The following is a 55,389-nucleotide window of genomic DNA, read 5'->3' as shown; positions in this document are numbered from 1 at the left end:
ACTTTTCCTTGCGCTCGTTTGCAATGTTTTTGCACATGTTAGAGAATTGTGATTTTATTTGGGATTATGACATATCAGACATATATTTTCGATTTAGACGGTACACTTTTGGATTCACTTACCGATCTTGAACTGAGCTGTAACTATGCACTTCGCGCGAATGGCATGCCCGAACGTACGCTCGAAGAAGTGAGGATGTTTGTCGGTAACGGTGTGAAAAAGCTTATGGAACGTGCAGTTCCCAATGGTCTTGCTAATCCTTTATTTGATAAAACCTATCAGGATTTCCGCCAACATTATATGATTCACAACCTTGATCATACGCATCCCTATGCAGGTATTGAGGAAATGCTTCAGAAGTTGATTGCTTCAGGGAAGCATGTTGCCGTGGTCAGCAACAAATTCTATGCGGCAACGCAGGAGCTTGTGGCTCATTTCTTTGGTGAAAAGATTAGTGTAGCCATCGGCGAACGCGAGAATATCCGCAAGAAACCGGCTCCCGACACGGTGAATGAAGCCTTGAGACAGTTAGGTGCAGACCGCGAAACAGCTGTCTATATCGGTGACAGTGATGTCGATATTATGACTGCCAAGAACAGTGGAATGCCCTGTATCAGTGTGTTGTGGGGCTTCCGAAGCAGACAGTTTCTCATTGCGCATGGTGCTGCTACCTTTGTAGAGAAGCCGTCTGAAATATTGGATATTTGATGAAACAAGGGGCTTTATGCGATGGCTTTTTCCTATTTTATGCTTCCTTTTTCATAAAACTTGAGCATGTTGATGTTGAGGATTGCCAGATATTTGCTTTGCAGTTCGTTCTGCTCTGCTTTCAGTAATTGATCCTTTCCGTTCATTAATTCGACGATATTCTTCAGTCCAAGTCTGAACTGTTCACTCAGCAGATTATAGCTTTCCTTAGCACTTTCAGTGCTTATCCTTGCACTTTTGAACATACTTTGATTGTTGTTGGCCTGCAACCAATAGTTCTCAATGGCGGAGTAGAGTGCCGTCTGCTTGTCTTTCAAGTCGAGCAGATAGTTCTGTCGCTGTATCTGGGCTTTGGTGACGGCTGTCTTAGCCTGTCGGTTGTCAAAGAGTGGCACACTGATATTAATGCCTCCGCCTAATGTGAAGTTGTTTTTCATCTGCCTGTCCCAACCGCTCTTGTTCATTGAGGTGGTATTGGTGCTCACGCCTGCAGACACGCCCACGGTGGGCAAACGCAGTGCCTTGGCCATCTTGATGTTGAGTTCGCTGCTCTCAACACCTAATTCTGCATTCTTGATTTCAGGGCGCATAGCCACTGCCTGGTCGTAAACGCTGTTGAGTGTAGGTATCTGTTCCAAGGCCATTTCATCGGTAGTCTCGGGCACAGTGACATCAAAGTCTTCACCATTTGTCAGTTGAAGCAGCTGTTTCAGTTGGCGTTTGTATTCTTTCAGATTGCTTTCTGCCTGCACAACGGCATACTCGTCTTGTGCCCGTTGTGCGGTAAGTTGCGCCAAATCAGCCTTGCTCATCTTGCCGACATTGAACATTTCCTTGCCCCTTTCCTCGTTTTTAGTGCTTGTGGCAAGGCTTTCCCGGTTCACCTTGATAGCCTCATCAGAGTATAAAATCTGTACGAAGAGCTGTGAAATCTGCTCGGTCAGTGAGTTGGCATAGGTTGCAACGGTGAGGTCGGCCTGCTGTTCGGCATATTTGTTCAGCTTCACTTGATTGTGGTTGCGGTTGCCGTTCCACACCGTCCAGTTTGTGCTGAGCGAATAACTGCCATTGTAATATGCTTTGTCGACACTGCTCTGCACGCGGTTTCCTGCAACAATAGAGCTGTTGGATTGAGGCCAGGGATTGTAGGAAACATTCTGCGAAGTGGAGAAAGAAAGCGAGGGCAGGAGGGCAGCCTGGCTCTCCTTGATATCTTCTGTGGCTGACACTTTCGTCAAACGGTTTTTCTGAAGCGTGATGTTATTCTGCATTGCATAGTCAATACAGGCTTTCAATGTCCAGCTTTTTGCTGAGAGTTGTACAGGGAGTGCCACGCATGCAGCTGCGATGACAAGATGTCTCAAATTCATATCCATATTCAGTCTCAATTTTATTTCTGATTACAAAAATTCATATACGTATAGACTTATTTGCGGATAAAAAGTTTACGGACAGGTTATATTATTAACATTATTTAGTTTCCCATTGCCCGTTGCGTCCTTAGAGAAAGCCTCTGTGTTCACCATTCAAGGCATTTCATCATGCCATTTGCGTCAAGTGACACTGCAATCTGTGTCAGAATACGTGGTAATCTGCGTCATCTTACACGGTAAACTGACGCAAATCAGAATGCTTTCTTTGCCGGCAGGTTTCGCTTTCTGAAAGAAGATGAAATCTGACGGAGCTTATCGGATGAATTGACAGGATAGGAGGAGTAGTCCTTGAACCTATTTACAGGGTCTGCAACCGTGCGATATACTTTCCGAGAATGTCGAACTCTATGTTGACAACACTGCCTACCTGAATGTCATGGAAATTGGTGTTGGCACGCGTATAGGGGATAATGGCCACCGTAAACGTGTTTTCTGTAGGCTCACAGACCGTGAGAGAAACTCCGTTTACCGTAACCGAACCCTTGTCAACCGTGAAGTATCCCTTCTTGGCCATGGCCTTGTCAAATGGATATTCAAAGGTGAAATAGGTGCTTCCGTCGGCATCACGCATGCCAATACATTTGGCAGTCCGGTCTACATGGCCTTGCACGATGTGTCCGTCGAGGCGTCCGTTCATGAGCATTGAACGTTCGATGTTGACCTTATCGCCTATTTGAAGCAGGCCGAGATTGGAGCGGTCGAGGGTCTCTTTCATTGCCGTCACCGTGTAGGTGTTGTTCTCCATGCTTACCACTGTGAGGCAGACACCGTTGTGAGCGATGCTCTGGTCAATCTTCAGTTCGTCTGTGAACGAGCATTTCAGCGTGAAGTCAATGTTTTCTTTATCTTTCGTCATCGCTACAAGTGTAGCCATTTCTTCAACGATACCACTGAACATAGGTTTGAATTTTATGCTTTTAATGAAAAGAAGAAAAAGGGGTTGCTCGATGATGTGATGAAACTCCGAGCATTTCAATAGTTGAGAGCTCTCCGTCTTTGTAATCCACCGGCCTGAAGGCTTAGCTTCGTTGAAGTTTATGTGGCCCGCCATTAACAAGAGAAGCTTCCTCGGTTTTCGAATTTATTTGATGAGTATCCCGATCAAACCGACACAACCCCCAATATGTTTTCTTATTGATAATGCGATAAAGCGTTATTCCACTATTGCAAAGTTAATCTGTTTTTGCTGACCGACCAAATGTTTTGGCTAAAATCTTTTCACCATGATATATCCCAACCTGTGGCTTATGCCTTTTTCGTTGAGGCTTCGCAATTGGTAGAAACCATTGGCCACCTGCTCAATGTTCACCGTGTTTTCACGGTGTGGCAAGCGTCGGATGAGGTTGCCATGCAGGTCGCTGAGCATGATGAGACCATCGTTTTCACGGGTCCACTCGGGCAGAATGGCGCGCTTGCCGTCATTGGGAATGAGTTTGTTGTGGCTCTCTTTGGTTCGGTTCTGGCATTGCACTTCTTCGCTTTCGTTACCATATCTGTCCATGGTAGTAATGGCATAATAATGCGAAGGATCATCGGGAATGGTGAGAGAACCAATTTCCTGGCGGCCAAGTATCAGGTTTTCGGCCTTTGAAATGTCAACAGGCCACGTGCGGCTGCTGTATATATTATAGGTGAGTCCGTTGCATTTCAGCCATTCAATGCGGTCGTTCTTCACAGCAAGAAGGGTCGGCTTCTGTGGTTTTGTGGCGTTGGCCCATGTCATTGCAGGCACGAGTGCGGGTTGCCTGTCAATGTCGTTGAGGACAGCATCATAGATACCTTTGAGGTTATCGGTGAAGAACTTGCTTCGGAAATAGGCGTGTCCCATGCCTAAAGAGCGCGTGACATGCATTTCGCGGGTGATGTCCATGAGGCTCCAATTCTTTTCACGTGGCGACATGAAATAGATGCCGAGACCGGGCACAATGATTTTTCCTTGCGACTGTTCCTGCCAGTCTATGGCAAACGGGTAGAAGTTGTTGTCCTTGAAATACATCATGGGGAAGAGTTCATCCATCAGTCCGTCGCGCAGCCAGTTCTGGGCATCCTGCAACACTTTGGTGCGTGCATTCCAGCCATGACTCCAGTATCTTGCCAGATCATCAGCTTTTCCAATGGGTGAACAACTCATCTTCACCCACGGCTTTACAGACTTCACGGCATCATGAATCTTTGTCACAATGCCCGTGATATAGGCTCGTCCTTGGTCACCGCTGACCTTGATTTTCCATGTTTCAGGATAGCGGATATAGTCTAAGTGGATACCGTCGATGTCGTAGCGTTCGGTGATTTCCCGGCAAATCTGTGAGAGATAGTCACCTGTTTGTGACTTTTCGGGGTTCATATATCCGTCTTCTCCAATCTTCACGATAAGGTTGGGAAAGCGTTGGCGCAGGCGTTTGCAGCCCAAAGTATTCCACTTTCCTACGGGAATAGTGACTACCCAGGCATGGAGTTCCATACCTCGTTTGTGGCATTCCTCAATGGCAAACTGAAGTGCATCGTAGCCCGGTGAGGTGTCGGGAAAGCCACTCAAGCAACCGTCCCAAGGCTCATAGTCAGACGGGTAGATGACCGTTCCACGGATGCGTGTCTGCAAAAGCACGGTGTTGATGCCTGCCTTCTGGAGTTTGTTGAGGATATTTCGAAGTTCCTGTTTTTGCTTTTCCATTGACAGCTTGTGCTGGGAATAGTTGTGTGGCCAGTCAAGTCCGCCGATAGTTGTCAGCCAGACGGCCCTCACTTCGCGTTTGGGTTGGGCCTGGAGAGCGTGTAAGAGCGTACAAAGAAAAAGCAGGGAAAAAAGAAGTTTCTTATTCATTCTCATGTCAGGTGGATAGGATTGCAGAGCATGTGCTATCGTTCTTGGATGTAGGATAGGGCAGCCCCGATAGCTGTACAGAACTCGCTGTATTTCGGAATGCGGAAATGGACGCCGTAAAGTTTCTCCATTGCGGGGAAAACATCCTTGCATTGAGGCAGCAGGGTGAGGTTGCCAATGAGCACAAAGTCCTTGATGCCGCTTTCCAAGCTGCTGAGAATTGTACTTGAACCTACGGCTTGAAGCACCATATGGATGAGTCCGATAGCGATATCTTCGCGTGTGGCATTGGTCTTGGCATTGCTGAAAAGACTTGCCGTGGCATTCATGGGAAGTCCCGGAAGCGGTTTGGCACTGATGTCACCGATGAGCAGATTGATTTTCGAAATGTCGCCATTCATGGCCAAACTCGCCACCTGTCTGATGTCATCCGTCTTGAGCATGATACGGCTAAGGCCTTGAAGTGTCCCTCCTCCAATGCCTATACCACCGATATGGCGTATGTCGTTGCCGTCGCATTTGACAAGACTTGTGCCTGTTCCCATGCTGACAACAATCATGCGTTTGAGTTTGCTTTCATAGCGTGCACCTAATCCATCGGCAATAAACTCCTGTGCCTTGCCCGTGGGACGTCCGTAGATGTCTTCATCGATATAGGCCGAACCAACGCCTGTAAGCATAATCTGCTCGACCTCTTCGAGTTTGATTTTATTGTCGTGAAGATACTTCCCAAAGGCTCCATAAAGTGAGGTGATGGGGTCGGTGGCCTTGATGCGGAAGGGATTTGTCACCACTCCTTGCTCGTTGACACCTACGATTTTCGTTGTACTGATGCCTACATCTATACCAATAACAATGCTCATGTGGTCAGGAATTAATGATGTTCAGGGACAATGGCCAAGTATTCTGCATCTTCAGTGGTGAGATTTTCAAAATAATGATTGTGGTTCATCGGACAATAATGCACCTGTCCTGCGTGCGCCACCTCTGTCTTACCGTCGTAATGATACGTGAGTTCGCCCTTGAGGATATACATCACTTCGCAGTTCCCCTCATGGGTGTGGAGGCCACTGCTGGCTCCAGGCTTGAGAATACTCTTCATTATTTTTACCTTTTTGTCGGCAAAGTTGCGCGTGTCGAGTTCGCCTTGTCCGCCCTTGAAGCCGTTAATCCTCACTTCAGCTATATCTTTGAAATCAATAATCATGTTCTATGTGCTGTTTGATTTGGGCAAAGTTAATAAAAAAAAGGTAATCCCCGAAGAGATTACCTTGTTTTTATATGTAAATCAGTCTGTAGAAGATGATTTAGAATGTCACGCGAAGACCGAGCTGCATATGCCAGCGGCTGAAGATGTCGCTCTTGCTTGGGCCATAGCCAAGGAATGAATAAGTTGGAACATAATCATTGCCCGACTTGGTCAGTTTCTCCACTTTGAGAATTGTTTCACTGTAAGCTGATTCGTAACTTGTACCCCAATTGTGGTTCAGCAGATTGGCGAAGTTCTCTATGTCGAAAGTCAGCTCGACCTTGCTTCCACGTTCTTTCAGATAGAAGAAGCTTTCTGCAAAGTGTAGGTTGAAGCGGTTCTCCCATGGAGCAGTTGCTGCATTGCGCTTAGAATACTTTCCTCTGTTCTTCTTGGCAAAGTCATGGCTGTTGATCCAATTGCCGAATGCTTCTCTGTCAGCAGGAGTTTTGAAGTTCATCTTAGCAAGTTCATCTTCTGTAGGAACATAGAGTAGGGTGTTACCTTTTTGAGAATCTCCGTTGAAGTCGGCTTCCTCTTTCATTGTCAAGCTGTAGTGCTGCCCGGAATTGCCATTGTAAGTAAGAGAAATATTAGTTGCAAAGCGGCCGTTTCCATACTTCGGAGTAGTGTAAGAAGCTACTGCCAGCACGCGATGAGGAATATCAAACATTGATTTTGCAATCTCATTTCTGTTGGTTGGGTCAACACAATAGTTGTATTTCCAGTTAGAATATGCAACAGAAGACGTGCCATCGTTTACAGAATAAGAGTGACCGAAGGTGTAGCTTGCCATCAAGTCGAGACCCCATGCAAAGTTCTTTTCAAGTGTAGCGCTTGCACTGTAGCTGTAACCCTTATTGGTATTTCTCAGATTGATAATAGCATAATAGTCTCCGGCATTAGCCTTAAAGTGAGGAGTTGCAGAAGAAGGTACTGTTGGATCAACGGCATAGGTTGTTCCATCAGATTTCAATGCAAGGTTATCAAACCATACATTGTTCAGCGTTTTTGAGTAAAGACCTTCAAGAGTCATCTTGATATCGCCGGGAAGCATAGTCTCCATAGCCAAGTTTGCACGGAACACCTGCGGATACTTGAAGCTCTTGCTGATGGTGTTGATAGTTGGTTTGGATGCACCTCCGGGTGCAGACATTGCTGCAGCGTATGCATCTGTGCCATAATGCTGCAACGAAGGAACGCTTCCTGCAGTCTGAATGGTTGTTCCCTTCATCTCTACACCGGTGTTGTTCCATGCGTTAGACAACCAAACGAAAGGCACACGGCCTGTAAACAGACCTACACCTCCACGGAACAATATGCTGTGACTGTCGTTGGTATACCAACGGAAACCTACACGTGGCGACCACATGATCTTGGTAGATGGCACATCGCCCACGGCTACATTATTGTTGGTAGCGTAAGCACTGCTGTTGAAGTCGGGATTACTTGTAGGATGGTTCATACTCATTGGAATGTCCAGACGCAGACCATAGGTAAGGTTCAGGTTGTTGTTGATGTCCCATTTGTCCTGAACATAGAATGCCCACTGTGCAGCTTCTACGACTCCAGACCACTTGGTGGTGCCCGTCAGCGCTACATCAGAATAGTTATAGGCGAATTTCCATGCTTTATCGTTTAAGAAGTCGGCCAAAGAATTATAGTAATATGCACCGGTGTTGGCCTGAATAAACAGGTTCTGCAAGTGATAGAACTCATTGTGTGTACCGAAAGTGATATTATGGTTGCCCAAAGTCCAACTCAGGTTGTCTTCAATAGTGTAGATGTCTTGATTGAGGTAGTTTGCACCTGAAGAGTATTCTGTTCCGATGTAGGCTCTCATACCACCCTTATGACCAAGACCGTCAATGGTTACGTTAGGTGCAGAATAGTCTATACCGCGGTTGTCACGTACGAAAGATGCACCGATACGTGCCTCATTGTAAAGAGCATCGCCAATGCGTGAGTTCAATTCGGCAACGAAAGAGTTCGTGCGGTTATTCATGGTGTAACCACTCTTGTTGAACATATAGGTCTTGGAATTCACGCCGAAGACTTCCTTGTAAGAGTCGTTTAACTGATAACGGAAGGTGAATTTGTTGTAATCATCAATGTTCCAGTCCAAACGGGTCAAAGCAGAAACAGAACGGGAATTCAGGTCTCTTCTGCCGTATGTCTCTCTCACGCCGGTGTATTTGTAGTAAGCGTCAGCAATCTGCTTTGCTTCTGCTTCAGTGATATAATCAGAGGCATAGCCCGGATAGATAGAACTTGGATAGGAATTCTTCTTGTATTCAACGTTTGTGAAGAAGAACAACTTGTCTTTTACGAATGCACCTGACACAGAACCACCAATGGTCTTGGTAGACTGTTTGCCTAATTTTTCGCTCTTATCCAACTTTTGGTTCCAACGACCATAAAGGTTTTCATCGGTATAATAGGTATAGGCTGACGCGTGGAATTTATTTGTACCGGACTTTGTAATGGCGTTAATACCACCACCGGTAAAGCCACCTTGTCTTACATCGAAAGGTGAAGCAACAATCTGTATCTGCTCAATGGCATCCATGGAGATAGGATTGGTGCCCGTCTGACCACCGTTTGTGCCCGAGCTTGCCAAACCAAACACATCGTTGCTGACCATACCGTCAATCTGGAAAGAGTTGAAACGGTTGTTTGATCCCGCAATAGAAATACCGCCGATTTTGGAAGTATTCACCAACGGAGACAGCTTTGCAACATCATAGATGTTACGGTCAATGGAGGGTGCATTGTCAATCTGTCTTTGATTGAAGTTTGAAGCAGCACCCATGCCGCCCTTTCCTGCCACACCCGAAACAATGACTTCGCCAAGTGTATGCTCGTCTTCTTTCAGATCTGCATTGATAACAGAGCTTTCACCGAGGGTGAGGCTGATGTTTTTCTTTACCTCATCTTTAAATCCGATGTAGGAGATCGTAATGGTGTAAGGGCCTCCTACACGCATACCTTGAATGGTGTAACGACCATTGGTGTTGGTAACAGCATTGTAGGTTGTTCCTGAAGGAACGTGAACAGCTGTCACTGTAGCTCCGATAATTGTTTCTCCGGCAGCGACAACCTTACCGTTAATGCCTGATGTTGTTACTTGCGCCATGAGGGATGTTGCAAAGAACAACATCAGCGCCAATAATAAATGCAATTTTTTTTGCATGACTGTTAACTGAAATTTAATGAATAATTTGAGGGGATAAACCCAGTTAATACTTTGATGATGCAAATTTAGTTAAATTTTACCAATGTTGTTTGAATTCAGTGTTAAAATTTTAATAAATGTTGAAATAAATTCCTTTTTATTCTTCTCTCGTTCAAAATGCGAATGGAAAATACTGTTTTTGCACCTTATATTCTTTTGTTTTAGACGATTTCTGCCTTTTATTTGTTTTTGTTCTCCAGGAGTCTTATGATTTCTGTATATCCTAATTCTCGTGCCAATGAAAGTGGTGTGAAACCTTCCGTGTCTTTCACATTCTTTTTAGCACCATGTTTCAACAGCAGTTGCACGATGGCTTTGTTTCGTTTTTCCACGGCAATGATGAGCGGATAGGTGATGTAATTTCCACCAAGATCACCAACTCCGTCAGCTTTAGCCCCGTGGTTCAGCAGCAGGTTGGCTATGGGATAATTATTCTTCATGCAGCTTAAGGCCAGTGGACACAGTCCCTCTTCGTTGTAGGGCTGGTTTACTTTTGCACCCAAAGAGATGAAATATTTTGCCAAGGCATAATCCCCTTTGTCGATAGCCATGTTGAGTGCATCGTAGATATAAACCTCATCAGAATAGGCATCGTTGATACTGGCCTTCCGTGCAATGAGCTTTTGTATGGCCGCTTTGTTATTGTAAAGACATGCATAGCCAAGCAAGGTGTACGATATATACTCACCTCTCTCTATCAGAGAGTCGAGATTGCTGATGTGTTTGAGCTGTGCGTCAAGTTCCGAAAGCTTGTTTGTTTTTATCGCTGCTATCGCCAAACTATAATGATCCTGCCTCTTCACTGCTGTTTGGCTGTGTCCTAATGCTAATATTAAGAACAGAAAGGCAAGTAAGAGTGATGTCTTTTTATTCATGATAAGCTTTTTTGAGTTTCTCACTGGTATCAACTTCTTCATAAACTTTATTGCAGAGTTCTTGAAATCCTTGCAGATTGAAATAGTTTTCATCAGCTATATAGTCTCTGAATGCGGTGTTATTATAGAGAGCTTGTCCAAGAAGTTCTGTCTCTTCTACGCCAAACTTTTTGCAAAATCTATATTGATAATAATACAAGTATGCTGCAACTTTATAGCGTTCTTCCTTATTAAATTCTTTTGCCCAATCAGGTGTATCTTCTCCGTCCTCATTCATCATGTATTTGATATAGGTATTCATGAGTGAACTTATTTTGATGTTTTCTGTTTTTGCAGGTAGCTTCAGAATACTTCTCAGCAGTCCTTCTCTGATTTCTACATGTGGCCATTTTGTCTTTTTCTTGATAGCGAAGGTCTCATTAAGGATGTGTGATTTCGCCACAGTGGCATATTCCATTATCATCCAGTTAAGCAGCAACCTATTAATCTCCTCATTTTTGTCATAGCCATATTTTTGTAATAGGTTGGTAAGAAATCCCCATTCATGGTTTTTCAGCCATGCAAATGCTTTCTTGTTATCATGAAAAATAAATTCATTTTCATAATATGATTCTTTGCGACTTAGGTCATAATAGAGCTTTCCCGTCTTAAACAATCTCACATCATAGTCTTCTTCGAAGATATCGGGTAGTCCTTTAATATCTACAACTTCATTAATAGTAGGGTGGGGAAAAATGTAGTTATAATTTGGAACATAAATGATTTTATTCCAGAAATAGCTTGGTTTCTCATAGAAAGCAGAATTCATTGCAATGTTTTGCCTTTTTCGTTCGGTAGGGTTTCCATTCTTAAAGATATAAGTAAGAAAACCTTGTTCTGCTAAGGTTGTGTTGTTTTGAGAAATGTCTACACCGTAGTATTTCAGGATTGCTTTTCGGGCAGTCTCGTTGTCAACCGTTCTGAAGCCCGTTCTCTTCAGCGCTTCATAGATGAGTTCAATGGCGATGTCTGTATATTCAACTTGACTTTTGCATGGCATGACCTCAATACCATCCATACCCACGTCTGAAAGTTCTTCATAATAGGCTCTGATTTGCTTCTCATATACTTTCAACAAATCTTTTTCTGTATGAACTTTTGTGTCGTTGGCATTCGCCTCATCTGTCTTTTTATGTTGCTTGTTGCAGCTACTTGCAAAACTTAAGGATAGCAATGCAAGTAAAACGTATTTGATAATGCTTCGTTTTTTCATTCGTCTTGGTGTGTTCTTATTTTTACCTCGGTGTCATAATCATCATATACTTTGTAGCATAGTGCTTCAAAACCAGGAAGATTAAAATAATGCTGGTCAACAATATACTTGTAGAATGCATTATTGTAATAGAGTGCATGTCCAAGAAGAGAGGTGTCAGTAAAGCCATTTTTCTTGCTGATTTTATAGAGATAATAGCACAAATAGGCTGCAACTTTATAGCGTTCTTTCTTGGTGAATTCAGTCATCCACATGGGGAGTTTCTGCTCTTCTTCATTCAGCAGATAGTCGATATAGTCATTGAAGAGAATTTCCCACTCCTTGTTTTCTTCTGTTGCAGGCTGTTTCAGAATGCTTTTCAGTAGTCCTTCTCTGATTTCCACTTTCGGATGCTTCGTCTTTTTCTTGCAGGCAACAGTGTTGTCGAGCATCCAAGGCTCACCTACAGGCGTATATCCTTTCAGCATGTCGGCCATCACCAACTTGTTGATTTCTTCGTTCTTGTCATATCCGTAGTCACGCAGCAGATTGATGAGAAACTCTTCATCATTCTTCTTCAGCCATGAAAAAGCTGCTTTGCTGTCATGAAAGATAAAATTGTTTTCGTTGAAGAATATGCTGTCATTGAAGTTGAAATAGAGTTTCCCATGCCTTATCGTCTTTCTGTCACTTTTATCTATGGTTTCATCAGGCAGTCCCTTGATGTTTACCGCCATGTCTATAGTGGGGGAAGTTGCAATGTAGTTATAATTTGGCACATAGATGAGTCTGTTCCAGAAATAGCCTTGTTCTTCGAAGCTATGCTCGTTCATTGCTTTCTCTTGTTTGGCACGTTCTGCTGCATTACCGTTCTTGAAGATATACGTTCTGAAGTTTCTCGTCACTTGAATGTCATTGCTTTGCGTTACATCCACACCGAAATATTTCATGATGGCTTTTCGGGCAGTCTCATTATCCACGGGTTTATAGCCCTTCCTTCGTATGGCTTCGTCAATCAGTTCTACTGCAATGTCGGTATATTCCACTTGTGCTTTGTGCGACATGGATAGGATGCCGCCGTCTGATATTTCTGTCAAGTTAAGATAATAGGCTCTGATTTGCTTGTCATACAACCGCAAGAGATCTTTCTTTGCTGTAGCTGTCGTGTCTTTTGATGCTTCTTGTTGCTTTTTAGCGCCCGATGTGTTGCAGCCGCTCGCTAATAGAATGACAAGCAGTGCCAACAGTAAAGCGGCCATTTCCCGCGTTGTGTTTTTTCTCATTATTTTCTGCGATAACGCGTCAGGGCATTTCCCTTGATGTTTCATGTGGCTTAGTGCAGTTAAGAAAATCATTGTCGTTTTGCAAAGATAGAATATATTTGACCAAGTTACAAGCGTTTTGTTTCTTTTTTTTCTTCACAGTGAATATGCCCAAAACAACATTAGGCTGCTTTCATTTTCTTTTTATGATTGACAGCAGCCTGCGTTTATCCTGCCTGCATTTTGTTGCTCGTTTCGTTGTGATTGCATTTTCATTTGGTAGTTTCTCTCATAGATGCGGTTCTGATAAGCCATGAAATGAGCACGCGTATTGCTTCCCGGCCGCATCAGATTGGCTAAGTAATCCTTGGCATCGGCAATGTCTTTCACTCGTTTGGCATGTGATTGGCAGTAGTATTGGAACCAGAAGAGCAGGTTACGGCGCACGGCAAAGTTCGTCCGCACGGCAAGATTGGCAATGCGTTCGAGACTTGTCATGTACTCGTTGTCCTGATAAAGTTGGCTCAACAGCTCGCGTGTCACGCCCATTTCAGCCTGCGTGGGCGGGGCAGCTGCCGTTTGTTCGGTCCGATGCCGCACTTCCGTTTTCTGTGTCTTCCGTTGTTTCGTGCCACAAGATGTTGCCGAATGCATGGCCGTTATACTTTCCTCTCTCCTCAACCTCTTTCCGTCGGCGTCGTTCTCCCCTCCTTGGGAGGGGTCGGGGGAGGTTCCTATTTCCCCCAAATTCTTCCCGTCGGCGTCGTCCTCCCCTCCTTGGGAGGGGTCGGGGGAGGTTCCCCTTGGGTCGGGGGAGGTTCCCTTTCTCTTTTTCTCTTTCGTCGTTATTTGTTCTTGTTCTTTGTTCTTGTTCTTAGGAAAGCTAACTTTCTGATTATCAAGTGTCTCATTTGTTAATTTATCTAAACTGTGATTTGTTTGCTTTTCATTTGCAGAAGAATTGCCGAAAAACTGCAGTAAATACGGACTAAAAAATATCTTTCCGTTGGCTTCAATTTCAAAGAGTGAAGGAAACTCCATGATAAGCTGCAGCACACTGTTTTTTCTTTTGTGACAGATGCGGGCGATTTCGTTCACAGCATAGAGTGGGGCACGACAGTCTGTGCGGCGTTCGATGAGATATTTCATGATGAACACCACAACTCCCCAACCCTCGATGCCATATTTTTCTCTTACGAGCATCATGTCGTAAGAGTTGAGCATCGAAATGTCAAGACGTATAAAGACCTCAGAACTCTGCATGGCACGGTTGTTACGGGCTGCCATGTTGCCCCTTTGCATACGTTGATTTTCCATGAGAAAAAGATTATTAATTTGTTATCCGCCTACAAAGATACAAAATTTCGACCCCCATTTGCAAGTATTTTGAAAGGAAAATTCAAAATCATTCTCGTTTGAGAAGCAGTGCCGGTGGAAATAAACTGTGGTTCAGGAAGTTATGTTAATTACACTTTACCTACCTTAAATTACGGCTTTCTATGTCAGAACCTTCAGTATTTCTTGTTTTAACTACTTATTTAACATATGGTAGTTTGATCTACCAGAAGTTGAGTTTCAACCAGCAATCTTTACAAAAAGGGTTATGATGTACGTGCTGAACAGTAGATATTTATATGGAAAAGAGAACTTTGCATGTTGTAGGTATCGCTTTTCATTGTTTGCAAATGACGATTGATAAATGTCGTTTAATAGAGAGTTTCAAGTTTCCTTTGTTTATCATATATCTATAGTTTCCCCTTCATGTGCTATGGACCAAAAGACTATTCCTTTCTCATCGGTAAATTCTTTCATGCGCCAAGCACTCTCAAATCCGCTGGCGACAAAGTGCATGGGGACGAAGATGCCAACATTGAAACGGTCAATGAACTGTCTGGCACCACGTGTATATCCATTGCCAATGCGTGCATCAACGGGAAACATTACAATATCAAAAGCGTCTGTAATCTTTCGAATATCTTTTAACTCACCGAGGAAACGTTTCTCATCTTGGCATGGATTAATCAGTCCGAATTCCTCAGAGACAATGGTTCCACCCTCATAATTGTCGTAAAGGAAGCGGGCATACCAGTTGTTAAGGTCGCCCGCATGGAAGATTTTCCTGTCAGAAACCTCTACAATCCATGAAACTCCACTGTCGTTACTGCCGGTAGCATACACTTTAATATGCTCGTCGTTCCATGTTCCTCCCTTTGCCAACCATACGTCAGCACTTGTCTTTTCGGTCCTTCTGTGCCTCAGAATATCCTTGGAGAGAATATAGGTAAAGGTGATTGAAGGATATTCATGCCGCCATTCCAAGATTTCTTTGGTGAAGTGATCTTCGTGGAAATGGCTTGCAAACACGTAGACAGGCTTTTGGGTAGAAAGGATCTTGGGAATTACACCTGTAGGATCTAACCAGTAATCGAAGATGAGAATGCAGCTTTGGGTCTCAATGACAAAACCGCTGTGAAAGATATAGGTGAGTCTCATTTCAGTAATTCTTTGGGAACAAGTCTGCAGAGATGGTCTTCTCTGATGATTTTAGGAGCCGCCTTTCCTGCAAGTACTAATATTTTCTTACCGTTGCGGTAGATGTGCAGTTGGCGCGAACGCACCACGGCCGTCAATCCTGTATCATTCTGCATGGCAATCCAAATGGCATGGTAAGTGCCATTTTCTTCGAATAGTTTCTCCCGGAGATGTGAGCAGAGATCAGCTGTATTTAGATTTATTGACATGCCTGTTTGTCTTTCTGAAAGGAGTATATTCACGAAATGGGCGTAGCTTCGTATTTTCCCTTTCATGCTTAGTTTCTTGTTTTAAAGCATTTCATCATTTGCAGAAATCAGCGTCTATAGGGCAAAAGACCTTGATAACTTAGCATGATTTTATCTGTTGATAAAGGAAAAAGCGCTAAGGGAAAAAGTATTACCTTAGCGCCTCTTTTCTCTCAATCTGCAATAAATATCTTATGAATTCATTGATAGCAGGAACTCTTCATTATCGCGTGTGTGCACCATTCGGTCGTGAATAGAGTTCATTGCCTCTATTGGATTCATGTCGCTGATATATTTGCGGAGGATCCACATGCGGTCGAGTGTTGTCTTATCCTGGAGCAAATCATCACGGCGTGTGCTTGAAGCCACAAGGTTAACAGCAGGGAATATACGCTTGTTGCTGAGCGAACGGTCGAGTTGAAGCTCCATATTACCAGTGCCTTTGAACTCTTCGAAGATCACTTCATCCATTTTGCTGCCTGTATCAATAAGTGCAGTTGCAATGATAGTCAATGAACCACCGCCCTCAATATTGCGGGCCGCACCGAAGAAGCGCTTGGGTTTTTGCAGTGCGTTGGCATCAACACCACCCGTCAAGACTTTACCACTGGCAGGGCTTACGGTGTTGTAAGCGCGGGCCAAGCGTGTGATAGAATCAAGGAAGATGACAACATCATGTCCACATTCAACCATGCGTTTTGCCTTCTCAAGTACGATGCCGGCAATCTTTACATGGCGTTCGGCCGGTTCATCAAAAGTTGACGCTATGACTTCTGCATTGACAGTACGAGCCATATCGGTAACTTCTTCCGGACGTTCATCAATGAGTAGCATCATCAGATAGGCCTCTGGATGATTAGCGGCAATGGCATTTGCTATGTCTTTCATCAAGATTGTCTTACCTGTTTTAGGCTGTGCTACGATGAGGGCACGCTGTCCTTTACCGATAGGAGAGAAGAGGTCGACGATGCGAGTCGATAGGTTTGTGGTGGCATGATCACCACAAAGCGTGAACTTCTCTTCAGGAAAGAGTGGTGTCAGATGTTCAAATGGAATGCGATCGCGCACTTCTGTTGGCTGACGGCCATTGATTTTGTCTATTGTTGTCAGTGGAAAATACTTCTCTCCATCGTGAGGAGGACGCACATGACATTGAATGACATCACCCGTTTTGAGTCCATATTTCTTGATGATATTCGTGGCAACATAGATATCGTCGGGCGAAGAAAGATAGTTATAATCACTCGAACGAAGGAAACCATAGCCATCTGGCATCGCTTCGAGAACTCCGTTGGCTGTGATGAGGTCTGAAAAATCGAAACGTTCTACATTCTGCTGTGCAGGAACAGAGTGCTGATAGCCTCCTTGTTGAGGCATTACTCCTGTTGTCGGATTATCAAACATGTCGAAATTTGGAACGACTCCTTGATCTTCGATAGGTAGATCAACGACCGTGATGAAGTCTGTGCCGTCAGCGGGATCGCCTTCCCATACACCATTGACAGGAACCTTAGCTTCTTCAGTGTCCTTGTTATGGTCATTCATCTTGGCCTGAAGCTGTTCGAGGAGATTGTTCTTTTCTGTATCTTCCACAGCTGGAGAATTTGCAGAAAAGGCAGCTTCGGGAACGATTTCTTCCTGTTGATTGGTTGTTTCGGCCTCTTCTGTGGGCTGTTTGGGTGTTTCTGCCGTAGCTTCCGTACTTTCTGTAGCGGCTTCTTTTGCACGTGCAGCCTCTGCAGCTGCAATTAATTCAAGTTCTTTCTTCGACTTTCTGCCACGATGTTTCGGCATAGCAGCCAGAAGTTCTTCAGGGTTGGGAACTTCTTCCGAGGTAGGCTCTTCGTCCTTAAAAAGCGATTTCTGTTCAGCAGTTGCTGACTTGCTTTTCTTTGTATCGAGGTTCTCGCCCTCTTTACCTTTTACAGTATAGACACGATCGGTATCTTTTTTTACAATTCTTGTGCGTTTTCTTTTGGCGCTTAATGGATTTCTGTTACCTTCTTCTATGGCCTGTTTATCCAGAATAGCGTAAATGATATCTTCTTGACTATCTTTTTGGTTAAAGGTGACACCTAACTCGGAGGCAATCTTAGCCAGCTCGGTGACGTCCTTAGATAATAATTCGTCCTTGCTATACATACTAAGTATATGAAAAATATTGATTGAATAGAAGTGTGTTTCTCGAACGGAAACACAACTGTATTGATTTCACTGCAAAGGTAAGAAAAATATTTGTAAGTGCAAAAAAAGAGCCCGCTTTTTTCAAAGCAGGCTCTTGTTATTATTGGTTAAGGCTTGAATTATTCGCCTTTTTCCATCTTAGCTTTCAGATCAGCAAGTACGTTGAGGTCGCCAAGAGAGGTGCCTGCAGCTACATTGTTAATCTGGGCAGCAGCGTCAGACTTGTGAGCTGTGTGCTTACGAGCCGGCTTAGCTGCGACAACATCGTCCTTACCCTCTTCAAATGTACGGCTGTGAGAGAGGATGATGCGCTTGGTTTCTTTCACGAACTCAATCACCTTGAATGGGAGTTCCTCACCAAGCTGAGCCTGTGAACCATCTTCTTTTACAAGGTGCTTAGGTGTAGCGAAGCCTTCACCACCTTCGTTCAAGGTGATAACAGCACCCTTATCCATCATCTGGGTAATCTTACCTTCATGAACAGAACCTGGAGTGTAGAGTGTTTCATAGGTGTCCCAAGGATTATCTTCAAGCTGCTTGTGGCCGAGACTCAGACGACGGTTCTCTTTGTCAATGTCAAGAACTACAACGTCGATTTCAGCACCAACAGTCGTGAATTCAGATGGATGCTTTACTTTCTTGGTCCAAGAGAGATCGCTGATGTGGATTAAACCATCAACACCTTCTTCAAGTTCAACGAAGATACCGAAGTTAGTGAAGTTGCGAACCTTTGCCGTATGCTTGCTACCAACAGGATACTTGCTTTCGATAGCCTCCCATGGATCTTCCTTGAGTTGCTTGATTCCGAGGCTCATCTTGCGTTCGTCGCGGTCGAGAGTCAGAATGACTGCTTCCACTTCGTCGCCTACATGCATGAATTCCTGTGCTGAACGCAAGTGCTGACTCCATGACATTTCGCTTACATGGATAAGACCTTCAACACCTGGCTGGATTTCAACAAATGCACCATAGTCGGCAATAACGACAACTTTACCCTTTACATGGTCACCTACCTTCAGGTCTGGGTTGAGTGCATCCCATGGGTGAGGAGTGAGCTGCTTCAAGCCGAGAGCAATGCGCTTCTTATCTTCATCGAAGTCAAGAATAACGACATTAATCTTCTGGTCGAGTGCAACAACCTCGTGTGGATCGCTTACGCGGCCCCAAGAGAGGTCTGTAATATGAATGAGTCCGTCAACACCACCGAGGTCAACGAATACACCATAAGAAGTGATGTTCTTGACTGTACCCTCGAGTACCTGTCCTTTCTCAAGATGAGAGATAATTTCTTTCTTCTGTGCTTCCAACTCAGCTTCAATCAAAGCCTTGTGAGAAACGACAACATTGCGGAATTCCTGATTGATTTTTACAACCTTGAACTCCATGGTTTTGCCTACGAATACATCGTAGTCGCGTATAGGATGAACGTCAATCTGGCTGCCTGGGAGGAATGCCTCAATACCGAATACATCAACAATCATACCACCTTTAGTGCGACATTTGATGTAACCCTGAATGATTTCCTCATTCTCGAGCGCTTCGTTAACCTTGTCCCAGCTCTTGTTCAGACGGGCCTTGCGGTGAGAAAGAACCAACTGGCCTTTCTTGTCTTCCTGGTTTTCTACGTAAACCTCAACCTTGTCACCGACCTTCAAATCTGGATTGTAACGGAATTCAGAAGCAGGAATGATACCATCGCTCTTGTAACCGATGTTAACAACCACTTCTTTCTTGTCGAGAGAGATAACAGTACCCTCTACAACCTGATGCTCCTGAATCTTGTTCAGGGTTTCGTCATAAGCCTTTTCAAGGTCTTGCTTGCTGACGTTTGCGCTTGAACCATTCTCAAACTCGTCCCAATTGAAGTCTACCAATGGCTGTACGTTCTTTAATTCTGACATAAAAATAATAAAAAAATTAATTTAATAAAGTTAGACTTTATGTTATGTTGGCGTCCCCATACAATATGGGCACACTCGAAAACGGGTGCAAAGGTACGGTATTTCATATGAAATAACAATTTAAGTAACAGGTAATTACGATGCGTTTAGTATTATTTAACAAATTACGAAGTTTCTGTTATCGTTTGAGGATAGTCTGTGATGTTGGAAACTTGATAAATTTTACAATTCTATATATCATATGTAGTCTTAACTTCAATGATACTTCTTGGTAATACTGTTGTTAAAAAACATCTGAAAAAAACAGGTCTTGAAAAGTTTGAAATAGAGGAATAATTGGCGTGATGAGCATGAAATAAGAAGTAAAAAAGGCAAGAAGCAGAATGGAAAAGGCTGGATTTTGATATGTTTATGGGCAAAATGCGATGCATTTTAAGGTAAAATGGTGCGTGTTTTGATATAGAATGGATTGCATTTTGAGGCATAACGCATCGTAAAATGACTTAAAACAGAGGTTTTATTGGCACTGTATTTCTTTTGTTTCTTATAACTTACTGATTATTAGAGCTTTGCTATCTTTTGATTTTTAGGCCGTTTTCGGGGTGAGAGAAAGTTTGGTGGAGAATGTTGAAGCGTTTTGTAAAGAAATATAGGTATTCAGATTATTCTACATCTTCTTTCTACTATAGGCGGTGTGAATGTGCATAATAGACGCTGCATCCTAAAGATTTTTCAATGTCATCATATTGCACAAACTCTGTCCTATTATCTGTAGTTATGGTCCGTACGGCATCCTTTATGGGCTCAAAGCCTCTATTACGATCTTGGAACCCTCTTGGGCCGTCTTGTGTTTTGTCGGTTTTCTGATAATTCCAAGATTGGAATATCAGAGTAAATAATGACATTTACTGTTGTGTACTATTGTTTGATAATATGTATAGAAGAAGACCTTATCGGAATGTTTTGGAAAAGGGCTTCAAAAACAGCAACGTATGAACATCTCTATACTAGCAAGTTCTGCTACCACCCTATAAGCATTTTCATTATTTTTATATAAGTCTTAGGTAAAAAAAGACCACTCAAAAAGAGCCAATTAGACTTTCTTGAGTGGTCTTTTCCTATTATCATGCAATTATTCTACTACTACAGGTCGAATCGACAGACCATATCGGCAGTTATCTCCATTTTCAGAATAAACACCATCCCAATCAATACCTAATATACGTGCAAAATCTTTATCATCTCCAAAGAGAATAGATGCCGAGTAATATCCACCATAACCTGCATACTTCACTCCCTTTGTGTCATCATATCGAGAGCCTGCGAAAGGCAGAAATAGGCCTTTAGAGAGATCATCTTGCGTCAGTTGTATAGGGCGAGTAATGGTTCTTGCAAAGTCACCTTCACCTGGTTCGGTCACTAAATAGCCATATATTCGGTCATTGTTTTTCACAATTACATAGCCAAGCTGCCACTTCCCACGCTGTGCTAAGTTGTAAATTTCGTCATAAGATGGTAAGCGATACTTTCCTTTTGTAGCCCAATAGGCAATGTCACCAAAGGCTGCTTGGCTGAAATCAGTGGTTTCGTGTAGGAACTTATCATCTGTATACATCTTCCCTGCAATGTTTGTTTTCGTTGTGTTTCCATACACATCTTTCGAATAAGTGAGTGCATTCTTACCACAAACACCAAAGTTGAAGTGGTCTATCTGGTCATCAGCTTGTATCATCTCTGTTCTATAAGCCTCAGATGAGTTTCTATGCATTCCATAACGAGGATTAAAATAATCCCACTGATGGTCGGCTAACTTCCATGTTCCTTTGTCATATTGTAGGTTTCCCGTTGCCCATTTCACTCCGAATAGCGTTGCATACTTTGGAGTTTGTTGCGAACTTTCATCTGCTTCAAAAGAAATCTCTTGGATATCATCAGCAGATAGTTTCACGATTTCACCTCCCTTTTTTACAATTTTCATCTGATAAGTTTGTGCAGACAAGGTTACAAAGGTGAAAGCGAAAACAATTGCGAGTAGATACTTCTTCATTTTTATTATTGTTTTAAGTTGTAATTCTGTGTAATATATTGATACTTTCATCATTTATTAACGGCTATCTTGAGATTACCATTTGGTGTGCATACCACGTATACGCCTGCAGGATAGGACGAAAGACTGATGTCGAGCAAACCATTTAATGAAGCTTGTGTTTTAAAAACCAATCGCCCACCGATTGTTACCATACTAACAGGTGCCCCAGCAAGGAGTCCTCGCAAGCGAATATGCCCCTCATAGTAATCTGCCTGCGGTTTATCTACACGGCGTTGAGACGGTGTAGAAATACCATCGGTAAGAGTTTTCTCACTAAAACTGTAATGAACGATGTCCGATAAAGCTACGGTAATGCTTCGTTTTTCTGTCGAAGCGGTCATGCTTCCGTTAGCAAAAGTGATTTTGGGTGTGTCAGAAAGTGCAAACTCTGTCTTCGTTCCGTTACGGAGTTCTATGCAAAAGAACTTCACAGGCCCTGCTGCTTTCGCTCCCAAGGGCATGAGTAAGCATCCGAACAGAAATAGTTTGATTAGATTACTTTTCATTGTTGATTGAATTTTATGATTTTTTTCATTGTTTATATGCTTGATAGCTGCATTGTAAATCACCTGATAACTTATCGTTACAAGAGTAAGTTGGATTGCAAACAAAATGATGTTGTCGTTGTCAATGATGATTAGATATTCGCGATTTACTTGTGCATCGTATAGGTGACACGCACTTGTTGATAGCCATTTGCCGCCTCAAAGTCCCATGGAAACACAAATGTCATCGTTCCTTTCGTAAAATCTACATGGCCTTTTGGTGTCACCCAATCAGAAGGAGTGTTATTATATGTGTCGCGACTTATATCACTTATGCCAAGCCAACGTTGGGGATCAATTGAGCCTCCGGCTAAAAGAAACTCGTCGGTAATTTGATAACCCACAATCTTTCCATTCTCTTTCACATATACCAAAGTTCCTTTGTCACGTAGTTCTTTAACCCTTTCCCATGCTGAAAAGTAATAAACAAAGGGCAAAGCGGATATCATCTCGTCGTAGAGGTTAGGGCGTTGAACCACAAACTCCACCCCACCTGAGGACGGAATGAGCTTAATGTTGTCGAGACTCATGCTGAATTGTTCCTTTGTTGCATCGTAATTAATAGCCTGCACTATCGCACTGCCGTAAGGTTGCTGCAAAAAGAATTCATGATCTTCCACAGTTTTAGCTTTCAATACATCGTAACAGAATGACGTTAGCCCCATAGGATTGTCTACAATCTTTAGTATCGGCGCATCGGCAGTTGCCTTCTCACTGAGTGTGATGATGCTGAATCCCTTGAAAGAGGCCTTGGATTTCCCCTTGAAAAATTCCTCTTTATCTTTGTTGTTAAATAAAACTGTGGTCTCAACAGGCACCTTTCCTAATAGAGAAGTGAGGTCAAAACCAAACTTTTCTTTATATCCCGCAATGAGTTTCTGCTGTTCTGGCGTCAAAATGGGGATGTCGGCATCGGGTGTAACCACGATTTTCACCCCTTCATCTGCTGCTTTCATTCGTGGATCTGACGTCTTTCCGATGGTTATACTCAGCGTCTTTGGTACAGAAAGCGCATGCTTTGCATTGGATATCACTTTCACTGTAGCCTCCTTTTGCTTTGCCTTAAAATGTAAAACACTATGGTCCAAGTGCACGATGTCGCCTTCGTTGCCCTCCAAAGTCAGCTCTATGGTCTCGTCCTTAGTGGGAGCAAAGGCCATCAATACATTGAGTGTAACGCCCTCGGTATCGTCTTCTGCCATAAAGGCATTGCCAACTACAGAAAGAGCAATGCCGTTTGACATCTGCACATCATCCTCGTTATTGTTTCTGCAGGCCGATGCCAAGATGAAAATAACAATCAGCGAGAAGATAGTTCTCATGAATTTCATTTCTATTATTTGTTAAATTATACTTTATTTTTCATACATTCTCATGGTGTTTTCAAAGCTTCAGCTATGTTTTTCCATAACCCTCGCAACATACACTACAAGAGATTGATGATTAAAAAATCAAAGATCTTTATCCAAAACGAAAGATAAGATTCTCTTTGCGACTATTTTCCTTCTCTTTTTTATCCATGAGTTTATATCATTTCAATGCATTCTTCCTTCTCAAAGATGATATTGACTACACTCAAAGTCCAAAAGATAGTGGTTGTTTAATCAGAAAAAAATAATAAGATTCGTTTGCAAATGCAAAATTATAAAGAACCAATAGGTTTTGCAATACTCAATAATAGTGATATTTAATGATGCTTAAAACAATCTAAAAAAGGTGTTTTGCCACAAAACATTCAATTCTCCCACCAAAGCAAAGTTTCGTTTCTGCTCATAAGTTCTTTGCAAAGAACCCACTAAACACAATTAAATCATATTGCAATCTCTATGAATTAACCGCACAATTCGCATCAAATGACCATGTGAATGGCATTGAATCGAAAGCTAACACAATTAATAATGAAAACGATGCAGCATAAACACACACAATGACAGACATTTGGGCATAGTGCCATCTGATTCAAATGCAACCATGATACTCATGAAGATTTAGCTTGAATGCATAAATCCGTTAGGCCAAACATACCACGCTGTAAGATAAATAATATTGACGACCTTGCAAATATCCTTTCAATGAATTGCTCATTCCTATGAAATAATAATTGAAGTGACAAGTGATTCTATGACGTTTGATGTTATTTAATACGAATAAAGGCTTCCCGATATCTCTTAAAAGCAGTCAGTGTAGTTTATCGCTTGATAAACTTTACAAAATGATATGCCCATGATTCATAGGGCTTGAGTGGTGTATCTCAGTATAGTATTTGTTAAAAAACATCTGAAAAAAACAGGTCTTGAAAAGTTTGAAATAGAGAAATAATTGGCATAATGAGCATGAAGTAAGAAATGAAAAATGCAAGCGGCGGAATGGAAAAGGCTGAACTTTGATGTGTTTATGGGCAAAACGCGATGCATTTTAAGGCAAAATGGTACGTGTTTTGATATAGAATGGATTGCATTTAGAGGCATAATGCATCGTAAAATGACTTAAAACAGAGGTTTTGTTGGCACTGTATTTCTTTTGTTTCTTATAACTTGTTGATTATTAGAGGCTTGCTGTCTTTTAATTTTGGGAGCGTTTTCGGGTTGAGAGAAAGTTTAGTGGAGAATTTTTAAGCGTTTTGTAAAGAAATATAGGAATATATTTTGGGAAATTATATTGCATGTCTCATGCTGTTCAATCGTATAAATCTATGCCTACATTCTTTAATCTTTTAGGATTTACCGTCATGCGGTTAGGCGTGCTGCTTTGCATTTTTGGTTCCTTAACCAAAGAAGATAGGGGAGAAGGGGTGTGATAGTGACGAAGTTTCGCTGTTATTTTACATTATTTACTATAATCTTCTTCTTTTCCCTTCTGAATAAATCTCTGAAACTATTGAAGTCTTTTTTCAGAATTAGTCCTATTCCTTGAGTGTTCAAGCTGTTGTGCGTGAAGTAGCGGTCATTGGTTTGATTGTACATCCGTATAGCGAAATTGCCATTCGGAAAGAGGAGATAGCGCAGGTCGAAATCACCGATGAAGCTCGTTGTTGCATTCGTGTTGTCGCGATATCCAAACTGTCCGTTGAACAGAAGGCGGTTGTTGAGCAGGCGTCCACTTAGTATACCCTCGTATTCTGCATTGTTCCAACCTTCGTCACCGGTAGAGATGTTGGCTCCGAAGTTCCAGTTTGAGTTGTTAACTACATTGCTTAATACGTTATTAATCTGCTGGCTCACGGTGCCACTGAGCAGGCTCTGCATGGCTAAACTCGTCTGACTCTGTCCTGTCTCTGCCGTTGAATTGTTATTTCCCTGCGTATAGAAACGTCCGATGGCCAACAGATAAAGCACCTGTTGGTTCATTTCCTCTTCACTGTTGATGAGGCTGAACACCATTTGTTTGGCATCGTTGTTGACCGTTGGCAAGTCTAATCCGAAATCAATCTTGGGCGAGGCCGGCGTCCCGGTGATGTTCATCAGGCAGTTCACACGGATGTTATTGTTGGAGAAACTGCGTCCAATGTGTAAGTCACCCAGGCTGACTCCCTGTACCGTATATTGTGCCTTGAGGTTCAGTGCTGCAGCATAGGGGTCGCCACCAAAACTGATGCTGCCACCAGGAACAAACTGGAAGTCTTTCTTTATCGCATTCTGAATAGTCAGTTTATAGACACCATGATCAATGAGATAGTTGCCATAGAGGTCGAAGTTGCCTTTATTATAATAGGTGGCACGCAGTCCTCCGCTGCCATTCAGGGCAATATAGTCACCGGTTGTGGGATCCATGAGCAGCTTGAGCGTCATCTCCGGCGTGACATTGACTAAGAAGTTGATGTGCATGTCGGTGGGGATTTCTACATGGTGCACTTCTGTTTTCTTTTCTTTGGGGTGGAGGGCACGTAGTATCAAGCTGTCGCGGTTATTCCAATGAATGAACTCCTGCTTTGAGATTGCTGTCGGGCTGGATACGTTGTAGACTATCTGACTGCCATGGTTGGGCGTGGCATTGACATCAATAGTGACTTCACCACTCTTGCCACGAATGTCACATTTTCCCGTGACATAGGCCGTGCCGTAAAAGGTGTTGTTGTTGAAAGAGTGGGTATCATAGGCGAGGAGGTTATGTGCTGCGACATGAATATCGTAGTTTAGCTTAGTGAGATGCTGGTGATAGAGCGTACCGTTGACAATTCCCAAATGGGCATCCCGATCATAAACCGTGTCGTTGACGAGGCGGATTTCATTGGGAACGGCATGGATATGAGCGTCTTTCAACCTGTAGGTTGTGTTGAGGGGGCTTAGATGAAGATTGCCGTTAGCTGTGACATCACCGGTAAGATTGATGCTGCTGAGTGGGCCTGCCACCTGTATGTTACCGTTGGCATAGGCATCCACGTTATCAATGAAACTGCTGCAGAAGCTTTTGAGAAACTCTATACGTGTGCCTTTGGCTGCAATGTTCAGTTCAATATTGTCTTTTCGTGGTGACACATAGCCTAAGATTACGGTTTCTATAGGTGTGACCGTGTTGGTAACATGATTGGAAACCGTGTCTTTAGCCGTTGCGTCAATATCTATCTGGCCTTCCTTGTCGTTCCACTTTGCATCAGCATATAAGGTTCCCATGCGCCCATCCTCAAAGCGGAAATCGTTAACCTTCAGTTTGGCGGAAGCCGATGGTTTGCCGAAAGCCGAAGCAACATAAGCCTTTCCTGTAGCTTTTCCACTGAATTCCACGGCATGGAAATTCACGAGATTGAGGATATAGGCAATGTCAACATTCCTGAGTTCTGCAATGATAGAGTCTTTCGGATTAGGCGTTGCACGACCGTCAATGATGATATGTTCGTTGCCGTGGGTAACGGCAAAGTGGTCTATCGTCAGGTCTTTTGCGTGATAGATAATGTCGCTGGGCTGTATGGTCCATGTGGTTCCATTAACAAAGACCTTGGATGAATGCACATTGATATGGGCTGCATCCTTACCTTGTATCTTGAAGAAATCGGTCTCTGTGTGTAGGGAACCGTGAATGTCCTGACCTTTGAGGTTCTTCCAAGTGAGCACGGAATTCAGTTTGTTGTCAGCAGCTTTGGCCTGAATGTTCCAATATATTCCTTTTCCATCTTCAGAGAGTTTTCGGGCATGGATGTTGGCTTTCAACGTGTCTGAGGGTGCATCTATCTTGATATAGCCCTGTTCAAAATGATTACCTGCATAGCTGAATGAAGGCAGTTGAGCAGTCAGGTTCATCTGTCGTTGGCGGTCGTTGACTTTGGCAGACAGCTGAATTGGTCTCTCAAAATTAATGTCTGCGCCGAAAAGTTTCTGTAGCCAATCGCTCTTCTTGATATTGGCATTCAACACGAAGTCGTTGCTGTCGGTGTGTTTCATGCGTGGCAGGCCGGGAAGAGTAGGCAGTTTGCTGGCCAGAATATTTGTGATACTGTTAGGTAAAGTTGCATAGTTGTAATGGCCGACAAGCTGCATTTGTGCAAAATCACTCTGTAAGGTGACAATGTGTTGGTCGTTTTCTTGGCCAGCCTGCAACTTCAGTTCGTTCAGTCGGTAGCTGTTGTTGGGCGCCTGCATCTCAAAGTTATTCATGGTGATAGTGCCGTTGGCCGTGTTCAGATTGCGTCCGCTGATGTTGGCATTGAACTCCATGGAGAAAGTTGTTGCAGGAAAATTGTCGGTCAGTTTCAGTGCATGTGGATTGAAATTCGCAATGTGGCCGGTGAGGTTCAACTTGAGATTTCGTCTGATATTACTGAAATCACCATTGATTTGCACTTTCCCATTGGGATCGTTGATATTGAGTTTACCCTTAAAGCTCTGTTGATGGTCGCGCTTTTGAATGATACCGTTGATGTCGATATTATGATAGGTGTAGTGATTATAGTCTACATGGTCAATCGTTCCTTGTGCATCAACCTTGAAGTTTTTCCCTTCTGCATTGCCTTTGGCATAGAGTTTGGCAGCTATGATGCCCAATTGTTGATTGTCAATAATCTTTCCTAAGTTTACACCAGCAGTTTCAATGCGTCCATTGAAGTTCTTTCCGTGCAGGCCAACTCTTAGGTTTGCATTGCCGGCATCAGTGTAGAGCATGCCTTTCATGGCGATGTCTTTACCATACCCCCCCAGGTTTCCTTTGAACTGGATGTTGCCCAAGCGTGTAACTTCAATGGGAATATTCAGGCGTTGCCCTAAATTGTCACTGATGAATTTGATGCCATCTCCTCGCATTCTTAAACTGTTGATATCTGCAGCCCAGCGTGTTTTTGCCTGCCAGTTGCTTACAGAACCATTGGCCGAAAGATAGATACTGTGACTATTTACTAATAGAGATGCGATGCGAGCTGTCGTGCCGGTGCCGTTGACAGACAAGGAAAGGTCGATTTTTTTCTTGAAGTTTTTGAGTTCAGGAAGCATGAAAGCCAAATCTGAAGGGCGGATGACAGAATGGTTGAGCGTTGCGGAGTACTGAATAGAAGGTAGCTGTAACTTGCCGTCCTCAAAAGAATAGCTTGCTTCTCCATCCTTGATGTTTACCTGTGTGCCAGGAAGTTGAATGGTGAAAAAATCCAACTTTGCCTGTTGTTTGTTGGCAATGAACTTGGTTGAGAGCGAAACAAGCTGTAGACCGCTTGCTTCTTTGAGTGATAGTTTTTTGATGACAAGGTTGATACTGTCGTTCGTAAGTGCGTTGAGAATAATATGTGCACTGATATCTGACACGTTCAGATGTCTTGTGTCTAATTTCCCTGCACAGCTCTTTGTGTCCTGTTGGTTGTATTTTAATCGACTGTTACGAATGATGAGTGCCCCCACATGCAAATCGAGTTTGCTTTGGGAACTCTTATCTTTTGATGCGAGAGAATCGAGCACAAACTGGTAGTTAGGCTTTGTTTCAGCTGTGTGGCGATAGGTATTTACCATGGCACCAAACAGCTGGGCAGATGATACAGAAATATGACCTTCAAGTAAAGGGAGTATTTCTATCTTGACAGAAGCACGCGAAGAGCTAAGCAGTTTCTGTCCATACTGGTCATAAACCACAATGTCATCAATAATCAAGCGATTGAGAAAACCGAGATCAACCTTCCCAATCTCAACTTTAGTGCCTAATTTCTCTGCTAAGACATGGCTTGCTTCTTGACCAATAACCCCTTTAACTGCTGGGATGTGCAGCAATATAATAAGTGCAAAATATAGCCCTGCCAAGGTCCATATTAAGGCATTGACAATATGTTTGAGTCTTTTCAGTTTGTCCTCTCTAACGCATTTACCTTGCAAAAATACATCAATTTTAATTCATGAGGGAATAAATTGCATTTTTTTCTTTCTTTTATGCTTATTTTTCTTTAATTTTGCATCCGTTGTTTTACACCTGTTCTTTCTTAAGGTAAAAGAAGTATTCATATATAAAATAGTTATGGCAAATGTAATTAAGTTACGTAAGGGCTTAGACATTAACCTGAAAGGTAGGGCCAATGGCGAAATTATAAAACCGATTAAAAGTGCTGAATATGCGCTTGTGCCGGATAGTTTCGGAGGCGTTACACCAAAGGTTGTTGTGCATGAAGGTGACTGTGTCAAGGCAGGGGACGCTCTGTTTGTGGACAAGAAATATCCTGAAGTGAAGTTCGCATCTCCCGTCAGCGGTACTGTGGAAGCAGTCGTGAGAGGTGAACGCCGCAAGGTTCTCTGTGTCAAAGTGAAGGCTGATGACACCCAGCAATATGTTGATTTTGGGACAAAGGATGTTGTTAAACTTGAGGGTGATGCTGTCAGAGCGGCGCTTTTAGAAGCTGGTTTGTTTGGTTATATTCAGCAGTTGCCTTATGCAGTGGCTACAACTCCCGACACAAAGCCGAAAGCAATCTTTGTTTCTGCATTTAGAGATATGCCTTTGGCTTCAGACTTTGAAATAGAACTAAGAGGTAATGAGAAAGATTTTCAGACGGGATTGACGGCTCTTTCAAAGATACAGAAGACTTACTTGGGGGTAAGTAAGCAGCAGACAGCATCCGCGCTTGTTGGTGCTAAGGATGTTGAAATCAATATTTTCGATGGCAAGTGCCCTGCTGGAAATGTTGGTGTACAGGTCAATCATGTGGCTCCTGTCAATAAGGGAGAGGTTGTTTGGACAGTAGATCCTGCAGCTGTAATCTTTTTTGGCCGCTTGTTTAATACGGGAAAAGTAGACCTTCGACGTGTTATTGCCGTTGCCGGTAGCGAAGTTAAGACTCCATCTTATGTTGAAACATTGGTGGGAACTCCACTTTCTGCAATGCTTGAAGGCCAATTGAATGCTACAGAACATGTGCGTATCATCAATGGAAACCCACTGACAGGTCACAAGTCTACGCTTGAAGATTACATTGGTGCTCATACCTCTGAGGTGACAGTAATCCCGGAAGGTGATGAAAGGCATGAACTTTTCGGTTGGATACTGCCACGTCTCAATCAATTCTCTGCTTCACGTAGTTATCTTTCTTGGCTCTTGGGTAAGAAAGAATACAACCTTGATGCACGCATAAAGGGTGGTGAACGTCACATGATTATGAGCGGAGAGTACGATAAAGTGCTTCCAATGGATATCTATGGAGAGTATCTTATCAAGGCCATCATTGCAGAAGACATCGACAAGATGGAGCAGTTGGGTATTTATGAAGTAAGCCCGGAAGACTTTGCTGTGGCTGAATTCGTTGACTCTTCCAAGTTGGAATTGCAAAAGATAGTACGCAATGGTCTTGATATGCTTCGTAAAGAGAATGCTTAATATTTAAGGATAAAAAGAATTATGAGTCTAAGAAAATATCTTGATAACATCAAACCTACATTTGAAAAGGGTGGTAAACTCCATGCTTTTCGAAGTGTGTTTGACGGATTGGAGACATTTCTGTATGTGCCTAATACCACATCAGTGAGTGGAACCAATATCCATGATGCGATTGATTCGAAGCGTATCATGAGCTTTGTTGTGATAGCTTTGCTTCCAGCTTTGCTCTTTGGAATGTATAATATAGGCTATCAGAACTTTGCTGCAGCAGGAAAATTGGCAGAAGCTTCTTTCTGGAACATGTTCATGTTTGGCTTTTTGGCCGTTCTCCCCAAGCTAATTGTCAGCTATGTTGTTGGTTTAGGCATTGAATTTGCATGGGCACAATGGAAAGGAGAAGAGATCCAAGAAGGCTATTTGGTTTCAGGTATCATCATTCCAATGATAGTTCCTGTCAGCTGTCCTTTGTGGATGTTGGCTTTGGCGTGTGCTTTTTCAGTGATTTTCGTTAAGGAAATCTTCGGTGGAACAGGTATGAATATCTTCAATGTGGCAGTTGCTGCCCGTATGTTCCTGTTCTTCTCTTATTCAAGTGCTATGACAGGTGACCGCGTATGGGTAGCTACTAACTCCATTTTTGGCCTGGGTAATACTCTTCCTGATGCCTTTACTGCAGCTACTCCGCTTGGCCAATTGGCAACAGGTAGTATGCCTGATGCATCATTGGCTGATATGATCATTGGCTTTATACCAGGTTCAATAGGCGAAACCAGCGTTATTGCTATTGCCATCGGAGCTGTTATTTTGTTATGGACAGGCATTGCCAGCTGGAAAACCATGGGCTCTGTATTTGCCGGTGGTATTGTGATGGCAGTGTTGTTCCATGCTTTGGGCATGACTCCTATACAATGGTATGAGCATATTGTGTTGGGAGGTTTCTGCTTTGGTGCCGTGTTCATGGCTACTGATCCTGTCACTTCTGCTCGTACAGAGACGGGAAAATACTACTATGGTTTCTTCATCGGTGCACTTGCTGTGATAGTCCGCGTAATGAATCCTGGTTTTCCCGAGGGCATGATGTTAGCGATTTTCTTCGGCAATATGATTGCTCCACTCATCGACTATTGCGTTGTTCAGCGCAACATCTCTCGTCGTGCAAAACGTGTAACGAATGAAAAATAAATAAGAGATTGATTATGAAGACAAATTCAAATTCATATACGATTATCTATTCTGCCGTTATCGTAGTCATTGTTGCTTTCCTTTTGGCTTTCGTGTTTCAGGCTTTGAAACCAATGCAGGATGCTAATGTGGCACTTGATAAGAAGAAGCAGATACTGAATTCACTCAACATTCGTGACCTTAGCAATGAAGAAGCCGATGCCAAATATAAGGAAGTGGTCATTGCCGATGAAGTGATTGATGAAAAAGGGAAGATTGTTGAGGCTGGAACGCAAGGCGGTGAAAAAGCCGGTTTCAAGCTTGAAAGCAAGGATTATAAGGCAGGTAAGTTGGCTTTGTATATCTGCAAAGTCAACGGTTCTCGCAAATATGTAATCCCTGTTTATGGTATGGGACTCTGGGGGCCTATCAGTGGGTATATCGCTTTAAATGAAGATAAGGCTACGGTCTACGGTGCCTATTTCAATCATGAAAGTGAGACTGCAGGCTTAGGTGCAGAAATCAAGGACAACGTTGCTTGGCAGGAAAAGTTCCAAGGCAAGAAAGTTTTTACGTCAGGTGACGATAAAACTATTGCACTTGGAGTTGAAAAGAATGTCACCGACCCTACAACACAGGTTGATGCCGTAACAGGTGCCACACTGACCAGTAATGGTGTGCGTGACATGTTGCATGAAGCTTTGGGCAAGTATCTGACATTCTTGAATGATAAATAATCCTTATAATAACAGCAGAAGATGAGTTTATTCAGTAAACAAAATAAAGAAGCATTTATCAATCCGCTGAACCTTGATAACCCAATCTTAGTTCAAGTGCTTGGTATCTGCAGTGCGTTGGCTGTCACTTCACAGCTGAAGCCAGCTATTGTCATGGGACTTGCCGTTACAATCATTACGGCTTTCTCTAATGTTATCATTGCTTCTATCCGCAAAACCATTCCAATGCGCATCCGTATCATTGTTCAATTGGTGGTCGTTGCTGCTTTGGTAACTATTGTCAGTCAGATATTGAAGGCTGTAGCTTATGATGTCAGCGTGCAGTTGTCGGTCTATGTCGGGCTGATTATCACCAACTGTATTCTCATGGGGCGTCTTGAGGCTTTTGCAATGATGAATAAACCTTGGCCAAGTTTCCTTGATGGAGTAGGCAATGGTTTAGGGTATGCGTTGATTTTAGTTATTGTCGGTGCTTTCCGCGAACTGTTGGGACGTGGCAGTCTGCTTGGTTTCCAATTGATACCGCAGTCAGTCTACGATACAGGTTATATGAATAATGGTATGATGACGATGCCGGCCATGGCCTTAATTCTTGTAGGTTGTGTCATTTGGGTACATCGTGCCTATTTTTATAAAGAGAAATAAATAAAGTAGAAATAAGATGGAACATATCATTTCATTGTTTTTCCGTTCGATATTTGTCGACAACATGATCTTTGCTTTCTTCCTCGGCATGTGTTCATTCCTTGCCGTAAGCAAGAATGTAAAGACTTCCTTCGGGCTTGGTATGGCTGTAACCTTTGTGCTGTTCGTAACGGTTCCGGTTGATTATCTGCTCCAAACGAAGGTGCTTGGGCCCAACTGTTTGATTGAAGGAGTCGACCTTTCCTATTTGAGTTTCATTCTCTTCATTGCTGTTATTGCCGGCATTACGCAGTTGGTAGAGATGACAGTTGAAAAGTATTCGCCGTCACTTTATTCAGCTTTAGGTATTTTCTTGCCTTTGATTGCCGTCAACTGTGCTATCATGGGAGCGTCTCTTTTCATGCAGCAGCGCATCAATCTTGATCCAAGCAACACGCAGTATATCGGCAATGTGGCTGATGCTGTCGTCTATGCTGTCGGTTCCGGACTCGGCTGGACATTAGCTATTGTGCTCATGGGTGCCATTCGTGAAAAGATGCAGTATAGTGATGTTCCAAAGCCACTGCAAGGGCTTGGCATCACGTTTATCACCGTTGGACTCATGGCAATGGCCATGATGGTGTTCAGCGGACTTAAAATATAATAAGGTATATGGAACAGTTCATTTTATCAAGCATAGGGGTATTCCTCATCATCATACTCCTTCTCGTCGTTATGCTGCTTGTAGCCAAGAAATATCTCAGCCCAAGCGGTAACGTAAAAATAGAAATCAATGGCGATAAAACGATAGAGGTGCCACAGGGCAGCAGCGTGATGGCGACCCTCAACGAGAATGGTATTTTCCTGCCTTCTGCCTGCGGTGGTAAGGCCAGCTGTGGGCAATGCAAGTTGCAGGTGCTTGAAGGTGGTGGTGAAATCCTTGACTCTGAAAAACCTCATTTCACGCGGAAACAAATTAAAGATCATTGGCGATTAGGCTGTCAGTGCAAGGTAAAAGGCGACTTGAAAGTCAAAGTTCCCGAGAGTGTCATGGGCGTAAAAGAGTGGGAGTGTACTGTCATTTCCAATCAGAATGTAAGTTCTTTCATCAAGGAATTCAAGGTGTCATTGCCTCCCGGAGAGCATATGGACTTCATTCCTGGCTCGTATGCACAGATTAAAATCCCTGCATATGACTGCATCGACTATGATAAAGACTTCGATAAGGCACTCATTGGCGAGGAATATATAGGTGCATGGAAGAAGTTTAATATCTTCTCTCTCAAAGCACATAACCCCGAACCTACCGTTCGCGCTTATTCCATGGCCAACTATCCTGCCGAGGGCGACATCATTACGCTTACCGTTCGTATTGCCACAACGCCTTTCCTTCCACGTCCGCAAATAGGTTTCCAAAACGTGCCTACAGGTATCGGATCCTCTTATATCTTCTCTCTCAAGCCTGGAGATAAGGTGATGATGAGTGGGCCTTATGGCGACTTCCACCCGAATTTCACTTCCGGTAAGGAGATGATTTGGATTGGTGGTGGAGCGGGTATGGCACCGTTGCGTGCACAAATCATGCACATGACAAAGACGTTGCATACAACCGACCGCGAAATGCACTTCTTCTATGGTGCACGAGCCTTGGGTGAGGCTTTCTTCCTTGAGGACTTCTGGGAGCTTGAAAAGGAATATCCAAATTTCCATTTCCACCTTTCGCTCGACCGTGCAGACCCGAAAGCCGATGCAGCGGGTGTGAAGTATTATACAGGTTTTGCAGTTAACTGTATCCGTGATACCTACTTGAAAGATCATGAGGCACCTGAAGATTGCGAATATTATCTCTGTGGTCCTCCAATGCTTATCAAGACAGTGACCGATTATCTGGATAGTCTTGGCGTTGATCAAGATGCAATCATGTATGATAATTTCGGTTAATCAGTCGGAAAGTTATATTAGGAAAAGGCATGCCGGAAGTCATTCGGCATGCCTTTTTCGGTTTTATGCGTTCAATCAAACTATTTGTATTCACCAATATCTCCTTTTCGTTCTGTCTTTTGGGAAAGCTCTTTCTCTCCGTTGTTTTATCAATAAAGATGTTCAGAAAATACTTCTTAAATTTCTTTACAATTGCCCTCGCTATACTCGCGTATTTGAAAAGAGACTTTTCCTCGCCCTAAATAAGGCTTGTTTTTCGATGAATTGCAATGTTTTGACAGTCAGACAGTTATGAGATTTGGGATAAATGGCAATACAACATCACGCTAAAAAGCATTGCAATTTGCATCAAATTACCTCGCAATTTGCCTCATTTCGTTGTGTATTCTGACTCAAGTTATTGTCTGATCTGCCTCAAATTACAGCTTATTATGAATGGAGTTGCATGCAAAAGAAATAAAAACGAGACAGTTGAAGTTCAGAAATGACTTTGCTCATGCGTTGAGAATGGTTTTTTATTTCTATTTGGTATGGCCAAAAGATGTTAAATTTCTGCTGATAATCTTTACAAAACGGAGGGATTTCTTTATTGCTTCCAAAGGGTAATCGTTGATAAAAAATGACGGGAAATCGGTATTACTGTAAAAAAAATCATTATCTTTGCAAAGCGTGTATGGATATTCTTGATAGGTCTTGCAGACAAAAAACATAAAAACAAATCGTATGAAAAAGGTGATGTTTTCTCTTGCCCTGCTGTTGATGATGCCTTTCGCTATCATGGCAGACAGCTATAATTCGTTGTGGAAACAATACGAACAGGTGCAGAAAAAGAACCAACCGCGTTCGGCTATCGGCATCCTCAATCAGATCAGTGCTAAGGCACGGGCAGACAAAGCCTATGGTCAGCTCATCAAGGCCGAGCTTGAACAAGTGGTCAACTGGCAAGACCTGTCAGGCGACTCCCTGCAACCACAGTTACAACGGTTGAGCCTTTCAGCCATGAAAGCCGAGAAAGACGACCGTGCTGCAGCAGCAATCTACTACAGTGTGCTGGGGAGAATCTATCAAAAGGAGTTCAGATATGTAGCCGACTCCATGGAGGTGAGCAAGAAGTTCATGCGCCGTTCCATGCAGAACCCTGCACTCTTGGCTGCTGTAAAGGCCGAGAACTATGCACCATTGATGATAGAAGGTATCGACAGTCATATTTTCTACAACGACCTTTTGCATGTCCTTGGCTTTGCTGCCGGTGACTATAAGACGCTTCTTCAATGGTATGAGGCTCACAACAACCGCAGTGCAGCCTGCTATTGTGCCTTTAAGTTAGTTGAGGAGCAGCACTGCAACGACAAATACGAACTGAAGAAATCAAAATATCTGCAATGTCTTGACTCGCTCATCACATGCTATCAGGATTTGCCTATTGCTGGTGAATTGGCTATTGCCCGTTATAATTTCATGGATCAGGCCAATGATGTGACGGCTGCTGAAAAGATGAACTATCTCAACTATGCACTCTCCAAATGGGGCACCTGGCCTCGTATGAACATACTTCGCAATGCACAGAGCCGCCTCACGCTTCCGAGTTTCATTGTTGATTGTGGCCCGACAGTACAGTTACCCAACAGGCAAATCAGAGTAAAGATACGTCAGCTGACAAATATTCAGAACCTCACGATGACTGTTACACGGTTGAATACGCAGGAATATCTGATGCTCAACCCAAACGAAAAGCAGGAATATGCCAAGCTTGAAAAGCTGTTGCTGCTGCCTACGGCTACTTCGGTGACCCATCGTTACGTGGGACTGCCGGCCTATAAGGTGAGCTGTGACTCTATGACGATTGCTCCATTGCAGAAAGGCGTCTATCTTGTTGAATTCACAACAGATAACAAAGACATTAAACCCGAGCGCACATTGCTCCACATTTCAGATATGTATGTGCTGCAAACCGGCCTTCCCGGAGGGATTACGAAACTCGTTGCCATGAGTGCCACCACAGGAAAGCCCATTGCAGATGCCAAAATCAATGTCTTTACGCGTAACTATAACGAGAACGAAATCAAATTACGGGCTACGCTTGATGTGGATAAACACGGAGAAACTGTCTATCAGCCGCATAGCAATGCATCCGTGGTTCGCTATCAGGCTTTCACTCCTGACGATAAATTCTGCCTGTGGCATGCTGATAATTCCTACTATTCAGCGGGTGAAGACTATGTTAAGGACGATGAAGATGATTTCATAGAGAATGATATCCAGCTTTTCACAGACCGCCGTCTCTACCGTCCCGGACAGCAAGTCCACGTGAGCTTGATTGACTTTAAGAAGAATAACCAGACGAAAAAGGCTTCAGTCAATGCATCCGACAGCATCACATTGAAACTCTATGATACTGAAGATAACGAGATAGCAACGAAGAAAGTGCTCACCGATGCCTATGGAACGGCCAATGCAACGTTTGACCTTCCTAAATCGGGAAAGACTGGTTCGTTTTCGATTGAAGCCAACGAAGATTACCAAACAGATTTTCATGTTGAGGAATACAAGCGTCCTACGTTTACCGTTGACTTCACTCCTTATGCAAAGGCCTATCAGAATGGTGACACAATCCATGTGGAGGGCACGGCCAAAAGCTATGCCGGGGTTCCTGTGCAGGGTGCCCAGGTGGTCTATACTGTGACCCGTCGGCCGAATTGGTATTGGTGGAGAGGTGACAATGAATATCAGAAGACACTCAAGACAGACACCATTAAGACAGACGAGGAAGGGCATTTTCATGTGCCGGTAGTGCTCACTATGCCCGAAGCCAAGAACAACATGTCGCGTTATTATATCGTTGAAGTGAGTGCAACGGTCACCGATGGTGCCGGCGAAAGCCATGAGGGGAGCCTCAATCTCCCGCTCAGTAACCGTTCGACTTATTTCTATTGTCGGTTGCCCGAACGCATAGAGCGCGACAGTATGCTGCATTTCACCTTTGATTATAAGAACCTTTCCGGTCAGAATATTGCCGCAAAGATAGACTATAAGGTAGACAATACGGTATATCAGGCCAATGCTAACGAGTCTGTTACGTTTGATCTTGGGAAGCTGAAGAGTGGTCGCCACACTTTGGAAGCTATCTGTGGCGAGGATACGCTGCACTGTTCGTTTACGGTATTCTCGTTGAAAGACAAGAAGCCTGCTGACGAAGCAGAGGATTGGTTCTATGCGAGCAGTGACCATTTCAGAGAAGATGGCAAGCCTGTCTATGTGCAGATAGGTTCGAGCAGGCATGATGTCATGGTGTACTATAGCATGCTTTCGGGCAGCAAGGTGCTTGAAAGTGGCACTTTTACGCTGAATGATGAACTGCGTACACGTGCCTTGAAATATAAGGAAGAATATCATGACGGCATCACATTGGCTTATGCTTGGGTGAAAGATGGTGTGCTCCATAGCCACGATATAACTGTTCGTCGTCCCGAACCGAAATTGGAACTTCACACGAAATGGATTACTTTCCGCGACAAACTCACGCCCGGACAACAGGAAACATGGACGCTTCAGATTACAGATAAAATGGGCAAGCCCGCTCGTGCACAACTCATGGCAACGATGTATGACATGAGCCTTGACGATATTTATGCACACAATTGGGACTTAGATGTACGTTTCAATTGGTATTTACCTTATATGCAATGGCGTGGAAACAGTTTTGCGGCGATGAGTCTCTATGGTGAAATGCCACTGAAACAACTCTATGTGCGTCCTTTCGACTTTACACATTATGTGCTCAACGGTTATATTCGTCCCGCGGTTTATGTGCGTGGATCACGTGCCGTGCAAAAGTCTTCCATGACAGGCAGCATGGTTCTTGCCAAGGAAGAAGTGGCTAATGCGCTTTGTGGAAGTCTAAGTGCAGTTCTTAACGAGGTTGTCACTACAGGATATAGTGTTCCGAAGAAACACAGGGAAACGCAACAATCTGTACAGAAGCAGACATCTCTGCGCAAGAATTTCAATGAAACGGCATTTTTCTTCCCTGCACTGCAGACCGATAATAAGGGGAATGTGAGTCTGAAGTTCACGCTTCCGGAGAGTGTAACAACATGGCGTCTGCTGGGATTGGCACACGATAAAGAAATGAATAATGCTGAGCTTGAAGCCACAGCTGTGGCAAAGAAGAGTGTAATGATTATGCCCAACATGCCTCGTTTCGTCAGAATGGGCGATCAGGCAATGCTTTCTAATCGTGTTGTTAACACCACCGGCAAAGCGCAAAGTGGACAAGTAGAGATGCTGATACTTGATCCAAAGACAGAAAAGCAACTTTTCTCTGAGGCAAAGAAACTGACGTTGGCCCCCAATGCCACGGCATCAGTCGCCTTTACTTTTGAGCCTTTGCAGCTTCGTACCATGGGCTGCGATCTTGATGCTGTGGTTTGTCGCATGGTGGTTAATGGTCAGTCTTTCAGTGATGGCGAGCAACATCTGTTGCCCATTCTTTCTGATAAGGAGCACGTGGTAACCACTTTGGCATTCAGTCAGAATGAACCGGGCACGAAGACCATTGATGTTGATAAGCTATTCCCTGTCAAGGAAGAGAAGAATAAACTGAAAATAAGTTATACGAACAATCCTGCATGGATGATGATAGAGGCTCTTCCAACAGTTGCCCATGCATCGACAAAGGATGCCATCAGCCTTGCAGCCAAGTATTATGCCAACAGTTTGTCGGCTCACTTGATGCAGTTGGCAGGGCAACAAGACTCTGTAGCCGTGATGAACAGCTATAAGGAAGAGGCTCTTTTCGCACTGCGTCAGTTGCAGCTTGCCGATGGTTCGTTTTCTTGGTGGCCAGGAATGCGAGGTTCGTTGTATATCACCGTGGGCGTAGCTGAAACGCTGCAACGTCTCAATATGATGATAGGAGAGCAGCTGGCGACAAAGAAATTGTTAGACAACAGTATGAAGTTCATGGCAGGAGAAATAAGGAAACATGTTGTTGAACTCAAGAAAATGGAGACCAAAGGCTATAGAAACCTGCTGCCGTCTGAGACCGACATGCAATATCTTTATATATGTGCTCTGCGAAAAGAGAACCTCAATAATGCCGACAACAGATATCTCTTAGGGCTTGTTGAGAAGCATCATACGCTGTTCAGCATCTATGGAAAGGCTATGATGAGTGTCATTCTGAGTCGTAGTGGAAATATGAAATTAGCCAAGGAACACCTTGAGAGCCTTAAACAATACACCGTCTACTCTGACGAAATGGGGCGTTATTTCGACACACAGCGTGCACATTATTCATGGTTTGACTATCGCATACCGACAGAGGTGGCTGTCATAGAGGCACTGAAAACCGTTACTCCCGATGACAAACAAACTATCAGCGAGATGCAACGCTGGTTGTTGCAGAGCAAACGCACACAAAGTTGGGACACTCCGATTAACTGTGTGAATGCTATTTATGCCTTCATGCAAGGTGAAACAAAGGAAAGTCTCACGAACTATGGTGCCAATACGGTGCTGAAACTCAATGGCGAAAAACTTAACACAACAGAGGCTACAGCCGGACGTGCCCTTGTGGAGGCAGAAAAGAGTGGTAAGAAGTTTGGTGTGTTGACTGCGGAGAAGACTTCGACTAACATCAGTTGGGGAGCCGTTTATGCTGAATATGAACAGAATATCAAGGACATTGACAGTCAGTCTACACAACTTAGCGTAGTCCGTCAGCTTGTTGATGCCAATGGAAAGGTTGTCAATGCTCGTAAATTCAAAGTGGGTGACAAGGTTAAAGTGCGTATCACGCTTAAAGCCGACCGCGATTATGACTTTGTTGAAGTCACAGATAAACGCCCTGCTTGCCTTGAACCCGTCAATCAAGTCAGTGGTTATAGCTGGGAATATTACTACGCTCCCGGCGACCGCACGACGAGTTACTACTTCGATTGCCTTTCAAAAGGAACTCATACGATTGAAACAGAATATTATATCGACCGCGAAGGCTCATATATGAGTGGCACTTGCACTGCACGCTGCACATATAGTCCTGAGTTTGGCGGACGTGACAAAGCGATTAAATTGAATAATGAAAAATAAGATTTTAATAGGCTGCATGCTGTTCAGTGCAACGCTTTCTGCACATGCCCAGCGTATCAATGCCAACCAGAAAGTTATTAATGTGGGGCAAGTGCTCTTCAAACAGCCTGTCAAGGCAGAGTTCAAACTGAAGAATAAAGGCTTTAAGACCTTGCGAATTCAAGATGTAAAGACAAGTTGTGGGTGTACGACGGCTTCTTTTCCGGAGACTGTTGGGGTAGGTAAGGACTTCACGGTGAGTGCTGTTTATGATGCTCAGACACTCGGACATTTCCATAAGCAGGTAGCCATATACAGTAATGTGGGCAAAGAACCGCTTGTGCTGACGATGCAAGGTGTAGTGGTCAGCGAGATTAAGGATTTCATGGGGACGTATGATTTTACGCTCGGTGACCTGAAAGTAGATGTAAACGATATTGAGTTTGACGATGTGAACCGTGGTGACCGACCGTTGAAGAAGATACATATCTTCAACAATTCCAATCAAGTGGCACAGCCTGTATTCATGCATTTGCCGAGTTATCTGACCGCAGAGATGTCGCCTTCGCGTATTGCTCCGCATCATTCGGGGACGGCTGTGCTTCATCTTGACTCACGAAATCTACGTGATTTCGGACTGACTCAAACCAATATCTACCTTGGTTTTGCACCTGGGGATAAGGTTTCTGAACAGAAACAACTTCAGGTTTCAACCATTTTGCTTCCTGCTTTCCGGCGTATGACAGAACAAGAGCTGGCACTTGCCCCCAAGCTGAGACTCTCGGCAGACAGTCTCGATTTGGGAAGTTTCGATGGGCGAAAGCGAATTAAAGGAGAGATAGAACTTACTAACACGGGGCGCTCACCTTTGGAAGTGCGCAATTTGCAGATGTTCTCCAATGGTTTGGAAATTTCGTTGAACAAGACGAAGATAGAACCAGGCGGGCAGGCTAAACTCAAGGTGACGGCCATTGCCGACCAAATTAAGGAGCCCAAGCGTACTCTTCGAATACTCATGATTACCAATGATCCCGATAGGGGCAAGGTGGTTATTAAAATTAATGTAAGGTAAATGCTACAGATAGAAATTGACAATGGCAGTGGTTTCTGTTTTGGCGTGACCACAGCCATCAAGAAAGCCGAGGAAGAATTGGCCAAAGGGGGTACGCTCTACTGTCTTGGAGACATTGTACACAACAGCATGGAGGTGGAAAGACTCCACGAAAACGGACTCGTCACCATTAATCATGACCAATTGCGCGAGCTTCATGACGTGAAAGTGTTGCTGCGTGCACATGGTGAACCGCCTGAAACTTACGAACTGGCGCGTAGGAATAACATTGAAATTATCGATGCTACATGCCCTGTGGTGTTACAGCTTCAGAAACGTATCAAGAAGCAATACGAAGAAGGGACTGATATTCCAGAATATAAAGAAGATGCAGACAGGCAGATTGTGATCTTCGGAAAGAATGGTCATGCCGAGGTTCTTGGCCTTGTCGGGCAGACACATAGTAGAGCCATTGTGATAGAAAAGTTTGATGATGTGAAGAAACTCGATTTCAATCGCAGCATCTATCTCTACTCACAGACGACGAAGAGCCTTGACGAATTTCATCATATCATTGACTATATACAGTCGCATATCTCGCCCGAAGCCGAGTTCAAGAGCTTTGATACCATCTGCCGGCAGGTGGCTAATCGTATGCCTAATATTGCGAATTTCGCCAGTAAGCACGATGTTGTGGTGTTTGTGGCAGGAAGGAAAAGTTCAAATGGCAAAGTGCTTTTTAAGGAATGCCAGAGTGTCAATGCCAACAGTCATCAGGTAGAAAGTGCTGATGAAATTGATATGCAATGGTTCAATGGCGCAAAGACCGTCGGTATCTGCGGTGCAACGAGCACACCTAAATGGCTCATGGAAGAATGCAGGGATTATATCAGAAGGTGGAATGGCGAAGAGTCGAATTCATAAGTCATGCCTCTATTTTGTGTATTTGCATTGGTTAGATGAGTTCTTCTTTTTAGAATTCTATGAGGTATTGCTTGAAAATACTTATAGAAAGTATCTTTAGAGAGGTTTGTTAAGTCTCTTTAATAATAGAGTTGGCCCATCAATATTGTAGAGGTAGGTGGAGCCAACTCTTATGAAGTAATAGGTAGAACGTTTTTTCTGCCTATCAATAGGGAAGGGATTATTTGACAATCTTCTTGCCATTGATGATGTATAAGCCTTTTTTCGGCTGGTGTACACGTCGGCCAGAAAGATCATAGACTATACTATTGGTAAGCTTCTTGGCACGGAGGCTCTTGATATTTGTTGTCGTATTCTTGCCTTTGAATTCCTGTTTGTATTTCTTTGCCTTATCAGAGAAAATTTCAAAGGTTAGTTCTATCCGACCATCTTCGTACACAAAACTGTAATTATTATCTATAGCCCCCCAAAGCATTATCTGCTTATTGTCTTTTGTTTCATATTTCTCTCCAGAGAGTAGGGAACCAGGAAAAATATTCCAACGCTTTTTCCCAGCTTCATAATTGGCTCCTAATCCATGGAATGGAATTTCTTTGAATTCATCATCTCCTAATTTAAAGTCTTTCAGTACTAACTTCGTGTCATTTCCAGTCTTGATAATTTCTACATCAAAGACTTTCTCTGCTTCTTACTTTTTAGTTTCTCCTTCGTTGATAATTAGTGTAGTGGTAGCTTTTCCTTTATAAACACCAAGTAGCTTTTCCGGAACATCTTGTGCCATCATCAGGCCTGTCTGGATGAGCAGAATGGCAGAAAGGATTGATTTTTTGAAAATTTGTGTCATGTTTTTGAATTATATTATTTACAGCTTGCAAAGGTAATAAAAAGTATATATTCCCACAATACCATGTTGTACAAAACATTCTGTAATCAATGAAGAAATATACAAATACTACTAAGAGACTGTCAATGGATATGTGATATCATTGACAAAAGAAAGACAATAGTATAGAGTTTATATTAAACTCATGTCTTAATGGCCAGTTTTACCACACGCTGGTTGTAATGGCGGAAGAAATAAGGAATTTTATAAAGCATTCTGAAAATGAAAGGAAAACGCCCATGATCGTATTTGCTCATGTAGAATTCTTTTTCGAGCTTTATCTTTGGATTCCATGCTTCCATATCCCTTGTGTTTAGCAGTGACCATTTGAATTCTATGTCTTTATCTACTTTCCGTAGAGAGTCATGCTGTCCGGAATGGCCAACCAAAGCGAAAGCTAACATGTCGAACACTATGGTAGCATTGTCGAAGCGGGTGCAAAGTTCATGAAAAAAGGCCTTTATCTTTTCTGGTTCAAAGTACATCAATACACCTTCAATGATGATGAGGATTGGTTTTCCATGGGATTTCACGATTTCTGTCCAACCATACTCAAACATGGAAGATGTTATATAGGTGTTTCGTTCACTTTCAGACAACAACTGGCGACGTAGTCTGATAGCATCCTCAATATCCAAGTCGTACCAGTGTGTTACTGACGGACGATGAAGTCGTTCATACCGGGCATCTATACCGGCTCCCAGTTGGATAACCACTGCGTCTGGATGATTATAGAGGAAATCTCGGATTTCTGCATCAATTAGGCTCGCCCTGACACAGCATCCTGCCTGTGAGAATTTTGCCTTGCTGAACTTGGAAAAATCATATTCTATTTTCTCCATAATTTCTACAGCCTTTTCATCATGCAGCAGAGCATCCGCACGTTTGGTTTCTTCAGCCTTTGCCCATAGCGTTATCAGCATGGTCTCAGATACATTTGTAAGTTTACTTTTAACCATATATTCTATTTTATTGTTGTCAATGTGGAAAGTGGGAATTATTCATCTATATCTTTAAGCGAAAAGAAATACACAGTATCATTGAGTGCACAAAAGAATGAATATCTTTCTATTGAGCAAAGGTATGGAAGACAGTCAGGATATACAATCCCTAAAAATAGTGATTTTTTTTACATAGGAAGTTTTGTGTGTTAAGGCAATAAGAGAAGTCTTCTTTTCATAGCTCCTGCTTGCCTTGCAACTTTCTTTTTTTTATAATCTCTTACTTGTTCAAGTATAAAAAGAAGTTATACAAAATGGTTGTTTGTCTGCCCCTTGGTATTTTAGAGAGGTTTTATCAATAGAACGACTTGAAAAGTTATATTTCCCTTGAGTTTTATTTTGTTTTATTCTTTTGGAAAAGACTGCTTTTCAAGTCTTTTTGGGCTTTATGGTATTCTTATTTTAGCTCTTTGTCAGTTGTTTGGCCATGTTTTCAGCTGCACGTCGGCCATCACCCATGGCTAAGATTACCGTGGCTCCACCACGAACAATGTCACCACCCGCATAGATTTTGGGCAGGTTAGACTGCATCTGTTCGTTGACAGCAATCGTATTCTTACGACCGAGCGCCAGCCCTTCAATGCTTTGCGGTACTAAAGGATTAGGCGAAACGCCCACTGCTACTATCACTTGGTCACATACTATCGTGATAGTTTGCCCTGTCGTTTCTGGCCTTCTGCGTCCACTTTGATCGGGTTCTCCGAGTTGCATGACATCAAGAATGGCTGCTTTTACGGCTCCATTGTCATCTGTCAGATATTCTTTCGGATTGTGAAGTGTAAGGAATTGAATGCCTTCCTCCTTGGCATGTTTCACCTCTTCAATGCGGGCTGGCATCTCAGCTTCACTGCGCCGGTAGACCAAAGTGACATCAGCGCCTAATCGTTTAGCTGTACGGCAGGAGTCCATGGCTGTATTTCCGCCACCCACAACGAGGACTTTCTTGCCTAAGTTGATAGGAGTGTCGGTATGAGGATTGGCTGCATCCATGAGGTTTACACGAGTCAGATATTCATTGCTCGACATGATATTCAGCGCGTTCTCGCCAGGAATGTCCATGAAATTAGGCAATCCCGCACCCGAACCAACAAAGATTCCTTGGAAACCTTTGGCTTTCAGTTCGGCTATACTGATAGTTTTACCTATGATAACATCTGTTTGGAAGTGTACACCCATCTTGCGAAGATTGTCAATCTCTGCCTCTACGATGCGGTTGGGCAGACGGAATTCGGGTATACCATATTTCAACACACCGCCAATTTCATGCAAAGCTTCGAACACATAAACATCAAAACCATTCTTTGCCATGTCACCGGCAAAGCTAAGTCCAGATGGCCCCGAGCCAACTACAGCCACTTTGATGCCGTTTGAGGCTGCCATTTCCGGTAAAACAGTTTGTCCACTCTCGCGTTCGTAGTCTGCGGCAAAGCGTTCCAAATATCCAATGGCAACAGGTTCGCTTTTCATTTTGTGGTGTATGCATCGACTTTCACACTGCTTTTCCTGTGGACATACTCGACCACAAACAGCAGGAAGGGCAGAAGTTTGCTTGAGAATGCGGGCTGCCTCAATAAATTCGCCCTTTTCAATCTGCTTGATAAAGCCCGGTATATTTATGTTTACGGGACAGCCTTCCACACAGCTTGGGTGCTTACAGTCGAGACATCGTTGGGCTTCGCGCATAGCCATTTCTGCAGTCAAACCTTGATTGACCTCTTCCAACCGTGTTGTTGCACGATAAGCTGGGTCGAGTTCGGGCATACGGACACGTGGAATTTTCACCCGGTCCTTGGCTTTGAGAGGTTCCTGCTGGGGCAGAGGAGTGTGCTTGGGGAGAGGGATAGGGGATGCTGATGGGACAGAAGGCCCTGTCTCAGGTAGGCAGAGATGTTCTTGATAATGCTCCATTTCTTCCTTTTCCACGGCTTTAAAAGTGCCCATGCGCTTGAACATCTCGTCCCAGTCAACCAATGCACCGTCAAATTCAGGCCCATCTATACAGACAAATTTTGTCTTACCTCCAATTGTCAGACGGCAAGCGCCACACATACCTGTACCGTCAACCATGATGGTATTCAGTGAAACATCGGTTGGGATATTGTATTTCTGAGTGAGAAGACAGCAGAACTTCATCATGATGGGTGGACCGATGGCAAATGCTTTATCAATATGTTCCTGTTGTATCAGTTTCTCGATACCCACAGTAACAACACCTTTTTCACCATAACTTCCATCATCGGTCATGATTATCGTTTGGTCACTTGAAGCTCTTACTTCGTCTTCAAGTATAATCAATTCTTTATTACGACCTGCCAAAACAGATAGAACACGGTTGCCTGCTTCCTTCAATGCACGGATAATAGGAAGCATGGGGGCCACGCCAACACCACCTCCTGCACAGATGACTGTACCGAAATTCTCAATATGTGTGGGATTTCCTAATGGTCCTACCACATCAGCCACCTCATCACCTTTATTGAGGTTGCAAAGTTTGGTAGATGAAAGTCCAACTTTCTGTACAACAAGTTTGATAGTTCCTCGCACTTTGTCAGCGTCAGCAATGGTTAAAGGCATACGCTCACTGTTCTTGTCTACTCTGACAATAACAAAGTTTCCTGCGCGTCGGCTCTGGGCTATCAGTGGTGCTTCAATGTCGAAACAGAACACCTTCTCGGAAAACTGTCTTTTTGAAATGATTTTGTTCATGGAAGATTAGATAATGTTTTTGTGTGTAATAGTTCGCCTGAAAGGTAGAAAATCAGTATTGAAAAGCTGTTACGCTCAACAATACTGATTTCCTTATGTATTAATTGTTCTTGTCATCAAGATATTCGAAACCACAATAAGGTACGAGCACTCTGGGCACACGAATACCTTGTGGGGTCTGGTTGTTCTCCAGAATTGTAGCAACAATACGTGGTAAAGCAAGAGCCGAACCATTCAGTGTGTGACAGAGTTCTATCTTCTTGTCCTCTGCATGACGATAGCGACAATGCAGGCGGTTAGCCTGATAGCTTTCGAAGTTTGAAACCGATGAAACCTCCAACCAGCGGTGCTGGGCTGCTGAATAGGTTTCAAAATCTACGCAGATGCTTGATGTGAAACTCATATCACCGCCACAAAGTAGAAGCAAGTGGTAAGGTAATTCAAGTTTTTTCAGCAAACCTTCCACATGATCGAGCATCTCTTGCCATGACTGATAAGAATGTTCGGGAGTATCAATACGCACAATCTCAACCTTGTCAAACTGATGCAGACGGTTCAGTCCACGCACATCTTTACCATAACTTCCTGCTTCACGGCGGAAACAAGCAGAGTAGGCACAATGCTTGATGGGCAGGTCTTTCTCGTCAAGAATCTCGTCGCGGAAGATATTGGTCACGGGGACTTCTGCTGTAGGTATCAAGAAAAGGTTGTCAAGATTGGCATGATACATCTGCCCTTCCTTGTCAGGAAGCTGACCTGTGCCCAAGCCCGAAGCTTCATTGACAACATAAGGAGGTTGGATTTCTACATAACCCGACTTGCGTGCTTCATCAAGGAAGAAAGCTTCGAGTGCACGCTGGAAACGTGCCATTTTGCCGATATATACTGGGAAACCTGCCCCCGTAATCTTCACCCCGAGGTCGAAGTTTACGAGATTATATTTCTTCAACAAGTCCCAATGGCAGAGGGCATCATCGCCCAATTGAGGCATGTTAGTGATATCTTCTTTGATAACAACATTGCTACTTGCATCTTTGCCTTCCGGAACTCTGTCGTTTGGAATGTTTGGAATGTCAAGGAGTGTCTGCGTCATATCCCCCTGTGCCTTGTCCATGATTTCTTGGAGTGCCTTGTCGGTAGCTTTCAATTCAGCAACAGTGTTCTTGATTTTTTCGGCTTCTTCTTTCTTGCCTTCTTTCATCAAACCACCAATCTGCTTAGCCAGTTGATTTTGTTGTTGTTTATTGGAGTCAAGCTTCTGCTGAGCCTCACGACGGATTTTGTCGTATTCTAAAACTTTTTCTACAGCCTCACGAGCACCTTCAAAGTGCTTTTTCTCCAGGCCTTTAATCACACGTTCAGTTTCCTCACTGATGAGTTTAAGTGTAAGCATAGCTTATCTTTTAATTTATTGTATTCTATTATTTGCGCAAAGTTACTAATTTTTTTCGTTGCGACAAAGAATTAGACTTTGAACATTGGTGTTCTAATGATGATATTGCCTATATGTTTAAGTTTTCTATTTTGTATAGAATTCAATCAGACGGGTAATAGCTCTTTGGCATGCAGGACAGAATTCTGGGTTTTCATTTGTGCGCATTCGGCAATCCATCGTTGGACGGTAGACGCCTTTAAGGGCATAGCCAGCACCCTCATAAACGCCAACATGATGTCGGTTGGCTGCTGTAGGTGGAGTCGGTATTGGTGTTTTCTTTTGGATGAGGTCTTCCCATTTGCCATGGAAGTCGACCAGGGTCGTAATGTTTGGTTCCCATGGTTCAATATCGTGTGGATACATGGGAATTTGTTCATATTCATAGCCATATTCATCAGCAAGGCCTGCAAAGCTATGTCCAAACTCATGAACCACGACAGGGCGTGTCAGTCGATGGTGAGCCATGGAAAGATTGTAGGAATTCAGAATACCACCTCCTCCATAATGGTCTGTGTTTACAAGAACGATAATATGCTCGTAGGGAATACCTGAGAGCCAATCATGTAAATCCTTGATATTGAGCGTAGTTAGATATCGGTCACTATAGAATGTATCGAAGTGGCTGCTTAATGCTGTGTTTTTCCAGATACCTTTAGAGGGTTCGCTGGTTCCACTGTCTTTTGAAGGAGCTTCAACGGCTACAACAGAAAAGCGGTCTTTCATGCTTTTGAAAGGTTCATGGGCAAATAATGCTTCCATGGCATTGTTTACATCGCTGATAAATGTCGGCATCTCTGCGGGCTGATATCCTTCTGCAATATAGGCAATGTGAATACAGTTGCTTGTATCTTTTGGAGCGAGCATCTGTATAAATGGCGTGCGTTTGTTGTACCCAATCTTTCGGATAAGAATGTCAGAGGGAACCACCTGGTGGGTAAAGCTTGTCGTAACCTCTCGTCTGTTGTTGCGTAAATCGATAGTGATGTCTACGGTATCTTTGGGCATAGGTACGAGAAAAACGTTTTCAAAACTTCTTGAAGTAGTTTTTGCTTCGTCATAAGAGAGCCATTCCTGGAAGAGCGTTGAAAATGAATTTCTATAAATCACGTTACCCGTATGGTGGTGGCGCACTGTAATTTGTCCATTTCCCTCTACTGGAATTTCTGCCAGTCTTTTGTGCTTTCCATACCATCGCGGCGAGCGATTGAGCTTATCTAATGAGATTTCCTGATGCTTGGCGTTGCCTGAGAAAATGTAATCAATGCGGAGCGTTGCATCTGTAAAGTAATCATCGAAGTGTTGTGCTTCGGCATAAAGACTCGTGAAGAGTGCTAAAATCAAAAAGAGTTTTTTCATTTTAGTTTCATTTCTTTAAGGAGTTGCTGGATATAGGGACGATTCCAATCGTTTTCATGAAGCTTCTGGCTTCCATATTTAAGGATGTCGATGTCCATGGCGACAATCTTTTCCTTACGCTGAGACTGCGTGTCACCGCATAGAAGTTCGATGTGTTTGATGTCATGGAGTGTTTCTTTGAGACTCTCTTTCGTAGAGCAAATGGCAAGTGTGTTGAGAAATTGGGGAGAAGTCATGCCTATGGGATTTGTCCACAGTCGTTTGGAAAAAGTGATGTCTGGGAACAACTGTTTCAATATCACTTCTGCATGGGATATGTTTTGCAGAGGATTATGATTAGACCCCAAAGCCATGATTATCTGTTTATCGTAAGACATGTTGCAAAAATACTAATAATTAATAAAAGCCACTATTTTTCTTTGTGGTTTTTTCTTATATTTCGTAAATTTGTTGCCATGATGAAAAAAATGTCGATATTCTTGTTTCTTTGTCTGTTTGCGGCATCGAATATGACTGCACAGATGCGTTGGAATTCTGTATATCAGGGATATATAGACCAGTACAAGAACCTTGCCATTGAAGAAATGCTCCGCTATAACATTCCTGCAAGTATCACTTTGGCTCAGGGAGTCTTTGAAAGTGGGGCTGGCAGAAGTGAGCTTACCGTCAAGGGAAACAATCATTTTGGAATAAAGTGTCATGATTGGCTTGGAAACACTATTTATCATGATGATGATGAACGTAATGAATGCTTTAGGGCATACGATAATGCGATGCAAAGTTATGAGGATCACAGTAACTTTCTTCGGAATAACGTAAGATACCGTAGTTTGTTCTCGCTTCGGCGTACAGATTACCGTGGGTGGGCTCGTGGCTTGAAAGCCTGTGGATATGCCACCAACCCTCTGTATGCGGATAAATTGATAGAACTCATTGAACTTTATAAACTCTATGAACTTGACCGGGCCACTGGGTATGACAAGTTCATGGCAAAGCGTGGCGGTTATGATAAGCCTGTTTCAAAGGGTATGCCCCTGCATCCCATTAAGATTTATAATCAGAATTATTATATCATTGCACGTGCCGGTGATACTTTCAAGGGTATTGGAAAGGAGATTGATATTTCTTATCGTCGAATTGCCAGATATAATGAGCGTAATAAGGATGATATGCTTCAGCCGGGTGAGGTTATCTATCTGAAAAAGAAACAGAAGAGGGCAGATAAGGCTTATAAGGGGCGTCCACATATTGTGAGGCCCAATGAAAGCATGTATAGTATTGCGCAGATGTATGGAATCAGATTGAAGAGCCTCTACAAGATGAATCATCTTTCGCCTGACTATCAGATAAGAGTTGGTGACGTGTTGAGAGTTTATTAAGGCGCGGTCAGTGGTTTACGCCATAGCCGAAGAGTGCGAAGTCACCTTTCAGAGGGTCTTCGGGAAATATGTCAAGCATGATGGCTGTAAGTTTGTTGGCTGCTTTCATGCTTGTGCTTTTTGTTGTGATAAGTCCTAATCGGTTGGCCTCTTGAATGACATGGGTGTCGAGTGGCATGATGAGCGTTCGCTTATCAATAATTTCACTCCACAGACCGAGGTCGACAGGGGAGTCGTTGCGTACCATCCAACGCAGAAACATGCAGAGTCTTTTGCAACTTGACAGTGTGTTGCGCGGTACGATGTGTGAATGTTCTCCTGTGTTGAAGAATGTGCAGAGCGCCTCTATCAGTGTGATAGCCTGATGATTGCAGGTGTGAAGTCTTGCAAAGTTTTCCATGGAGCCATAGGCCACGAGCAGACTTTTCAGGTTGTCGAGGAACAGATGAACTGTGTGGTTGGTGTATAGTCTGTAGAACGTTTGTTGATTGTCGGGAATATTTTCTTTGAATGCGTCTGAAAGAAGCCAGCTGCTTAGTTTTCCTTCAGAACTGTCGAGAATGTATTGAATCTTGGGAAAGAATAATTCCCGTCGGCCATAGCTTAGGCAGGAGGCTATAAATGCCATGATTTCCTTGTCGTGATTGTCTGCCGGTATGTGCATGAAAAAAGAGGGATCGTCAAAGAGGAACGTCTCTGTTTCATATTGCAGTGCTGCCTTCTCAAGTGTTTTTTTTATTTTTCTGTCCATGTTTTTCAGAAATCCCTTTATTATCCGTTGTCATAGGGATAATAAAGGGTATAGTGACAATTCAAAGTGTGTCAGATAATCTCCTTGACCGCCTCGAGCATACCTTTGGCTTGGATGAGGTCGAGATGTTTCTTGAGCATTTCTGTAAGTCCAGGTACGGTCTTGTTGAGGTTTTCATGCCATACCTCTTTGAGTGCAAGGACGCCTTCTGCCACCTTTCGTGTGTCTGCCGTGTTCCAGAGTTCTGTCAGTTTATCCATGATTTTAGGGTCATCGTTTGGAACAATGGCTGTTCCATCTTCACGGTTGCCACCTTTATAATAAGTGATAATGGCTGCCAAGCCAAATACAAGTCCTTGAGGAAGGGTGCCTTTCCTTTCCAGATATATTTTCAGTCCGGGTAGGTCGCGTGTTTCATATTTTGGGAAAGAGTTGAGCATGATAGAAGTGACCTGATGATCGACAAAGGGATTTTCAAAGCGCTCGAGCACATCAGAGGCAAACTGTTGGAGTTCGTCTTGGGGCAAGTCCAATGTCTGCATGAGTTCTTCAAACTGAACTTTATGAATATACTTGCCTATCACTGGGTGCTCGCATGCATCACGGACAATGTCTATACCACTCAGGTAGGCTACAGGAGAAAGCACTGTGTGGGGACCGTTGAGCAGTGTCACTTTGCGCGCATGATAGGGTTTCTCATTGTCGGTGATAAGCACATGCAGGCCTGCCTTGTGTGCGGGAAACTCTTCCTGCAGCTGCTCTACGGTCATGTTTTCAGCTTTTTCGATAACCCACAGGTGGAAAGTCTCGGCCTTGACCACAAGATTGTCCTTATAGCAGATTTGCTGTTGGATTTCGCTGATGTTTTCACGAGGGAAGCCTGGAACAATTCTGTCGACAAGCGTTGCACAGACGAAGCAATTGTCGGTAAACCAATCCTTGAAGCCTTTATAGTCACTTCCGAGGTCGTCTTTCCACAGTTCTATGTATTGATAGATACACTCTTTCAGCCGATGCCCATTGAGGAAAATCAGTTCACACGGCATGATAATCATTCCCTTGTCGGGGGCTCCATGGAAATATTGGTAACGGTGGAACAGGAGTTGAACCAGCTTGCCGGGATAGCTGGATGCAGGCTTGTCTGCAAACTTGCAGGTTTCATCAAAGGCAATACCAGCTTCAGTGGTGTTGGAAATGATAAATCGCATCTCGGGTTGCTCTGCCAGAGCCATGAAAGCCTGATGCTGTGTGTAGGGGTTGAGGGCACGGCTGATGGCATCAATACGTGTCAGCGTGTTGACTGGCTGACCATTTTCTTTTCCTTGCAGATTTAGGTGATAGAGGCAATCCTGTCCGTTGAGCCAGTCAACCATGCCGTGTTCAATAGGTTGAACTACAACGACAGAAGCGTTGAAGTCTGTCTTCTGATTCATGTTGAAGACAATCCAGTCAACAAAGGCGCGGAGAAAATTACCTTCTCCAAACTGGATGATTCTCTCAGGCATAGTGCTTTTGGGGGCTGTACGCTTGTTCAAGGATTTTAATTCATTCATGATTAGTTTTTTGTTATTCGTTTATTAGATGAATATGTTTCTAATCACAAAGGTAATCAAATTTGTTGATAGCTTGCATGCTGTCTGCACAGAAAAGCAACGTAAAGGTTTACGCTCATTCTCCTATTTGCCGCTCTTGCTTTTTTTATCCGATTCTGCCTGCGTCTGGTGTCAATGTGCATCATGTATGTTTTGGGGTTAATGTTACATGTAATATGTAATATTGTAATTTTTTCAAAGCTTTGTTCAAAGGCTTTGTGTAGCATGTTGCCTGCCGGGTGTACGCCTCGCAGCGGTCTGTGGACGCAGATGATGGGTGTGTGAGTGTCAGTCTCAGTCTCTCTCAGAACGTAATCACTACGCTTGTCAGAAATCCCTCTCTCTCAGGGATAGTTCTGTGGTTGCCGGATCTGTTGTTTGTCTTTCAGGATGTGTGGTGCGCTGTTGTCTGTCTTTTGCAAAGATAATACATGACAGGCCGAAAGCCATGGAAAAGCGCGATTGAGGCGCGTTAATGGATGTTAAACTCCAAAAAGAGGCGATTTGCCGTGGCAAACAGTCTGTCTGCAAGGCCGTTTCAAAGTGCTTGTCGGTTTCTAAAGCCATGTTAGATATCCTCTGCTGTATTCCAAAATATTACATATTACATGTAACGTTTAGGTCGATTCACTGCTTTGAGAATTGGGGGGAGAGAGAGATAGTTTATTATAATATATAATATTAATATTATATATTA

Annotated in this window: 39 protein-coding genes; 11 read left to right on the top strand and 28 right to left on the bottom strand. The window is 43.3% G+C overall.

What is annotated here, in order from left to right:
• Positions 1–66: 66 nt before the first annotated feature.
• Positions 67–708: an HAD family hydrolase gene (locus HMPREF2983_RS06115; RefSeq protein ID WP_070667387.1), complete on the top strand. Its 642-nt coding sequence runs from the start codon at positions 67–69 to the stop codon at positions 706–708.
• A gap of 32 nt (positions 709–740) precedes the next feature.
• Here HMPREF2983_RS06115 and HMPREF2983_RS06110 read toward each other — a convergent pair whose 3' ends face one another.
• The 18 genes from HMPREF2983_RS06110 to HMPREF2983_RS06025 all read right to left on the bottom strand — a co-directional run bounded on the left by HMPREF2983_RS06110 (position 741) and on the right by HMPREF2983_RS06025 (position 29,593).
• Positions 741–2,084: a TolC family protein gene (locus HMPREF2983_RS06110; protein ID WP_070667386.1), complete on the bottom strand. Its 1,344-nt coding sequence runs from the start codon at positions 2,082–2,084 to the stop codon at positions 741–743.
• Between the two features lie 355 nt (positions 2,085–2,439).
• On the bottom strand, positions 2,440–3,039 hold the full coding sequence (locus tag HMPREF2983_RS06105; RefSeq protein ID WP_070667391.1) for a riboflavin synthase: 600 nt from the start codon (positions 3,037–3,039) through the stop codon (positions 2,440–2,442).
• Between the two features lie 309 nt (positions 3,040–3,348).
• Positions 3,349–4,962 (bottom strand): glycoside hydrolase family 10-like protein, encoded by a 1,614-nt coding sequence (locus HMPREF2983_RS06100; RefSeq protein WP_070667385.1) that lies wholly within the window; start codon positions 4,960–4,962, stop codon positions 3,349–3,351.
• A 35-nt stretch (positions 4,963–4,997) separates the two neighbouring features.
• Positions 4,998–5,825, bottom strand: a complete 828-nt coding sequence (gene coaW / locus HMPREF2983_RS06095) for a type II pantothenate kinase (RefSeq protein WP_004376619.1) — start codon at positions 5,823–5,825, stop codon at positions 4,998–5,000.
• 11 nt (positions 5,826–5,836) lie between these two features.
• A complete protein-coding gene (locus HMPREF2983_RS06090; protein WP_070667384.1) occupies positions 5,837–6,169 on the bottom strand; it encodes a cupin domain-containing protein in 333 nt (110 codons plus the stop codon).
• A 100-nt stretch (positions 6,170–6,269) separates the two neighbouring features.
• Positions 6,270–9,404 (bottom strand): TonB-dependent receptor, encoded by a 3,135-nt coding sequence (locus tag HMPREF2983_RS06085; RefSeq protein ID WP_070667383.1) that lies wholly within the window; start codon positions 9,402–9,404, stop codon positions 6,270–6,272.
• Between the two features lie 221 nt (positions 9,405–9,625).
• Positions 9,626–10,321 carry an ankyrin repeat domain-containing protein gene (locus HMPREF2983_RS06080; protein WP_246829361.1) on the bottom strand — a complete coding sequence of 232 codons (696 nt, stop codon included), beginning with the start codon at positions 10,319–10,321 and terminating at the stop codon, positions 9,626–9,628.
• A complete protein-coding gene (locus HMPREF2983_RS06075; RefSeq protein ID WP_070667381.1) occupies positions 10,314–11,573 on the bottom strand; it encodes a hypothetical protein in 1,260 nt (419 codons plus the stop codon). The genes HMPREF2983_RS06080 and HMPREF2983_RS06075 overlap by 8 nt, the downstream gene beginning before the upstream one ends.
• Positions 11,570–12,835: a hypothetical protein gene (locus HMPREF2983_RS06070; protein WP_070667390.1), complete on the bottom strand. Its 1,266-nt coding sequence runs from the start codon at positions 12,833–12,835 to the stop codon at positions 11,570–11,572. The genes HMPREF2983_RS06075 and HMPREF2983_RS06070 overlap by 4 nt, the downstream gene beginning before the upstream one ends.
• A gap of 183 nt (positions 12,836–13,018) precedes the next feature.
• Positions 13,019–14,131 carry a DUF7833 domain-containing protein gene (locus tag HMPREF2983_RS06065; RefSeq protein ID WP_070667380.1) on the bottom strand — a complete coding sequence of 371 codons (1,113 nt, stop codon included), beginning with the start codon at positions 14,129–14,131 and terminating at the stop codon, positions 13,019–13,021.
• Between the two features lie 420 nt (positions 14,132–14,551).
• Positions 14,552–15,307 carry an MBL fold metallo-hydrolase gene (locus HMPREF2983_RS06060; RefSeq protein ID WP_070667379.1) on the bottom strand — a complete coding sequence of 252 codons (756 nt, stop codon included), beginning with the start codon at positions 15,305–15,307 and terminating at the stop codon, positions 14,552–14,554.
• A complete protein-coding gene (locus HMPREF2983_RS06055; protein WP_210400366.1) occupies positions 15,304–15,555 on the bottom strand; it encodes a hypothetical protein in 252 nt (83 codons plus the stop codon). The genes HMPREF2983_RS06060 and HMPREF2983_RS06055 overlap by 4 nt, the downstream gene beginning before the upstream one ends.
• A 231-nt stretch (positions 15,556–15,786) precedes the next feature.
• Positions 15,787–17,736: a transcription termination factor Rho gene (gene rho / locus HMPREF2983_RS06050; protein ID WP_070667377.1), complete on the bottom strand. Its 1,950-nt coding sequence runs from the start codon at positions 17,734–17,736 to the stop codon at positions 15,787–15,789.
• A 161-nt stretch (positions 17,737–17,897) separates the two neighbouring features.
• Positions 17,898–19,679: a 30S ribosomal protein S1 gene (gene rpsA, locus HMPREF2983_RS06045; protein WP_070667376.1), complete on the bottom strand. Its 1,782-nt coding sequence runs from the start codon at positions 19,677–19,679 to the stop codon at positions 17,898–17,900.
• A 1,132-nt stretch (positions 19,680–20,811) separates the two neighbouring features.
• Positions 20,812–21,726, bottom strand: coding sequence for a hypothetical protein (locus HMPREF2983_RS06040; protein ID WP_070667375.1), 915 nt, complete (start codon positions 21,724–21,726; stop codon positions 20,812–20,814).
• Positions 21,727–21,776: 50 nt separating this feature from the next.
• Positions 21,777–22,274 (bottom strand): hypothetical protein, encoded by a 498-nt coding sequence (locus HMPREF2983_RS06035; RefSeq protein ID WP_070667389.1) that lies wholly within the window; start codon positions 22,272–22,274, stop codon positions 21,777–21,779.
• A gap of 146 nt (positions 22,275–22,420) precedes the next feature.
• Positions 22,421–23,644, bottom strand: coding sequence for a DUF4929 family protein (locus HMPREF2983_RS06030; RefSeq protein ID WP_070667374.1), 1,224 nt, complete (start codon positions 23,642–23,644; stop codon positions 22,421–22,423).
• Positions 23,645–25,129: 1,485 nt separating this feature from the next.
• Positions 25,130–29,593, bottom strand: coding sequence for a translocation/assembly module TamB domain-containing protein (locus tag HMPREF2983_RS06025; RefSeq protein ID WP_070667373.1), 4,464 nt, complete (start codon positions 29,591–29,593; stop codon positions 25,130–25,132).
• A gap of 139 nt (positions 29,594–29,732) precedes the next feature.
• Between HMPREF2983_RS06025 and HMPREF2983_RS06020 the strand changes: the two genes are divergently transcribed.
• The 9 genes from HMPREF2983_RS06020 to HMPREF2983_RS05980 all read left to right on the top strand — a co-directional run bounded on the left by HMPREF2983_RS06020 (position 29,733) and on the right by HMPREF2983_RS05980 (position 43,589).
• Positions 29,733–31,082, top strand: coding sequence for a Na(+)-translocating NADH-quinone reductase subunit A (locus tag HMPREF2983_RS06020; protein ID WP_070667372.1), 1,350 nt, complete (start codon positions 29,733–29,735; stop codon positions 31,080–31,082).
• A 21-nt stretch (positions 31,083–31,103) separates the two neighbouring features.
• Positions 31,104–32,264 (top strand): NADH:ubiquinone reductase (Na(+)-transporting) subunit B, encoded by a 1,161-nt coding sequence (locus HMPREF2983_RS06015; protein ID WP_004374975.1) that lies wholly within the window; start codon positions 31,104–31,106, stop codon positions 32,262–32,264.
• A gap of 14 nt (positions 32,265–32,278) precedes the next feature.
• On the top strand, positions 32,279–32,980 hold the full coding sequence (gene nqrC, locus HMPREF2983_RS06010) for an NADH:ubiquinone reductase (Na(+)-transporting) subunit C (RefSeq protein WP_070667371.1): 702 nt from the start codon (positions 32,279–32,281) through the stop codon (positions 32,978–32,980).
• 21 nt (positions 32,981–33,001) lie between these two features.
• Positions 33,002–33,625 carry an NADH:ubiquinone reductase (Na(+)-transporting) subunit D gene (locus HMPREF2983_RS06005; protein WP_070667370.1) on the top strand — a complete coding sequence of 208 codons (624 nt, stop codon included), beginning with the start codon at positions 33,002–33,004 and terminating at the stop codon, positions 33,623–33,625.
• Positions 33,626–33,641: 16 nt separating this feature from the next.
• Positions 33,642–34,268 carry an NADH:ubiquinone reductase (Na(+)-transporting) subunit E gene (gene nqrE / locus HMPREF2983_RS06000; RefSeq protein ID WP_018920419.1) on the top strand — a complete coding sequence of 209 codons (627 nt, stop codon included), beginning with the start codon at positions 33,642–33,644 and terminating at the stop codon, positions 34,266–34,268.
• An 8-nt stretch (positions 34,269–34,276) separates the two neighbouring features.
• The gene (nqrF, locus tag HMPREF2983_RS05995) at positions 34,277–35,545 is read left to right on the top strand and encodes an NADH:ubiquinone reductase (Na(+)-transporting) subunit F (RefSeq protein WP_004374979.1); all 1,269 of its coding nucleotides are present in this window, start codon (positions 34,277–34,279) and stop codon (positions 35,543–35,545) included.
• Between the two features lie 723 nt (positions 35,546–36,268).
• Positions 36,269–41,635: an alpha-2-macroglobulin family protein gene (locus HMPREF2983_RS05990; RefSeq protein ID WP_070667388.1), complete on the top strand. Its 5,367-nt coding sequence runs from the start codon at positions 36,269–36,271 to the stop codon at positions 41,633–41,635.
• Entirely contained in the window at positions 41,625–42,686 is a 1,062-nt protein-coding gene (locus HMPREF2983_RS05985; protein WP_070667369.1) for a DUF1573 domain-containing protein, read from the top strand. Before HMPREF2983_RS05990 ends, HMPREF2983_RS05985 begins: the two co-directional genes overlap by 11 nt.
• On the top strand, positions 42,687–43,589 hold the full coding sequence (locus tag HMPREF2983_RS05980) for a 4-hydroxy-3-methylbut-2-enyl diphosphate reductase (protein ID WP_070667368.1): 903 nt from the start codon (positions 42,687–42,689) through the stop codon (positions 43,587–43,589).
• A gap of 220 nt (positions 43,590–43,809) precedes the next feature.
• Here HMPREF2983_RS05980 and HMPREF2983_RS14295 read toward each other — a convergent pair whose 3' ends face one another.
• The 7 genes from HMPREF2983_RS14295 to HMPREF2983_RS05950 all read right to left on the bottom strand — a co-directional run bounded on the left by HMPREF2983_RS14295 (position 43,810) and on the right by HMPREF2983_RS05950 (position 51,347).
• Positions 43,810–44,028, bottom strand: coding sequence for a hypothetical protein (locus HMPREF2983_RS14295; protein WP_246829360.1), 219 nt, complete (start codon positions 44,026–44,028; stop codon positions 43,810–43,812).
• Positions 44,029–44,277: 249 nt separating this feature from the next.
• On the bottom strand, positions 44,278–44,433 hold the full coding sequence (locus HMPREF2983_RS14290; protein ID WP_246829359.1) for a hypothetical protein: 156 nt from the start codon (positions 44,431–44,433) through the stop codon (positions 44,278–44,280).
• Between the two features lie 182 nt (positions 44,434–44,615).
• Complete coding sequence (locus tag HMPREF2983_RS05970; protein WP_070667367.1) at positions 44,616–45,431, bottom strand: class I SAM-dependent methyltransferase; 816 nt, start codon at positions 45,429–45,431, stop codon at positions 44,616–44,618.
• A 444-nt stretch (positions 45,432–45,875) separates the two neighbouring features.
• A complete protein-coding gene (locus HMPREF2983_RS05965; RefSeq protein WP_070667366.1) occupies positions 45,876–48,179 on the bottom strand; it encodes a bifunctional dihydroorotate dehydrogenase B NAD binding subunit/NADPH-dependent glutamate synthase in 2,304 nt (767 codons plus the stop codon).
• A 100-nt stretch (positions 48,180–48,279) separates the two neighbouring features.
• Positions 48,280–49,572 carry a serine--tRNA ligase gene (gene serS, locus HMPREF2983_RS05960; RefSeq protein ID WP_070667365.1) on the bottom strand — a complete coding sequence of 431 codons (1,293 nt, stop codon included), beginning with the start codon at positions 49,570–49,572 and terminating at the stop codon, positions 48,280–48,282.
• Between the two features lie 126 nt (positions 49,573–49,698).
• Complete coding sequence (locus HMPREF2983_RS05955; RefSeq protein WP_004374988.1) at positions 49,699–50,970, bottom strand: M64 family metallopeptidase; 1,272 nt, start codon at positions 50,968–50,970, stop codon at positions 49,699–49,701.
• On the bottom strand, positions 50,967–51,347 hold the full coding sequence (locus HMPREF2983_RS05950; protein ID WP_018920409.1) for a 2-amino-4-hydroxy-6-hydroxymethyldihydropteridine diphosphokinase: 381 nt from the start codon (positions 51,345–51,347) through the stop codon (positions 50,967–50,969). Before HMPREF2983_RS05950 ends, HMPREF2983_RS05955 begins: the two co-directional genes overlap by 4 nt.
• Positions 51,348–51,425: 78 nt before the next feature.
• Between HMPREF2983_RS05950 and HMPREF2983_RS05945 the strand changes: the two genes are divergently transcribed.
• Positions 51,426–52,349, top strand: coding sequence for a glucosaminidase domain-containing protein (locus HMPREF2983_RS05945; protein WP_018920408.1), 924 nt, complete (start codon positions 51,426–51,428; stop codon positions 52,347–52,349).
• Between the two features lie 7 nt (positions 52,350–52,356).
• Here HMPREF2983_RS05945 and HMPREF2983_RS05940 read toward each other — a convergent pair whose 3' ends face one another.
• The 3 genes from HMPREF2983_RS05940 to HMPREF2983_RS13785 all read right to left on the bottom strand — a co-directional run bounded on the left by HMPREF2983_RS05940 (position 52,357) and on the right by HMPREF2983_RS13785 (position 55,259).
• On the bottom strand, positions 52,357–53,100 hold the full coding sequence (locus HMPREF2983_RS05940; protein WP_004374991.1) for a TIGR02757 family protein: 744 nt from the start codon (positions 53,098–53,100) through the stop codon (positions 52,357–52,359).
• Positions 53,101–53,171: 71 nt separating this feature from the next.
• On the bottom strand, positions 53,172–54,653 hold the full coding sequence (locus HMPREF2983_RS05935; RefSeq protein WP_070667364.1) for a tagaturonate reductase: 1,482 nt from the start codon (positions 54,651–54,653) through the stop codon (positions 53,172–53,174).
• 366 nt (positions 54,654–55,019) lie between these two features.
• Positions 55,020–55,259 carry a hypothetical protein gene (locus HMPREF2983_RS13785; RefSeq protein WP_141757631.1) on the bottom strand — a complete coding sequence of 80 codons (240 nt, stop codon included), beginning with the start codon at positions 55,257–55,259 and terminating at the stop codon, positions 55,020–55,022.
• Positions 55,260–55,389: the final 130 nt, after the last annotated feature.

This window comes from Prevotella sp. HMSC077E09 (assembly GCF_001814685.1).
In the GTDB taxonomy this organism is placed as follows: Bacteria; Bacteroidota; Bacteroidia; order Bacteroidales; family Bacteroidaceae; genus Prevotella; species Prevotella oris.
Note: the sequence above shows the minus strand (reverse complement) of the source record. Positions and strands in the feature narration are given on the sequence as shown.

Coding starts and splice junctions, on each gene's coding strand:
- HMPREF2983_RS06115 (WP_070667387.1), top strand. CDS start 67: ATGACATATCAGACATATATTTTCGATTTAGACGGTACACTTTTGGAT.
- HMPREF2983_RS06110 (WP_070667386.1), bottom strand. CDS start 2,084: ATGGATATGAATTTGAGACATCTTGTCATCGCAGCTGCATGCGTGGCA.
- HMPREF2983_RS06105 (WP_070667391.1), bottom strand. CDS start 3,039: ATGTTCAGTGGTATCGTTGAAGAAATGGCTACACTTGTAGCGATGACG.
- HMPREF2983_RS06100 (WP_070667385.1), bottom strand. CDS start 4,962: ATGAATAAGAAACTTCTTTTTTCCCTGCTTTTTCTTTGTACGCTCTTA.
- coaW (WP_004376619.1), bottom strand. CDS start 5,825: ATGAGCATTGTTATTGGTATAGATGTAGGCATCAGTACAACGAAAATC.
- HMPREF2983_RS06090 (WP_070667384.1), bottom strand. CDS start 6,169: ATGATTATTGATTTCAAAGATATAGCTGAAGTGAGGATTAACGGCTTC.
- HMPREF2983_RS06085 (WP_070667383.1), bottom strand. CDS start 9,404: ATGCAAAAAAAATTGCATTTATTATTGGCGCTGATGTTGTTCTTTGCA.
- HMPREF2983_RS06080 (WP_246829361.1), bottom strand. CDS start 10,321: ATGAATAAAAAGACATCACTCTTACTTGCCTTTCTGTTCTTAATATTA.
- HMPREF2983_RS06075 (WP_070667381.1), bottom strand. CDS start 11,573: ATGAAAAAACGAAGCATTATCAAATACGTTTTACTTGCATTGCTATCC.
- HMPREF2983_RS06070 (WP_070667390.1), bottom strand. CDS start 12,835: ATGAGAAAAAACACAACGCGGGAAATGGCCGCTTTACTGTTGGCACTG.
- HMPREF2983_RS06065 (WP_070667380.1), bottom strand. CDS start 14,131: ATGGAAAATCAACGTATGCAAAGGGGCAACATGGCAGCCCGTAACAAC.
- HMPREF2983_RS06060 (WP_070667379.1), bottom strand. CDS start 15,307: ATGAGACTCACCTATATCTTTCACAGCGGTTTTGTCATTGAGACCCAA.
- HMPREF2983_RS06055 (WP_210400366.1), bottom strand. CDS start 15,555: ATGTCAATAAATCTAAATACAGCTGATCTCTGCTCACATCTCCGGGAG.
- rho (WP_070667377.1), bottom strand. CDS start 17,736: ATGTATAGCAAGGACGAATTATTATCTAAGGACGTCACCGAGCTGGCT.
- rpsA (WP_070667376.1), bottom strand. CDS start 19,679: ATGTCAGAATTAAAGAACGTACAGCCATTGGTAGACTTCAATTGGGAC.
- HMPREF2983_RS06040 (WP_070667375.1), bottom strand. CDS start 21,726: ATGAAGAAGTATCTACTCGCAATTGTTTTCGCTTTCACCTTTGTAACC.
- HMPREF2983_RS06035 (WP_070667389.1), bottom strand. CDS start 22,274: ATGAAAAGTAATCTAATCAAACTATTTCTGTTCGGATGCTTACTCATG.
- HMPREF2983_RS06030 (WP_070667374.1), bottom strand. CDS start 23,644: ATGAAATTCATGAGAACTATCTTCTCGCTGATTGTTATTTTCATCTTG.
- HMPREF2983_RS06020 (WP_070667372.1), top strand. CDS start 29,733: ATGGCAAATGTAATTAAGTTACGTAAGGGCTTAGACATTAACCTGAAA.
- HMPREF2983_RS06015 (WP_004374975.1), top strand. CDS start 31,104: ATGAGTCTAAGAAAATATCTTGATAACATCAAACCTACATTTGAAAAG.
- nqrC (WP_070667371.1), top strand. CDS start 32,279: ATGAAGACAAATTCAAATTCATATACGATTATCTATTCTGCCGTTATC.
- HMPREF2983_RS06005 (WP_070667370.1), top strand. CDS start 33,002: ATGAGTTTATTCAGTAAACAAAATAAAGAAGCATTTATCAATCCGCTG.
- nqrE (WP_018920419.1), top strand. CDS start 33,642: ATGGAACATATCATTTCATTGTTTTTCCGTTCGATATTTGTCGACAAC.
- nqrF (WP_004374979.1), top strand. CDS start 34,277: ATGGAACAGTTCATTTTATCAAGCATAGGGGTATTCCTCATCATCATA.
- HMPREF2983_RS05990 (WP_070667388.1), top strand. CDS start 36,269: ATGAAAAAGGTGATGTTTTCTCTTGCCCTGCTGTTGATGATGCCTTTC.
- HMPREF2983_RS05985 (WP_070667369.1), top strand. CDS start 41,625: ATGAAAAATAAGATTTTAATAGGCTGCATGCTGTTCAGTGCAACGCTT.
- HMPREF2983_RS05980 (WP_070667368.1), top strand. CDS start 42,687: ATGCTACAGATAGAAATTGACAATGGCAGTGGTTTCTGTTTTGGCGTG.
- HMPREF2983_RS14290 (WP_246829359.1), bottom strand. CDS start 44,433: ATGACACAAATTTTCAAAAAATCAATCCTTTCTGCCATTCTGCTCATC.
- HMPREF2983_RS05970 (WP_070667367.1), bottom strand. CDS start 45,431: ATGGTTAAAAGTAAACTTACAAATGTATCTGAGACCATGCTGATAACG.
- HMPREF2983_RS05965 (WP_070667366.1), bottom strand. CDS start 48,179: ATGAACAAAATCATTTCAAAAAGACAGTTTTCCGAGAAGGTGTTCTGT.
- serS (WP_070667365.1), bottom strand. CDS start 49,572: ATGCTTACACTTAAACTCATCAGTGAGGAAACTGAACGTGTGATTAAA.
- HMPREF2983_RS05955 (WP_004374988.1), bottom strand. CDS start 50,970: ATGAAAAAACTCTTTTTGATTTTAGCACTCTTCACGAGTCTTTATGCC.
- HMPREF2983_RS05950 (WP_018920409.1), bottom strand. CDS start 51,347: ATGTCTTACGATAAACAGATAATCATGGCTTTGGGGTCTAATCATAAT.
- HMPREF2983_RS05945 (WP_018920408.1), top strand. CDS start 51,426: ATGATGAAAAAAATGTCGATATTCTTGTTTCTTTGTCTGTTTGCGGCA.
- HMPREF2983_RS05940 (WP_004374991.1), bottom strand. CDS start 53,100: ATGGACAGAAAAATAAAAAAAACACTTGAGAAGGCAGCACTGCAATAT.
- HMPREF2983_RS05935 (WP_070667364.1), bottom strand. CDS start 54,653: ATGAATGAATTAAAATCCTTGAACAAGCGTACAGCCCCCAAAAGCACT.
- HMPREF2983_RS13785 (WP_141757631.1), bottom strand. CDS start 55,259: ATGGCTTTAGAAACCGACAAGCACTTTGAAACGGCCTTGCAGACAGAC.